Origin of the sequence: Terribacillus sp. JSM ZJ617 (assembly GCF_044383785.1) — a bacterium.
GTDB lineage: Bacteria > Bacillota > Bacilli > Bacillales > Amphibacillaceae > Terribacillus.
In genome coordinates this window covers 748,306-804,542 of sequence record NZ_JBISEQ010000002.1, presented here as the reverse complement: position 1 = coordinate 804,542, position 56,237 = coordinate 748,306, and the positions used below count along the sequence as shown (strand labels likewise).

Genomic DNA, 56,237 nt, shown 5'->3' with positions numbered 1-56,237 from the left:
TTTACAGCCCTTAAGACTGCTTGCGGACTGGGGATCGAAGATTGTTGTTGGTTGGGGCATGCTGATTGGTGGTGTTAGTTTCAGCTTCATACATCCACCATGGAAGGTACAAGGGGATTGGACATTATCTTCTCTAGCAGCTGTGCTATTTGTCATCATTTTCGGCACGATAATTGCTTTTTATTTTTACCTGGAAAGCACAACACATATTGCAGCTTCCAAAGTGAGTCTGCTGGCTTCTGTGGAACCATTGTCTGCAACATTTCTTTCGATCTTGTGGTTTCATATACCATTTGGATTAGCCGAGTGGATAGGCACGATATTAATTTTAAGTACTATTACAATCTTATCTATAGTGAAGGATGACAGGAAGTAGCAAGCTTAAATTGCTTAAGCTAAAATCCGGAAAAGTGAGGAAATCACTTTGGAATAGTTTGGATTACTTAGTTCTACACGATGAGATTAATAGATATTTCAGCGTAATTTTGTGACGAAATTAAGAGTGGAGAATGGCTTTTGTAGGCAATTGCTGTGACAAATGATAGAATGAGGTGTCGTACATATAAAACTCAGGGAGACGTTTCTATGGCAAATGAGAAAAAACTGCAAGTAGCAGCAGATAAAGAATTATATAATTTTCTTTGCGATAATATAGATAAATTGAATGATGCTTGGTTTGCAGGACTTAAAAAGACAGAAGGGGTTTATGGTTCTGATGATCAAGCAGTTATTGATGTATTAAAAGAACAAAATAAAGGTTTCCATATCCGTTTCTGTGAGTTATTTGATCCGGAAAATCCTCTATCTTATGAGCTATTCGAGGAATGGATAGTGGAGATATCAAAAGATGAGCAGCATTTAATTACACCGATAGATGATATTATTGATGAATTCAATAGAACGGAATCATTATATTTGGAGCTATTGGAAGACTTTGTGGCAGAACATGATTTATGCGGTAAGGAAACACTTAGTTATACAAGAAAGATTTCTAGCGCTTTTAATCAGATTATTGTCTGGTTTACTAGAGAGAATGCAAAGCAAGCAGAATTCAAGCTGGCTGCACAGCAAGCAATGATCCTGGAGCTTAGTACCCCAGTTATTTCATTGACTCCAGAAGTTGCACTGCTTCCCCTTGTAGGTGATATTGATACAAACAGGGCTAAGTATATGATGGATAATGTTCTATCGCAGTGTGCGAAATTGGGAGTGGATTACTTATTCATTGACATGTCAGGTGTGGTAATCATCGATACAATGGTTGCTCACCGTATATTTAATATAGTCAACTCTTTGAAGCTGCTGGGAGTAGAAACTATTTTATCTGGTATAAGACCTGAAATAGCGCAGACTGCAACGCAATTAGGAATTGGTTTTGATGTTAAAACTACGCATTCTTTAAAAGCTGCCGTAGACAGATATATATTGAACTAAGACAGAAAGAAACTCTCCATTTTTCGTTTAATATAAATGGAGAGTTATTTTTTTGCTTTATATTGAATTGCTTCTTTTAAAAGTGCTATGTCTTGGTTTATATGTTTTTTTATAGATTCATCTGGACATCTACCGAAATCATGCATTAGATTGGCAAGCTCTCTGTAGATTAATTTCTTTTCATTTAAGCGCATTTCTTGCCTTCCCCCCAACCTTAATACTTTGCCCAATATTTGATTACCTCAAACCTTTATTTCTAATTGAGGGAAACTTTACATATTTCATTCCCCATCTTTTATTTATTTAAAATAAAAGCAACCCAATCTCCTATTTTATAAGATTGGATTGCTTTGATAAATATTTAATTAGGCCCAACTATGGAATGTGGTACATAGGGTTCTTCGAGAAAGGCAATATCTGCAGCTGTTAGTTTAAGTGATAAAGAACCTACAGCATCTTCAAGATGGGATATTTTCGTAGCGCCGATAATCGGGGCTGTAATGTTTTCTTTTGAATGCAGCCAAGCCAGCGCAATATGGATACGAGGAACACTATGTTTTTCTGCCAGTGAGGCTACTCGTTCTGCCACCAATTTGTCTGCATCAGAAGTTGCATTATATTTGGATTTTTGGATTTGGTCCGTTTTGGAGCGATATGTTGTTTCTGCCCAATCACGTGTCAATCTTCCGGAGGCAAGCGGGCTGTAAGGAGTCACTCCTATTTTTTCTTCTTTGCAGAGAGGAAGCATTTCCCGTTCTTCTTCACGGTATAAGAGGTTATAGTGATTCTGCATCGATACAAAGCGTGTCCAATTATTTTTCTCTGCTACGTGTAATGCTTTTTGGAATTGCCAAGCGTACATGGCAGAAGCACCGATATATCTTGCTTTTCCAGCTTTCACGACATCGTGCACTGCTTCCATTGTTTCTTCGATAGGGGTATTGTAGTCCCAGCGATGGATGATATAAAGGTCTATATAATCTGTTCCGAGTCTTTTAAGGCTTCTATCAATTTCGCTCATGATGGCTTTTCGGGAAAGCCCTGCACCATTTGGACCTTTGTGCATACGTCCGTGAACCTTTGTTGCTAACACAACCTCGTCGCGATTGGCATAATCCTTTAAAGCTCGACCTAGGAATTCTTCACTGGTTCCCATCGAATACACATTAGCTGTATCAAAAAAATTGATTCCAAGATCAAGTGCTTTTTTAATAATAGAGCGGCTTTGCTCTTCATTAAGAACCCACTGATGAATCCATTTTTCTGCTTCACCAAAACTCATACACCCGAGACAGAATCTAGAGACATCTAAACCCGTATTTCCTAATTTTATATATTCCATTTATATAAGCCTCCTTTTATATTTTGTTTATTACCGTCTCTATGATTGTCTCATATAGACTAATTAAACATGAAACCCATTCATATCAAGTTTTTGCCTGATCCTCTCAAAAGCCTTTCAAAGTAAAAAAATATCAATTAAAATGAACACATCTAAAATAGAAGGGATGGCAAATACGACATGAGAAAGAAATCTGAAAAGCAGCAAGTACTGAGCAGACTTATCAGCAAACAAACCGGTCAAGATGGTGTTCATCCTACTTCTATCGAATCGTTATTTCTCATCCGCGAATCCTTGATCAGCGAACCTATAGCTAGAGTTAACGAGACTTCTTTTTGCATTATTGTCCAAGGAGAAAAAGAGGTGTGGCTGGGGGAAGAATGCTTTAGATATGGACCAGGAAATTACATCGTGGCATCTGTAGAGCTGCCAGTAACAGGGCAAGTCATTCATGCATCAAATGATTATCCCTATTTGGCCCTCAAACTTGAATTTACACCAAACGAAATCTTAGAGATCCTTAATGAAACAGACACAAGATCCGGGAAGAAACGTGATACAAAACGAGCCATGTTTATCGGTAATTCAGACTCCTCTTTGTTAGATGCGGTAATTAGGCTAGCTAGTTTGTTAGACAGCCCGAAGCATATCCCGATACTCGCTCCATTATGTAAGAAGGAAATACTGTACTGGGTTTTGCAGGGACCAAATGGGAACGCACTTGAACAAATGGCTTTAGAAGGCAGCAATGCTGTCCGAATTAGAAATGTAATTGAATATATCATTTCTGACTTTGATAAGTCTTTCCGAATAGAAGATTTAGCGGAGATAGCGAATATGAGTATCTCTTCTCTTCATCGGCATTTTAAAGAAGTAACTTCAATGAGTCCGATTCAGTTTCAAAAGCAGTTGCGGTTGCAGGAAGCCAGGCGTTTGTTATTAGCTGAGTTACCGGATATAGCGGAAGCGGCTTTTCGAGTAGGTTATGAAAGTCAATCTCAATTCACCCGCGAATATGCCCGGATGTTTGGTTTTTCACCTAGAGAAGATATAAAGAGACTAAGGGAGGATTCGATGGAAAAAGTCTGAGTTTTGAAAAGAAAAAACAAGCTGTCGAGGTCTTTCCGACAGCCTGTTTATCTAGTTTGTGTCTAATCAATACCTTACCAAGGCTGGCTGGTTGGTCCGACTGTGAATTCGTTAATGTTTGTATCTTTGGGCTGATCCATCGCAAAAGCAACAATATTTGCAATTCGATCAGGAGTTATACCATATTGTTGGTACAGTGCAGTCATGCCTTCAGAAGTGTTTTTATCCGTAATAGTATCGAGCAATTCTGTGTTGATTGCGGCAGGGTAAATAGTTGCTGTGCGAATGTTTGTACCCTCTTGAGCAGATTCCATACGCAGAACTTCCGTCAAATCACGGACAGCCCATTTTGTTGCACCATATACTGCCCCACCTGGGTAAGCCTTAAGTCCAGCGACTGAAGAAGTAGTGATGATATGTCCGGATTTTTGTGCAGTGAAGGTTGGCAGTACTGCTGCGATACCATTTAATACACCTTTAAGATTAACATCAATCATACTGTTCCACTCATCCGTTTTCAATGCTGATAATGGTGAATTTGGCATTAATCCAGCATTCAGGAAGATAACATCTACACCGCCAAAAGTGTCTTTTGCTAGTTGTACAAGCTGCTGACTATCATCTGGATTAACCACATCTGTGACGCGATAAGCAGCTTGTCCGCCAGTTTTTTGAATTTCTTCCGTTAATGCTTTTAGTTTGTCTTCGCGGCGAGCTCCTAAAACAACTTTAGCCCCTTGGCCAGCCAATAATTTTGCTGTTGCTTCCCCAATTCCAGATGAAGCTCCAGTGATGATAACTACTTTATTTTCGATGGTCATATTTATTCCTCCTTTGTGAATACGTTGAGTCTACACCCTAGAGTCAGCTCTAAAGCAAGAGAGAGGTTTCATATTTTTAAGAAAGCATTTGTTTAATCTGTTTTGCTCCTGAGTTTTATGATGTCAGAAGGGAGCATTAGTTATAAAAAAGAGCCATCTGTATTTTTACAATACGGATGGCTCGTTCTATTAAGGAGCAGCTGGAATTTCAATTTTGTCGTTTTTATGTATATCCTCCGTACCAGCTTCTAAGGCAGTTTTGTAATAAAAGCATTTATGCTCGATAAGTCTCATTGTTTCTTTTAATTCTTCCATCTGTTTTTCCACCACGGATTTTCGTTCCATAAACATGTCAAATCTCTGCTGCAACGTAACATCTCCATCTGTACACCAATCAATGAAGGTCTTTATTTCCTTTATCGGCATACCAGTTGATTTCAAGCATTCAATGATATTTAAAGCTGCAATATCGGATTCTTTAAATAAACGCTGGCCGCTTGCTGTACGTTCGACAAAAGGCATCAATCCTTCCTTGTCATAGTAACGCAAGGTGTATGCTGTAACATTTAATTCCTTTGCTGCTTCACTGATCGTATATGTCTTCATCGTAGCTCTCCTTTTCCATAAATATATAGACTTCGAGTTCACTCTATGAATAGGAAGGATTCTATCATAGGATTTCATGAACGTCAAAGTGAAGAAGGGTTAAATATAAAGTGATGAAAATATTTACTCAGATGCTTGACTTAGAGTTGACTCTAAAGATTACAATTGTTTACAAGAGAAGAAAGGATAAAGTCTGTCCATGTTATTCTCTGAAACTATAAACTTTATTGGAGGATATCTAAATGGTTATCGCTAAAGCACGCGCTGTTGACGGTCCAGACAAACCCTTTAGAGCTGCTGAAATTGAAAGACGTGATCTTGATTTACATGACGTTTTAATCGAAATCAAGTTTGCCGGAATTTGCCACTCTGACATACATACTGCTCATGGAGAGTGGGGACCAGTAAACTATCCGCTTGTACCTGGACATGAAATCGCAGGGATCGTGACAGATATCGGTTCAGAAGTTACTAAATATAAGATCGGTGACAGAGTAGGCGTCGGGTGCATGGTTGACTCATGCGGAGAATGTGAAAATTGTGTAAAAGGCGAAGAGCAATATTGCCATAAAGGAAATATCCCAACTTACGCTGGCGTGGATAAATATGGCGAACCTACACAGGGAGGCTATTCTTCCCACATCGTTGTAACGGAAGAATTCGTTGTAAGTATCCCAGATAATATTGAACTTGATGCTGCAGCTCCGTTGCTTTGCGCTGGTATCACGACATTTTCTCCACTAAATCACTGGGGAGCTGGACCAGGTAAAAAAATTGCAGTTGTTGGTTTAGGTGGTCTAGGCCATATGGCTGTCAAGATTGCACATGCAATGGGTGCAGAAGTGACTGTTCTATCACAATCATTGAAGAAAAAAGAAGATGGCCTGCAATTTGGTGCGAGCAACTACTATGCCACAAGTGATCCAGAAACATTCGACAAACTTGCGGGATCTTTTGACTTAATTATTAACACAGTTAGTGCAAAGATCGATCTGAATGCATATCTCTCCTTACTAAATCTTGATGGCACTATGGTTAATGTCGGCGCTCCAGCTGATCCGTTGTCGTTAAACGTTCAGTCTCTCATCGGTCATCGTCGCTCGTTTGCAGGTTCCTTGATCGGAGGAATCCGCGAGACACAAGAAATGTTAGATTTCTGTGCAGAACATAATATTGCTCCGGAAATTGAATTGATAGCAGCTGACCAAATCGACGAAGCCTATCAACGTGTTCTGGCTTCAGATGTAAAGTATCGCTTTGTTATCGACAACAGTACGTTGTAACATTTGTAACTTTTAATTTTAAGGATGTCCCGTTGTTCTACTCTGGGACATCCTATTTTGATATGAAGCTAGTACAGGTGATGATGAAACTTACGAAAAGTTCCTGAGGAAGGTGTAACTTATGCTGGTCACTAAAATAACTGTAAAACTTCACCGAGGATTACAGGCAAGGAACACGGCAATATTTGTTGATAAAGCATGTTCCTTTACTAGTGATGTAATCCTTACTAAAAACGGGATGTCCAGTGATGGAAAGAAGCTCATGAGAGTGATGGATTTGAATGTTAAGGATGGTGATGAAATCACCCTGATGGTGAATGGGTGTGATGAGCATGTTACCTTTGATACGCTGAAGAGTTTCCTTATAGATAAATAGAAATACCGGGCACATAAATTTTGGCTGAGTCAAAATGCAAATTAAACTGTGACTTCAATTGAGATTTTTAAGGTAAAAAAGCAAGACATCCGGATATAGCTTGCCTCAAACACAGCTGCATGAGATGACAAGCTAATGAATGTATATAAAAGGAACGATTTGAAACTAAGAAGTATTCGAAGCGTTCTTTTTTTATGTCTGCATGGAAGGAAGTCTCAGCAGAAAGAATTGCAGCCAGCTGCCAAAAATCATGGAAGAAGATAAGGAAGTTGTTTTAGCTGTCTCTCATGGAGCGGCTAGCAGGAACTTTATGAGGCATTGGGAACATACAGCAGCAATATAATTCAGGAATTGCTGCATTTTGATATTTGGATATCAGAACATAGAATTTAAAACTAGTTGAAATCATGAATCATGATTTTAATGACATTAAAAATAAGCCGTGTGTATTCTTATTTAAAAAAGCTGCACCATGGCAGCATGGTTGAACATTTATTATAAGTAAGCTTCGTTTGGGTCAGAAAGCTCTTCTATAGCTAGAAAATCAAAACGCACAGTCTGATCCTTGCCTTGGGGACTGCATGCAAATAATCCAGCTGCAATAGGGGAGTCGTCTGGAAGATCTAAATGAGCGATGCGCATTTGCATCCATTCTTCGCCATCCCAGGAAAAGTCGACATAACAATTTTGATTGATCCTCGATAAACGTAAGTATAAGTCAATCTCTTTATCCTTGACATATTGTGTTGACCAATCGGAATACCCTCTATTTGTAACTACTGCGCCAAGCTTACTCAAATTAGGTGTTATATATTCTAAGGAGGATTTAACCCAGGTGTTTTTGGAGTGGCGAATCATTAATCCTGCATGGTCATATTTTGAATTTGGCATAGCTTTAACTTTTGTGGTCATTCTAAAGTTCTTATTTGTCTTTATATATAGAAAATGCCCGTTATCATTTTCAAAGCCATAATGTGTTTTTTGCCAGAAATCAGTTTCCTCATCGGTTTCTAAAACTAATTGGGAACTCGTCGTATCTATAGACCATTTACTCGGTTCATTATGCCATCGGAGTAAATTACTTAATTCTCTACTTTTGAATTTCTCATCTAAAAGAACTGATTTCACCATCTTGATTCCTCCAAATTTTTCATTTTTTAGCATTTCATTATGATTATACTTTCCCTGTCTCCACGTTAGAATAGGGTAATATACTCTATTAACTGACCTGTCCATTTGATTCAAATATGACTTGATTTCTTAAGTAAGACCTTATACAATGTAGTGAATTGAATATTGCTAAATGTTTTCTAGGGTTCCGCAGCTTGGCTGGTCTGGTCCGAGAGAAAACTCACAGTATTCACTGTGTCACGGAAGGATAAAAGCCTGGGAGAAACTGTTTATCAGTTACTCCCAGGCTTTTTTTCTTTTCATGGACAAACTAAAATTCGGAGGTGGAAGAATTGAACAAACATTGGTTCATGGTAATCATTGCAGCAGTTTTTGAAGTCTTATGGGTTATTGGATTAAAGCATGCAAGTGGTGTCTTGGAATGGATTGGAACTATAATAGCGATCGCGATTAGCTTTTATCTGATGATTAGGGCTGGGCGCTATATACCTGTCGGGACGGTTTATGCTGTATTTGTAGGACTGGGAACAGCAGGTACCTTTTTCTCGGAAATTCTCTTCTTTGAGCAGCCATTCGTTCTTAATAAGTTCTTGCTTGTAGCTTTATTACTTGCAGGGGTCATTGGATTGAAACTAGTAACGAAGGATCATGAAGCAGAGGGGGCAGAACAGTAATGGCGTGGACATTTTTAATTTTAGCAGGACTGTTTGAAATGTTTGGTGTAGCAATGATAAATAAACTGCATAAGGATAAAAGCTGGAAACCAGCAGTCTTCCTGATTCTTGGATTCGGTGCCAGCTTTCTTTTTCTTTCTATAGCGATGGAAAGCCTGCCTATGGGCACAGCCTATGCCGTGTGGACAGGAATTGGTGCTTCTGGCGGAGCGATTGTGGGGATGTTATTCTTTAATGAATCAAAGGATTGGAAAAGGATTTTGTTTATTGCCATGGTACTGGGTGCAGCAGTAGGATTAAAACTGGTTTCTTAATAAGTCAGCTCCAAATTGGCATCCTCCCAGTTTGGAGTGGACTGCTTATTGTTGGGGATGTAATTAGGGAAGCCTGCGATGTACCGTTAACTTAATATGATATAAAACTACTCAAGCGGAATCCTGCTTTGGGAATTTTTTTATAAGTGTTATCATACAGGTAGGATTTATAATTGACGGGTGACGTAGGAAGAACTCATGTCATATCTCATCAGGAGCAGGTGATACATTGGGAGACCTAATTCATAGATTGCAAACCAAGGCATTCGAACTAACAGAAGCACAACGGAGAATTGCTGATTATGTTGTACAGCATCCCATGGAAGTTGCATTTCTTACTGTTGATAAATTAGCTTCAACTGTAGGAACAAGTACAGCTACTATAATGAGATTTTCGGCAGCAGTTGGCTATTCCGGCTTTTCAGAACTACAAAGGGAACTTCAAGCAAACATGAAGCATAAAGCTGCTCCTCAAACTAGGTTAGAGGCCAATTTGAAGGATGCTGATAAAAGCGATTTTTTGCAGCAGCATGCTGAATTGCAATTAGAAAATATCCAATATTCCTTAGACAATATAGCTGAGAGTACTTTACAGGAAATAATAGAAAAGATAGCGGCATCAGATAATATTTTATGTACAAGTGTACGGAGCGGAAGACCAGTAGGAGAATACATATCATTTGGGATAAACAGGATTTTAGGGAATTGCAGGTATATTGATGCGGATAAAAGTGAATGGGTTGATGAATCCGTCAGTCTTACTTCGTCGGATTTAATAATAGCCGTGAGCTATCCGCGGTATGCTGAACGAATCGCAAATATGTTAGAAGTAGCTAAGTCCTGTGGTACTGAAATCATTCTGATTACCGATGGTTATTCTTCTCCAATGACAAAGTATGCTGATTTGATTTTACCTTGTTCTTCAGCGAGTGCAGCTTCTCATAATTCCATAGTGTCAGCCATTTTTATTGTAGACTACATTCTAAGTGCTTTAGCTATCAATTATCCGGAAAGAACCAAGCCTAGACTTGATAAAATCAATGAAATCCTTACAAAAATGAGTTACCACACAAAACGTTAATTGTGCGGTAACTCATTTTTATTTTGAATATTTTTCCGTGAAAGCGCTTTACCGGAATGGGATAGAATGGTATGATCGCGTTATCAAAGTAATGTATATTACCTTAATTTTAATTTAAGTAATATTTGTTACGAAAGGAGATTAGATATGGAAAGTGTATCGTTATTACCAAATGAACTGATCGAGCGAGCAAAAAAGTTGAATACAACACTTCTTGCCGATGTGATGGGCTGTACAGGTTCGATGGATTACCGCATCAAACCAGTAAGCACTGGTATGGAATTTGTGGGAACAGCTATGACAGTGAGCTTAAGACCTGGAGATAATTTATTTCTTCATGAAGCTATCTATTCGGCAAGGGAGGGACTTGTACTGGTAGTCGATGGAAAAGGACACACAAATAATGCTTACTTAGGAGAACTTATGGCTAGTTCAGCCCAAGCCATCGGAGTAGAAGGTATAGTCATTGATGGACTTGTAAGAGATAAAAAAGCACTGGAAGAGCTGAAATTTCCTATATACAGTAAGGGGTTTAATCCGAATGGTCCTTTCAAAGATGGTCCAGGGGAGATAAATGAAGTCATCTCTTGCGGGGGGGTCCGTGTTGCGCCAGGTGATTTAGTTGTAGCGGATGATGATGGTGTAGTTATCGTACCAGTCGATAAAATTGACGAAGTACTTATGAAGGCGTCAGAAAAATTGTCTTATGAAAAAAAACGCCTGGAAGCAATTGCCCAGTATTCTCATCAGGAACATCCTGATCCAAAGTCTTTAGCACCGAAATGGCTGGAAAGTAAAATGAAACAATACAAAAATAGGGGTTGAGAGATATGAAGTTAGGTTTTGTCGGGTTTGGAGAAGCTGCTTATGAAATGGCATCCGGACTGCATAGTGAAGGCATTGAAAGATTCTATGCATTTGATCCACTTTTAGATGATGTGAATCTTTCCGAACGTATAAGAGACAGAGCTTCCAAAGCAAATGTAGAGCTGCTGGCAAGTGCTAATGAAGTATTGGAGATTTGTACAATTGTTATTGCTGCAGTACCTGCCAACAAGACGTTAGAAGCAGCACAATCACTAACCGATAGCTTTAAGGATGATTTGATTTATGTCGATGTATCTGCTGCCACACCAGAAATCAAGAAACAGGTAGCCAGTGTAGTAGAGGATGGAGGCTCTTTGTTTGTAGATGCAGCGATGCTAGGGCCACTACCTGTTTATAAACATAAGGTACCATTCTCGGCAAGTGGAAACGGGACAGATTCCTTTATAAAAAATTTAGCGGGATACGGCATGCAAATCACTAAAATAAGTGATAATCCTGGAGATGCTTCAGCTCTTAAACTTATAAGAAGCATCTATATGAAAGGCGTCGTTGGTTTGATGGTTGAATTTTTAGAAGCAGCTAAGACATATGGAGTTGAAGAACCGGCCATTCGTTCTATTAACGAAACAATGAATGCCAAGACTTTTGTTGAAACAATGAACCGGCTTGTAACAGGAAGTGCACTTCACGCGCAAAGACGGGCAGTGGAATTGAGCGGTTCAATCGAGATGCTGCAGGAATCGAATTTAGATGCGAGTATGTCGATTGCTGCACAGAAGAAATTGGAACGTCTAGCTGATTTAAATATTTCCGAAAAATATAAAGGAAAAAAGCCAGACACTTGGGAAGAAGTCCTTGCGTTGCTAATGAAGGAAAACGAAGTATATCACATTTAGAATGTAAGCGTTTTAAAAAACAGAGACCACGGGGAGGGAGACCAAATGACAGGTTTTATCGCACTGGTTGTGTTTATAGCAGTTATTATCATCTGGAATGTAATAGTAAAGCGCAACATGGGTGAAGCGATGTTTCTAGGATTCGTTGCCACTGTTTTATTTGGAGGAACTGAGGCTCCAAGATTATTTTGGGAAGGTTTAGTATTTGCCTCTACTTATGAAGTATTATACGCTGCTGTTGCCTTTGTTTTCATGGCTTTCTTAGTTGATCAGCTCAACTTGATTCAAGCTCTTTTACGTATATTCAACTCACTCATAGGAAAGCTGCCAGGTGGTGCAGCCTACATGAGTACGGTAGGTTCTGCCATTCTTGGCGCTCTTTCAGGATCCAATTCAGCCAATACCGCTACAACTGGATCAATTACTGCACAATGGATGATTAGATCCGGATGGAGCCGTGAGACGACAGCGACTATCCTGGCTGGTAATGGCGGTTTAGGCGCTGCATTGCCACCGAATTCTTCCATGTTCATCATGCTTGGATTTGCACCGATAGGAGCAGTGGTTGCAGAGGGGGACTTGTATATTGCTCTTTTGATCGGAGGTGCTTACCAAGTTATTTACCGAATGATTTTAGTATTCTTGCTCGTTAAGAAAAATGGTATCAAGGCTCTTCCATCAGAGGATATCGTTGGGTTCAGGGAAGCTCTTAAACAAGGATGGAAATCCATTTTTATATTCCTCGGTGCGTTGATTCCTATACTTGTAACTGTCGGTCCGCTTGCGGAAGCGCTGGAAAACAACCCTGATATTGGACCAGAGGCAATGGATCAGATTTCATTGATCACTTGGATACCTATACTTATCATGATTATAAGTTTGATCATCGGCTGGAACAAAACACCTGGTTCACTTGTGAATTGGTCACGGATGTTATCATCTGCTATACCGCAGTTTACGACGATTGGCGCGCTCATGTTATTCGCAGTAGCAGCCAGTGAAGTCCTCTCGCAATTAGGACTTGCGAATGATCTTAGTCAAATTACTTCTTCTCTTGATATACCAAAATGGCTGATGGTCCTTATGGTAGGTATATTGGTTACTTTAGTAGCAGGACCGCTATCCTCTACAGCCACGCTTACAGCAGTTGGTTTAGTATCATTTTCTGCTTTAACTTCTGCCGGAGTAGACCCATTGGTGGCGGTAGTAGCCATACTGGCCTTCTCTTCAACTGAAGGGGCCTCACCTCCAGCTTCAGGATCGATATTCATTGCCTCCGGACTAGCAGGAGCAAGACCGGAAAAAACTTTCATACCATTAATCGTATATTACATGCTGCCAATAGTAGGAATCGGGTGGCTGATCGGCATGGGGATATTACCAGTATAAAAGGGATAGGAGTTGGTATAGATGCGTAAGTTTGCAGAACTGTTGTTTAAACTATTTCTTGTAGCATTCCTGGCATGCGGTACACTGCTGGTGTTTGGGCAGATTCTGGGCTTAATCCTGCAAAATGGAGACCTGATCATCCAGAGTGCAGAATGGTTTAAGAATCCAACCATTATTTTGAGTGCCATATTCAGCCTTGTCGGCTTCACTTTGAACTACTTGCCGAAAGAGAAAAATAGTGATGGCCAAGATAAAAGTATGTCTGGCAGTTGATCCATGATACAGCAAATAAGACCTGAGCTATAATGACTCAGGTCTTATTATTATTTGATGTGTATACCTGGGGAAGAATGGAAGCCTTCTTTCCCATTGATCTTTACTTCCGCAGTAGCACCTGGTCAATGATCCCATAATCCTTCGCTTCCTCTGCACTCATAAAATAATCCCTGTCGGTATCGGCAGCTACCTTCTCAATCGGCTGGCCGGTAAAGTCTGCAATCATCTGGTTGATATGCTGTCTTTGTTTGATTATCCTCTTGGCAGTGATTTCAATATCAGCTGCTTGACCTCTGGCTCCACCAAGCGGCTGATGAATCATGATCTCACTATTTGGCAGTGCATATCTTTTCCCAGGAGTGCCTGCAAGCAGCAGCATTGCACCAAAAGAAGCAGCCATGCCTGTGCAAATCGTTTGCACATCCGGTTTGATAAACTGCATTGTATCCAGAATAGAAAAACCTGCGGATATCGAACCCCCAGGACTGTTGATGTACAGCGAAATGTCTTTCTCTGGATCATCAGCAGCTAAGAATAACAGCTGTGCCACAATAGCATTTGCCATACTATCATTAATTTCCTCACTGACCATAATGATCCGATCCTTTAACAGCCTGGAATAAATATCATAAGATCGTTCTCCCATATTCGATTGCTCCACTACATAAGGTATTGCAGTCATTGCTTACACTCTCCTTTCGTTCTTCATAATTAGAACGAATCCAGACTGACATACGATACGGGCAAAAAAAATAACTGCAACCTCAGGCTGCAGCCATGTATGGATTCGTATTTTTTTGAAGGTAGGGCTTGGGGATATGAAACAACCTAGGAAGAATTCGAATAATACCTGCTGGATCACCTTTGTTGAGAGACAATTCTACCAGCTCAAAAAACTCTTCCTGTTTTACATTATCCCACGAGCTCTGGACGAGGGGATGCATCGTCTCCGTTTGAATATTCATGCGTCCTCGATGCAGGAGCGCTTTTACAGCTGATTCTTTTAGTTCAAGCAGATCTGCAATTTCGGCAGATTGAAAATGAAAAGCTTCCTTTAAGACAAACACAATCAACTGCTTTGGAGTGAGTTTTCGCAATTGCTCCATCTGCTGTTCATTGTCCTGTCTTACAGCTGGCGTTTCATCCTGAATTTCAGGCACAAGTTCTTCTTTCTTTTGTTTACGTATTCTGTCTATCCAGGCGTGATAAGCAATCTTTTTCAACAGACTGACCGGGGGTGGAAACGTTTCTTCAGGATAGTTCGTCAGCGTCTTTAAGACTGCCTCTTGCGTTATTTCTTCGCTATCCCATTTATTCTTCGTTAGATACAAACAGTAATGTGTTAACTTCTCCATAGTTTCCTCTATCTGTGATTGAAGATCCATTTGCTTGGGCTGCGCCATATATTCACCCCTTTATTGCTTATACGTTTTCAACTTCTACAAAGATATGGGTATTCATTTATTTTACTATAAAAGATTTCTTACAGGAGGCAACACTTATATCCGCATTGGAACTTGACGGAAAAAGGACTCCGTCTTAAGGCGGATACAAGTCCATTCCTCAGGATGTTTTCTTGTTATTTCCAGGCGTTTATACTTAAGGTAACAAATGGAAAGAAGGTTGGGAGAATGGTAGAAGAAGCAACAGTAAGCAAATGGCAGCTGTTTCACAATCGCAATTTTAGACTCGTTTTTATCAGTATGTTATTTTCTGCTCCAGGTTATTATGTGTACTTAATGGGAGCGGAGTGGCTGATGCTGTCCATCACGGAAAATCGCTTTTATTTTGGAATGCTCTTTTTTGCGGCATCGGTGCCTCGGCTATTATTCATTGTTATTGGCGGTATAACTGCCGATCGTTTTTCAAAGAAGATAATCCTGCTGCTATCGGACGGCTCCAGGGCAGTGCTGGTAGGTATTGTCATCGTACTGTTGCTGACAGATGTACTGCAGCCTTGGCACTTACTTGTACTCTCTGCCCTTTTCGGTGTTTCGGATGCTTTTTCTTACCCAGCGGCAGGATCGTTATTACCGGAAGTACTTAAATCGGAAAACTTGCAGCAAGGGAATGCCATGGTACAGATGACGAATATGATCAGTCCTATTCTGGGTCCGGCAATTGGTGGAAGTCTCATTGTGTTAGGTGGCTTTTCAGCAGTATTCACTCTTGCTGTTGTCATGTTATGTGCCGCCACGTTATCTATATCCTTGCTGCGGATCTCTTCTAAGGACGAGACAACTGCAGAAGTGAAAAAATCCCCATTAGAAGACGTAAAAGCAGGTTTTCACTATGTTAAACATAATCCACTGATCCGTACAATTATGACAGTAAGTTTCTTTATCAATTTTTTCCTGACAGGTCCTGTCTCTTTATCTGTAGCTTTGCTTGCAAAGGACGTTTTCCAGACAAACGCGCTAGGTCTGACTATTTTGGAAGGTGCTATGGGAATTGGATCTCTTACTGCTGCTCTTAGTCTTGTATTATCGAAAAATCTTAAAAGTCCAGGTCATACAGTGATATTCAGCTTGATCATCATGAGTGCATTTTTCATCCTATACGGTTCTGCGCTTCATTTCTGGTCTTCGGCTGCAGCTATATTCGTCATTGGTGTATGTCTGCAATTTACCAATATCCCGATTTCAACTATGCTGCAGCAAACAACTGATCGGCGGATGATCGGCAGGGTGATGAGCATTATGGCACTTGCTTCGACTGGCTTGATACCAGTGTCTTATATGGTTACATCAACACTGCTTGGAATGGGAATCAGTATTCAAGTTCTTTGTGTAACCGGAGGAATACTCGTGATGGTTACTGGGATTTTATGTTTGCGAAATAAACAACTTACTTCATTTAACAGTTATAATAAGGTAGAACAACAAGAAACGGTATAAGCAGGTGGGTTATTATGAAACGTTTATGGAGCAATCTTTTTGCAATCGCAATAATAGTGATCGGCCTGGTGCTGATTTTGTCTAACATTGGTGCAATTGACTGGAGCTACAGCCAAAGCTGGCATTATCTATACCCTGTATTCATCCTGTTACTAGGGCTGAAATTATTGATTGATTTCTTAAGGGGCAAAGGGGGATTCTGGTTTGGTATATTCTGCATGCTGTTTGGCGGACTGCTGATCCTTGATCGGTTTGAAGTCCTTACATTTGAATTTAATGATATTTTAAAGCTTTGGCCGCTTCTTATCATTTACTTTGGATTCAGTCTGCTTCGCTCAGGCAAGAAGGGGAAGAGGCGTCAAGCTGGAGTGAATATGGAATGGGAAGCTGGAAGTCAAAAGAAGAAGGGCAAAAGAGCTTATAAAAACTATCATAATTATGCAGTGGGAGAGCACCGGTTTGATAGTGAGGGCTGGACGGTTGAACCCACCCAGGTGAAGAATGCGGTAGGCGAGTATTATGTGGACTTTACAAAAGCCTTTATACCGAACGACGAAATACCATTCCATCTTAAAGGCTGGGCAGGGGAAGTACGAATCATTCTCCCCGATAATGTGGAATTCCGCTTGGAAGCTTTGATTAAGGCTGGAGAGATAAATGTTTTTGGAGAACTTTCAGAAGGCATAAATCGACGAACGTATTACGAAACCCCCGGATATGCAGATGCAACCCGCAAGCTGGATATTTTTATCGATTATAAGGCCGGACAAATAAGAGTGGACCGGATATGAGGTGGCAGTGATGCTGAAAAAACTTAATAGTATTCGATACTCGTATATCAAAACAAACTTACGCACAATGTTCCTGAATGCAATTCTGCTTCTTGGCGTCCTGCTGTCCATCCACGTTTTACTGGAGCCGATGTGGCTTAGTGTACAAGCAATCTTTACATTTTTGCTCCTATATATCATGCTTCATTCCCTTACATCCATATTTGTTGGATTTCAAGACAGCAAAGAAATAAAGGATCGAATGGATCATATGTCTTTGTTTATTACAATGGTTGCCAATGGCAATTATCAGGCCAAGATTGTAGACAACAGCCATGATGAAATTGCTCGAATAGGTAAGGATTTAAATGAGTTGACAGATAAGATGCATACGCAGGTCAAATCACTTCAACGTTTGGCTGATGAAAAGGCAGAGCTTGCCGAGGGTGCACATCGAGCAGCTGCAATGGAAGAGCGCCAACGACTTGCAAGGGATTTACATGATGCGGTCAGCCAGCAATTATTTGCGCTTACGATGATGTCAAAAGCGGGCATGAAGCTATTTGATAAAAATTCGGAAGCTGCAAGGGACAAATTCGCAGAAGTTTCACAAATTGCGCAGCAGGCTCAGACAGAAATGCGTGCATTGCTTTTGCATTTGCGACCTGTTCATCTTTCTGGTGACTCTTTGAGCAGCGGGGTGAGGAAGCTGATCGATGAGTTGAAACAACGTACCCAACTTGTTTTTCATATACATATAGAAGATACGATGCAGTTGTCGAAATCGGTGGAAGAGCATCTGTTTCGTATAATTCAGGAAGCTTTGTCGAATACACTGCGACATGCTGAAGCGAGTGAAGTGACGATCGAGTTGCTGACAAGAGGAATGGATGTGGCAGTTACTATCCAGGACAATGGAAAAGGCTTCGATACAGCAGCTATGCAGCAGCGTAAAACATCGCTTGGGTTAAGGTCCATGCAAGAACGCTGCGAAGAATTAGGAGGGACATTTATGCTGCGGGCGAGCGTAGGTGTTGGTACACAAATAGGTCTCCGAATACCAACTAAGTGAAGGAGTAGGCAGGATGATAAGAATAGCAGTCATAGATGATCATGATATCGTAAGAAAAGGACTGATAGCGTACTTAGAAACAGAAGATGGTTTCACTATCATTGGCCAAGCGAGCAGCGGCCGGGAAGGCATCCACTTGGTTCTGACGGAGAAGCCAGATGTCGTACTCATGGATTTGATCATGGAAGATGGTACAGGGATAGAGGCCACTAAAGAAATAATGGCAGCGGGATCTGCTGCTAAAATTATCATTCTCACTAGCTTCTATGATGATGAACAGGTATTTCCAGCCTTGGAGGCAGGTGCATTCAGTTATATGCTGAAAACTTCAACAGCTGAACAAATTGCTGAAGCCATCAGGAAAGCAGCCATCGGTGAAACGGTAATGGAAGCAGCTGTTGCAGCGAAAGTAATGAACAGCTTTCGGCAAAAAAAACAGCTCCTGCATGATCAATTGACCGAAAGAGAATTCGAAGTATTGTGCTGTATCGGCCAAGGAATGACGAACCAGGAAATTGCGGATAAGCTTTACATAGGCATCAAAACAGTTAAAACGCATGTGAGTAATACGCTGGCAAAACTGCAAGTGAATGATCGGACGCAGGCAGCGGTGTATGTGCATCAGAATAAATTGCTTTAACATGCTGATATGTTTGGGTTTGCCTCAATAAATAGAAACTATACTTTTGTGCTAATGGAAAAGAATGCTATATGCAGCATTCTTTTTTTAAATTTGCTACTGACTTCTTTTCAACTAGATGTTACTTTCTATATCTCCTGCACGTTATTGCTGTTTGAAGCTTCATATAGTTATAGATAGTTTGTGCATGTCGTCCTTCTTGTGTACGGGAATTGATTAAAGGGCGCAGCCGTTTCAAAAACATCTGATCGCATTCACATCGATTGCCATGTTTTTGATAGCATATATCATGCTGTTTACATGCAGCATCCACCCTATTTACGGGAGCGCCAGGGCCGCTGCAGCCGGGACCGCACCAGTTATATCCCGGGAAAATACAGAAACGCGGCATTATTATTCCTCCTTATAAGAAACTCTATAGTTCAACCTATTCATCATGCATATAAATTGTATATGCGATTATCATTTTAAGATAAATAAGGGGCAGCTCTTTGTTGGAAGAGAAGGCAATGGAGGAATATTAGCTAAATGCAAATATATTTTTTTGGGTGTGACTAGTGTTATTACTATAGATTGGATGGATATCTCAACTGCAATTACATGCATAAAAAAAACTGCTTATCAGCAGCTTTTTTACTAGTCGGATATTTAGGCATTGAAGTATCTTAAGGGACTAATCCAAGATTACCGGATATAGAAAGAGCATATTTTCACTCTAATGATTAGCCAACTCTACTTATTTGCCATATACGCCCTAGAAAGTACTGGACGGCTCTGGTCCCACATGACGTTGACTGGAATCCCGAAGAAATCTGAAAGCCGTTCACTGGAAATCATGTTAGATGTACATCCAGAGGCAAATACTTTCCCGTCCTTAAGCAGAAGTGTTTGATCAAATATAGGCAATATCTCTTCAATATGATGCGTTACATAGATGATAGTAGGTGCATCAGGTTTCTTACTGATTCTTTCAATGGATTCCAATAATGATTCGCGTGCTAAAAAGTCCAATCCGTTGGCAGGTTCATCTAATATGAGCAGAGGCGGGTCTGCCATTAAGGCTCGTGCAATTAAAACGCGCTGTTTTTCTCCGAGCGAGAGCGTTTCGTAGCGGCGATTTGCATAATCAAAACAGCCAAGATCATGCAATAGCTGTGCGGCTCTTGTTCTCATTTCATCGGTAGGTGTTTCGTACAGCCCGATGGATGCAAAAGCACCGCTAAGTACAACTTCAAAAGCATTATCACTAGAGTCGAATTTTTGCTGGAGCGAAGAGGAAACAAAGCCAATTTGTATCCGCAGTTTTTCGGCAAGATAAGTCTTTCCAAATTCCATCCCCAAAACACGCATATTCCCGGTAGTGGGGAAGGTGTAGGCATTCAGTAAACTCAACAGAGATGTTTTGCCGGAGCCATTCAGCCCTAATAATACCCAATTTTGCCCCTTTTCCACCTTCCAGTTCAAATCCCTTAAAATCCAGTTACCGCCTCTTTTAAGAGAAACATCCTTCAATTCCACTATCATATCCATTACCTCCTGCAGGCTGTTATCTACTAGGCTAATTAAATCAGATTGAGTAATAATTTTAAACATTAAGATAATTTAGCGCATGAGGGAATGCTTTACTAGCAAGCAGCTTCCTATAATGAAAAGATCTGTAATTCAATTAGTTCACGTTCATTAATTTGTATAAGTGCTAATTTGGTCAAGGTCCCTGAAAAAGGATATATCCTTTGCTGTGCCAGCTGCTGAACAGCTGACTGTTGATCTGGGTTAAGATGGTTGGCAATTGTCATATGCGGAATCCAATTTTCCGGTGTGTAAAGAGAAGAAACAGCTTGCAAGTTATAGATTTCCCGGTGTAATTCTGTTAATGCGCTGCTCGGATCGGGAAGCAGCAGAAACGAATCACTTCTCATAAAGCTGCCAAATAGTCTAAAACGTAAGGTAAGGGCTTCGTAGGAATTCGTTAACCGCACAATCTTTTGTGACAAACCTGGGCTAAGTTCAGTGAAGGATGAGAAGGTAAGGTGGGGGCAGTGTCCCTTACGCCGAAATGGATAATCAGTGATTTCTTTTTCACGCAATTCTTCCCACAACTTCACTATTTTATTTTCGGTTACGCCGTCAAAATAACCTATTATCGCATACAACGTCATCCCTCCATAAGCTGCTTTATATATTCCAAATAAAGCCGGACGATATTCACATCGCTTACAGCACTCAATGTTCTGCTTCCGACAACATCCTCAATCTCATTGAACAATAAGCCACCATTTTCATCAAATAGAAAGTCGATGCCGACAAAGCCAAAGTCGTAATAATCGACAATGCGTTGGACAAGCTTTTGCTCTGATGTATTCAATGTATAAAGGGAAGCGCTTCCTCCCAGAGTATAGTTTGCTCGGAAATCCTGCTCACTGCTGCGGAGCACAGCTGCTATGATTTCCTTTCCAATCACAAAAACACGTACATCTTTTCCAGGTCTTGGTGCTAACTGCTGCATGAGGACAGACTGATCTGTATATTGCATCTGTAAATCGTTATACTGTGCTTCATTTTCAACTAAATGAACTTCTTTTCCGCCACGGCCACTGGCTGTTTTCCATACAAAAGGAAAGTCTAGCGGCGGCTGAGGTAGAGGGGCATTAGTCTGAAAGTGCATGTCCACCATCGGGATATCCAGTTTTGCAAGTTCTAGATGGGTTTTAATTTTGTCGTTAGTAAGAGCTGCAATCTCGGCATTATTAAAGCAGGCAATACCCGCTTGCTGCAGCTGTGCGGTCAACAACGGATCGATAGTCCGCACGATACTGAAGTCTGGGGCCTCCTGTGTTTCTTTTGTATGTACAACTACTTGTCCATTTTGGAGTACCACATGAATGTCGTCTGTGTAGATGACCTGTAAATCTATGTTTAGCAAATCACTTTCCTCAAGGAACCAATCAATAAAAGCCGAATTACGTTCTGCATTCACTCGATCGTATATCAGCCAACCTCTCATGATAGCACCTCTTTAATGTAAGAGATGATTGACTCTGTTACATCTACACCTGTACAGTCGTAGATTGAACGAATATGCGCATTGGAATTCACTTCACATACAAGCGGTTCTCCTCCGGGACCAAATAGCAAATCTACCCCGGCGAAATCAGTTCCAACGGCTGTGGCAGCTGCAATAGCAAGCTCGGACTCTTTTTCTGTTGGTGTATACTGCTGCATACTGCCTCCGCGTGAAACATTGGCTCTAAAATCCGTCTCCGATGTACGGATCATGGAAGCAACAATCCTGCCGCCGACGATATTGATTCGTATATCTCTGCCGTGGCTTGTTTGGATATATTCCTGTAAGACGAAGGGGTTAGTGCCAATTTCGGTGATTTTCTGATGTAATGCCTCTTTATTATGAATCAGATATACTTGTTCTCCGAAGGATCCGAAAGCCTCCTTAACGACCATTGGAAAGCCAAGCTCCTTCATTGCAGGTTCAAAAGAATCCAATTGTATTGGCATTGTACCAGGGAAAATTTTCGGTGCGATAATCGTTTTTGGTATTCTAATGCTTGCTTCAGCTAATGCTTGATACATAAGGATTTTATTGTCACATACGGCGATCGATTTGCTGGAATTATATAGTGGAATTCCCATTGCTTCGAGCTGCTGGGCAAGCGGAATATCCTTGTCGCTGAAAACGACAAAGTCCGGCAGCTGCTGTTCTTCCTTAAGCAGGCTGTTGTCTGCTCCAACCATACCTAGCAACGCATTATTTTTAATGATTTTCATGTCAATATTCTGGGCATTGGCAGCGCGCTGTATCCATTCCGCAAAATCGAGAAACTTTTTACCGCCAAGATGGCCGTTATAAATGACCCAGCCAAGTTTCGGTGTAGCCATAACTGTAGTTCCTTTCTTTAGGTGATGCCCAACAAATGAAGAAATTATTTCTATAGTGGCAGCACAAACTAGTTTGATATAATAGTCAATTATACATGGAAGGAGATGCTTTATGTTTGCAAACCTAGCACAAGCGGAAGCTTTTTTAGCCAGCCGCAGACATCTTGGCATCAAACCGGGACTGTATCGGGTGCAGCAGCTGCTGCAGGCATCAGGCAATCCCGAACGTCGAATCAAAAGTATACATATAGCTGGAACGAATGGCAAAGGATCTACGTCGGCTTATCTAGCCAAAGCAATTACATATAACGGATATAAAGCAGGCAGTTTCATTTCCCCAACCCCCGGCGGATTCCTGGAGAGCATTCAGGTAGATGGCCAATGGATAAGTGAGAAGGAGTTCATCGCGGAATGTAATGCACTACTTTCTACTATAGAAGAGATGGACCAGCAGGACAATCATCCGAGTGAATTCGAAATTCACGTGTGTATCGCTTTTTCCTACCTTGCAAAGCATGCTGATATTAGTGTGATAGAAGCAGGTATGGGCGGACGTGGTGACGCGACGAATGTGCTGCGTCAGCCTTTACTCAGCATTATTACCAATGTCGGGCTGGACCATCAACGTTTCCTTGGGGATACGATTGAAAAGATTGCTGAGGAAAAGGCAGGTATTATCAAAGCGGGAGCTCCGGTCGTCAGTGCAGTAACACAAGTTGAGGCAAGAGCAGTTATGGAGAATCAGGCGAATAGAGCAGGTGTAACGATTACTTGGATAGACGCCAAGGATGCTGATCGACTTCATATAGATCCACAGATGAGGGGCCTTCATCAACGAGTGAATGCTGCGCTTGCGACTGAGGCATGTCGTTTGCTGCAGGAGAAGGGAATCTCGCTAGATTCGGGTAAAGTGAAGGAAGCTATAAGCCAGGTGCAGCTTCCAGGTCGATTTGAACGTGTGGAAAACGCACCTGCAATCATCCTGGACGGGGCTCACAATGCAGAAGGTATGACTGCTTTCATTGAAACGGTCAAGGAAAATCACTCAAATAACAGGATAGTAATTTTGTTCAGTGCTTTTCAGGACAAGCCGTTTGCCCAGATGATTCAGCAGCTTCAAGAAATTACACCTAACATAGCTTTGACTACTTTCGATCATCCACGTGCAGCGAATTTGGAGACTTTGTCAGAAGCATTTCCGGCAGTGGAAGTTGTTGCCGATTGGCAGGAGTGGGTAAAGCAGATTTATGGAGACTGCCAAACAGACACAATCTATTTTGTCACAGGTTCCCTGCATTTTATATACCAAGTCAGAAACTATATTGTTCAAATTAGAAAAATGTGGTAGTTTAAATTATCTGAATATTTTTGTGCGGGTAATAGGAAGGAAGAAGCTAGATGGTTAATAGCAGCAAGAAACGATGGATCTGGGCAGCTTGGGCTATCATTTGGCCGGCTTCCCTTTTTCTAATCTATCGACAGACAAATTTGGATGATTTGAATTGGCTTGATTTAGGAGCATTCACCGCATTGGCGATTATTGTGGCGCTTTTTCCGATCATGATAAATCAAATTCCAGTCTTTTTCCTCAACGGTATTACGCTTGTCATTTATTTGAATTTTGGTTTGTTCGTGGAACTGATCATTACCGCCATCAGTGTCACAATTGTGCTGCTGCAAGTGCGGATGACTAAACAAGACCTATTTCGCATACCACTGAATTACCTAATGTTTTTCCTTATGAGTGTATCTGCAGCGGGAGTATATCGTTTATTCGACTTCCCGGGAGACGCTGCTCAAGCATTGGAAACACCATTGCATATCATTGGTATTCTTGCATACTCCATGACACTGTTCATGATGAACCATATCCTGATTACGCTGACAAGAAGATATATCTACGGAAAGAAAGATAAGTTTTTTGAACGCAGTTTTTTCTGGGAGTTCATGACGACTATCTACATCCTGCCGGCTGCATTGCTTCTGCACGTTCTTTATCATCAGATTGGTGGAGTCGCGGTTGTCTTTATTGGTTTTTCAATTGTGAGTACATCCTATATATTGCGTCTCTATTACAGAAGCAGCAGTATGAATGAGCATCTTCGCAATGTCAGTGAAGTGGGGCACGAATTAACCGCTCAACTAAATGTGAAAGAGACATTGGATCTGTTTATGGAACGGATAGTATCGCTCGTGCCGGCTGATCAAGCCTATCTGTATGATGTAACAGATGGCGAGGAGCTGAAATTAATCCGATTGTATGATCCGAAAAAGCGCTCCTTTTACAACCAAGGTGATTGGAAGAAAGAAGGCGAAGGAATAGCTGGTTTTGTATGGAAAAAAGGTGCCGGTGTCCGCTATGGGAAACGAAAACAATGGGCTGACAAATGGAAAGTTACAGCACCAATCGATAGTGAAAGTCTTATGTGTTTGCCGATAGAACGTGATAATGAAATAATAGGTATCCTTGTTCTTTTGTCTGAACAACGGAACATTTATGAGAAGTATCAATTCATGCTGATTGAGCTACTGGCGAATTTCATGGCTGTAAGCCTGCTCAATGCACAGCATTATGAACAAACAAAGCAGATCAGTGAACGATGTGCATTAACCGGTTTATATAACTACCGTTACTTTGATGATGCACTCAAGGGGCTATTTCAGGAGGGTGCGCCTGAAAGTCCTGTATCGTTGATCATGATGGATTTGGATCATTTCAAACAAGTGAATGATACGTATGGACATGAAGCTGGAAATGACATTCTTCGAGAGGTTGCTGACAGATTAGAAAAAGCTGTGGAAGAGGGAGCAGTGCTGGCACGGTATGGCGGAGAAGAATTTGCAGTCATTTTACCAGGAAGCAGTTCCGCTCAAGCAGCTGAGGTAGCAGATACACTATGGCGCTGTATCACTGCTCAGCCTTTCCAAACAAAAAATACATTAGATTCTGGTCAGACAGTTACACTGAATATGACAGTCAGTGTTGGTGTAGCATCTTATCCGGAGAATAGTGAAGATGACTTGGAATTGGTCCGGCATGCAGATCGCGCTATGTACGTCGGTGCCAAACAAAAGGGTCGCAATAGAGTAAGCATCTACCATGAACTGAATCAAAAGCCTGAAAACATTCCTTCGTAAAAGGAATGTTTTTTTATAAAGTAATGCTTGACGTAATGAAGTGATTAATATATAGTTACTTACATAAAGTAACTTAACAAAGGAATACCACTGAGGAGGAACAAACATGGCAGTTTTGAAATTGGATAAAGCACACAGCAGCATCTCATTTACGGTGAAACATATGATGGTTTCGAAAGCAAAGGGGAAATTCGAAGACTTCGACGTACAATTCAGCGGAGACTTGAATGATATGGATAACTCATCCGTAACGGCAACAATCCAAGCAGCTACAATCAACACAGGCAACGCGGACCGCGACGGCCACCTGCAATCCGGAGACTTCTTCGACGCAGCGAATTATCCTGCCATGACTTTCAAAAGTAAATCCGTGAAGAAAATATCCGATGATGAATTCGAAATCACTGGAGACTTCACAATTAAAGACGTAACGAACGAAGAAACATTCAAAGTAGAATATAACGGCACTTCCAAAAACCCAATGGACGGCAGCACAATCGCCGGCTTCGAAGTAGAAGGCAAAATCAACCGTGAAGCATACGGCCTGACTTACAACGCAGCGCTTGAAACAGGCGGCGTATTGATCGGTAAAGATGTGAAGTTCACTGCTGACTTTGAGTTTGTAGTGGAGTAAGAAGGATATAGAGACGAGACCTATCCCTGTGGGATAGGTCTTTTCTATTTGATAACAATTCAAGCAATTTACTGATGTAGGGCTTAATATTCTCTGTTACTAAGATTGGCTCTACGTAAGTTGTGTAATTAATGTAAAATTTGAGCTTAACCTAAAAACCTTTAAATAGAGTTTGATACAATTTATTGGAAGTTATATGCGAGCAGTCTAATGAATTAATAGGAGGCACAGAAATAATTAGAAGTGATTTATCGTGTAATCTCTGTAAAGGAGTGGATCTATGTCAGTTTTTTTCTTGATTTATTTCGTTGTTCTAGGAGCTTTGTTCGGGTCATTCTACAATGTTGTGGGCATGAGAATACTTGAGGAGAGAATGTTCAAGGCAGAACGTTCAATTTGTCCGGACTGTAAACAGCAAATTAAACCATATGATCTGATACCTATCATTTCCTATCTTGTATTACATGGTAAATGTCGAAACTGTAAACAGAATATTTCACTTATCTATCCTTTGAATGAGCTTGCAACCGGTCTGCTTTTTGGTTATAGCTATTATTTGTTCGGTATAGGATGGGATCTCGGTTTGGCTCTTCTATTGGTATCAATCGGGGCAATTTTATTTGTGACGGATATGCGATTTCTACTCATTCCAAATAAAGTCCTTCTATTTTTCCTCCCTCTATTCATCGTTCTTCGATTTATTACTCCATTGGATCCATGGTGGGACTCCATAATCGGATCAGCCTTTGCGTTTATCCTGCTTTTCCTTGTCATTCTATTAAGCCGTGGCGGTATGGGTGGTGGAGACTTAAAATTATTTGTGCTGCTAGGCTATATACTTGGCTGGAAAGGCATTTTGCTTACTTTTGTATTTGCATCAATATTAGGTGCGATAATTAGTATTTTCCTTCTTTATATAAATGTTATAAAGAGGAACCAATTAATTCCTTTTGGTCCATATATTTTAGCAGCAGCACTATTTTCATATTTTCACGGTGATACATTTATGTGTTGGTATAATCAAATAATCTTCACATCAATTTGTGAATAAAATAGAACAAATCGACGTGACAAATGCTTCGGAAAACAGCTATATTGCAACGATATCTTTACGGGTATTTTATAATCCTGCATCTTAATTCGTAGAAAAGCGTGTTTGATAGGTTCATCCTGTCGAACACTCTTTTTTTGTCTCGACAGCATTTCTCTTACTTCTATTACTAGCTGTGCTAGAGTTGAGCCAATCAATCATAAAAGAGGTGCCAGGATGGAAGAGAAAAAGGGGTTTTCCGTCAAGATTGGCGGTAAGAAGCCGAAGAAACATCAGCAGCAGGCAAAAGAAGAGATGATCGGTGAGGGAAGCTACACACTTTATGACGAAGAAGCGGCGGCAACGGTCGAAAAGGATGTTCCTGTATTGGATCAGCTGAATAAGAAGAAATCAGAGAAAAATGCAGTATCTTTGTCTCCTTTTGCGAAGAAGCTGGCTGCAGCTGCACTTGGTGCTGCGCTCATAGGAGTTGTGTTAGGATTCCTGCTGCTGCGTTATACAGCAGGTATTGAATCGGAGACAAGCGGTGTGGCGGCCCCGATCGCGACAAAGGAAGCCGCTGCTAATGCGGGAGCGTTTGGTGATCTGACAGCTTACGTTGTCCAGGGCGGCGTCTATAATCAAGAAGATATCGGGCAGGATGTTGTACAAAAGTATGCTGATGCGGGGATCCCGGCAGTATTATGGGAAAAGAACGGCCAGTTCTTCTTGTTGACAGGGATGGCAGGATCGCAGGAAGAAGCTGACACACTTGGCTCCCAGCTGCAGGCGCAGGGATATGAAAGCTATGTGAAGCAATGGGATCCTGGAGTCGAGGCTGCCGGCAGTGCTTGGCTGGACGAGCTGGCGGTTCTGCTTGCAGCAGGGGATAACAAGGATGCGGCTCTTTGGAAAGCTTGGCAGGAGAAAATCCCAGCAGAAGCGAAGAGTGTCAAAGCAGTATCTGATGAAGCAGTCAGCGCTATGGAGCAAGGGACATTTACAGCTAGTATGCTGCTGCCGGTATGGCATGAAGCTGCCACTCTAGCTGCTGAAGGTCAATGAACTTGATTTTCTTGATCTAATTACTTCATTATCTTATAGAGAAACTTATTAAAATTTCTATTTAGCCATTTGAATAGTGCGCCGTCTTCCGATAAGCTTCTCGTAACCTGTCAGCCACACAGGAATCCGAGTCAGAAGGAAGGCGGTTTTTTGCTGCATACTGAAATGGCTATAAAATCGGTACCAAAGGAGGATCGTCCGCGGGAAAGGCTGCTGGAGCTAGGACCTGCGCATTTGTCCAATGCAGAATTATTCGCCATCCTATTAGGAAGCGGAACGAAGGACGAGTCTGTCACATTGCTTGCGCAGCGGCTTTTGATGCATTTTGAAGGTTTGCAGCTCCTGCGTGATGCGACCATTGAGGAGCTGACAGCTATCAAAGGAATCGGTACTGCAAAAGGAGTGCTTATTTTGGCTGCAATCGAACTCGGGCAAAGGCTGTATCGATACAAGCCGGCGGAACGTTACACGATCCGAAGCCCAAAGGACGGTGCAGATTATGTAATGGAAGAAATGCGCAATCTAAGCCAGGAGCATTTTGTCGTCTTATTTCTCAATACGAAGAATCATATCATCCATCGTCAGACAATCTTCATTGGCAGCCTCAACGCCTCCATCGTCCATCCCCGCGAGATATTCCGAGAAGCTGTCCGTCGTTCTGCTGCCAGCATCATATGTGCTCATAATCATCCCTCTGGTGATCCTTCACCCTCACAGGAGGATATCCATGTGACAAAGCGATTGCTGGAGTGCGGGAAGATGATCGGGATCGAGCTTTTGGATCATCTTGTCATTGGTGACCGAAAGTTTATTTCATTGAAGGAAAAAGGATACCTTTAATTACTATCTATTTTTTTGGTTTTCTCGTATAATTGGAACTAGCTTTGTAGAGAAGCGCCTAGCATGGTACACCTTACTAGCTGGCGCTTCTTCTGATGGTATGCTTTATTACCTTGCAACGATGTCTATTGGATATAATATCTGATATGATAAAGTACAACATAATGAGACAATATATGAAAAGTATGCACTGCTGCGTAACAGCTTTGCTGAAACACGAACGGACTCGGAAAAGGAGAATTAATTGTGGCGAAATTCAGTTTTTCACAAGACCTGGGCATCGACTTGGGCACAGCAAATACATTGGTTTTTGTAAAAGGAAAAGGCGTAGTCGTCCGTGAGCCTTCTGTCGTGGCGACAAATGTAGAAACAGGCCAGGTAGAGGCAGTTGGCGGCGACGCTCGTAATATGATTGGCAGAACACCAGGAAATATCCGTGTCATCCGTCCGATGAAGGATGGCGTCATCGCGGATTACGATACAACAGCGACAATGATGAAGTATTACATCAAACAGGCACAGCGTAATCGCTCTTCATTCGCGAAGAAGCCTAACGTAATGGTTTGTGTGCCATCAGGTATCACAATGGTTGAGGAACGCGCGGTTATCGACGCAACCAAACAAGCAGGTGCAAAGGATGCTTTCCCAATTGCTGAGCCTTTCGCGGCTGCAATCGGTGCTGGTCTTCCTGTGTGGGAACCGACTGGAAGTATGATCGTCGATATCGGCGGCGGTACGACAGAAGTTGCAATCATCAGCTTAGGTGGTATTGTTACAAGCCAATCGATCCGTACAGCCGGAGACGATATGGATGAAGCAATCTCCCATTACATCCGTAAAACGTACAACTTGATGATCGGGGAACGTTCTGCAGAGCAATTGAAGATGGATCTTGGTCATGCTGGTGTACCGGAGGCAGATGAAGAAACAGAAATTCGCGGACGCGATTTGCTGACTGGTCTTCCGAAAACAATCAGTGTGAGCGCGAAGGAAATCTCAGGTGCTTTAGCCGACACAGTCAGTGCGATTGTGGATGCTGTGAAACTTACACTTGAAAAAACACCGCCTGAATTGGCTGCTGATATTATGGATCGCGGTATTGTTCTTTCTGGTGGCGGCGCATTGCTTCGCAACTTGGACAGCGTTATCAGCGAAGAAACTAAAATGCCGGTGTTCGTTGCGGAAAATCCGCTTGACAGTGTAGCAATCGGTACAGGTAAATCACTTGAATTCATCGAGCATTTCCGTTCGCATCCACATGTGTTTTCCAAAGCTACTAAAAATTAAGTTGGGTGAATTATGAATTTCTTTAAGAAAAAAAGGATGTTCTTATTCCTGATTGCGATCATCATCCTAGTCGGATTGATTGGTTTTTCAACCAGGGATCGGAGCAGCCAGACATTACCAGAACAAATAATCAGTGATACCGTAGGGTTTGTGCAGAATATCTTCTCCAAACCTGCACAGTTCACCTCTACGGTAGTGACGAATATTAAAGATCTTAAGAACACCTACGAAGAAAATCAGGTGCTTAAATCGAAAGTAGACGATTACAAAGGCTTGCAATTCCGCTATCAGGAATTGGAAAAGCAGTACGACGACTTGAAAGCAACCAATGATTCTTTCAATCAGTACACATCGATGGATTATGATCCCATTCCAGCTGATGTCATCGTACGCAGTCCAGAAGGCTGGTTTGACCAGCTGACGATTGATAAGGGATCTGACGATGGCATCGAGACGAATATGGCTGTGATGACAGCCAGTGGCATGATTGGGAAAATCGAGGACGTCAGCCGCAGTACTTCTTCCGTGCAATTGTTGAGTGGGTTCAACGAGACTAATCGTATTTCTGCTCAGATATCTGGTGGAAAGAACGAAGACGGTGAAGAGCAGGACACAATCTTCGGCTTGATCGAAGGCTATGATGAGAAAGATGGTATGTTGCTGTTTACAGGTGTGAAACCTGAACTGGAAGTGAAGAAAGGTTCTACAGTTCTATCCTCTGGCCTGGGTGGTGTATTCCCGAAAGGACTTCCGATTGGGGAAGTTGATTCTGTTGAATTGGACCAATATGGTTTGTCTCAAACTGTCCATGTCAAACCAACAGCTGACTTGTATGACATCGAAAAGGTGATCGTGGTAGATGCTGCATCTGAAGACGCCTCGTCAAGTAACGGAGATGAGGGTCTGTGATGAAAAAGCTATACTTGCCCCTGATTATGCTTTTGATCGTTTGTTTGGAAGGAGTTGCCACCGCCATGCTGCCAGAGCAGTTCATTGGCGGTGACACTTGGCTGATTCCGCATTGGAGTCTTTTGTTCCTTGTACTGATCGCAATGCTTTATGACTTGGATAATTCGTATTACAGTCTGTTATATGCACTTATTTTCGGGCTTCTGAAAGATATTGTCTATACAGATATGCTTGGTGTTTATATGTTCACATATGGATTCAGCATCTACTTGATCCTGGAACTGCGCAGAGTGCTGCATGGGAATATCCTTGTAGCTGCAGTGCTGGGGATGCTGTCGATTGTTTTCGCCGATATAATCGGCTATTTTATCTATCATTTAATTGGCATCACGCCGCTGGGATTCGGTACATATTTATTGCACCGCCTCTTGCCGACGCTTGGCGCCAACCTTATCATGCTTGTAATCTTGTATCTGATTTTCCACAAGCCTCTGCAGAAATGGTCCGATTCGCAGCTTAGAAGAACGACTAGCTTATAGAGAAGAAAATCAGACGAGGAACGGAGGTGACCATCTTGATTGGAAACAAACAGATTATCACGATAAAAGGTACCCGGGAAGGGTTGTCCTTGCATATGGATGATGCCTGCTCTTTCGAGGAATTGCTGAAGGAATTGGAAGAGAAGCTTGCTGCTAATCGTATTGATTCGGCTGATCACCTTGTTGGTGTACATATTCAATTAGGTAACAGGTATTTGTACAAGGAGCAGGAGGAAACCCTCCGTAAGATGATTACGAGTAAACAGCGGTTAAAAATAGAATCCATCCATTCTGATGTCATTACGAAACAAGCGGCGACTGAGTGGAAGGAAGAAGCGGAAGTGAAGGCTGTCAGCCGCGTCGTCCGTTCTGGTCAGGTACTGGAAGTAAAGGGTGACTTACTGCTGCTTGGTGATGTAAATCCCGGAGGCTGTGTGACAGCTACCGGAAATATTTTCGTCATGGGGAATCTGCTCGGGATAGCGCATGCGGGCAAGGAAGGCAATGCTGATGCTGTCATCGCTGCTTCCTATATGAATCCGACTCAGCTTCGGATAGCGGATTATATCAGCCGTGCGCCCGATCATGAGACAGATGGTGTTTATATGGAATGCGGACATATCGATGATGAACAGGAAAAGATTATCATTGACCGTTTGCAGGCAGTAATTCGCAAACGTCCGGGCATCAGCAGTTTCGAGAGGAGAATGTTAAATGGGTGAAGCAATCGTTATTACATCCGGTAAGGGAGGAGTAGGTAAGACGACTACTTCTGCCAATCTGGGAACAGCGCTTGCACTGATGGAGAAAAAAGTATGTTTGATTGATACGGATATCGGTCTGCGGAATCTTGATGTTGTGATGGGTCTTGAAAATAGAATCATCTATGACATCATCGATGTAATTGTCGGCAGATGTGCGCTGAAACAGGCGTTGATCAAAGACAAGCGTTTCGATCATCTTTACTTACTGCCAGCTGCCCAAACAAGCGATAAAACGGACTTGACACCCGATGGGATGGAAAAAATCGTAGCCGAGCTGAAGCCGGAATTCGATTACATCATCATTGATTGTCCGGCCGGTATCGAACAGGGCTATAAAAATGCTGTAGCAGGAGCGGATAAAGCGATTGTCGTCACCACACCGGAAAAACCTAGTGTACGTGATGCGGACCGCATTATCGGCTTGCTGGAGCAGGAGGATATCGAACCTCCTAAATTGATCGTCAACCGGATCCGCAATCATATGGTGCAAGAAGGCGACATGCTGGAAGTGGATGAAATCGTCCAAGTACTGTCGATCGACTTGCTCGGTATTGTTGCAGACGATGAAGAAGTTATCAAAGCTGCCAATCATGGGGAGCCGGTTGCTTTTCAACCGAATACGAAAGCGAGTATTGCTTATCGCAATATCGCACGACGCATTCTTGGTGAGTCAGTGCCGCTTATGAGCTTTGAGAGTGAAAAAGGCATGTTCAGCCGGTTGAAAAAACTTTTTTCCAAAAGTAAATGAACTTATGGTAAACTCGTAGCTCTGGTAAGAGTTACGAGTTTTTTTATTTCCATTACAAACAAGGGGAATGTACAACATGACATGGGATATTTTCAGTATTATCGGTACTGCTGCTTTCGCGATAAGTGGTGCCCTCGTCGCCATGGACGAGAAGTATGATGTGTTCGGCGTTTATATATTAGGTTTTGTGACTGCATTTGGCGGAGGAGCGATTCGTAATTTATTAATCGGATTGCCAGTCTCTTATTTATGGTCCCAAACGACTTTATTTTATATTTCACTTATTTCCATTACCATCATTTTGATTTTCCCAAAGCTGATGAGCTATTCATGGAAAAAGGCAGGTTTGTATGCTGATGCAATAGGTTTGGCGGCATTTGCCATTCAGGGAGCGCTGCATGCTGCCAGTCTTGATCATAGTCTGCTCGCTATAATGGTTGCTGCATTCCTGACAGGAAGCGGAGGCGGCATACTTCGAGATGTGCTGGCCGGCAGGAAGCCGTATGTGTTCAAAGCAGAAATCTACGGAACTTGGGCTGCATTGGCGGGACTTGTCATTGGGCTTGGAGCTTCTGATCATCCCATTTTGCTTTATGCTTTGTTTGCAGCCATCATTTTCCTGCGTATTTTTTCCTTCCATCGGCAATGGCAGCTGCCTGTTCCGAAAATGCATTATCAATGAAGATCAGCAAATAGCTGGTCTTTTTTTGTTATAATTAGGAAAAAGGAGGATGACTATGGACAAGGAGTATCATCCATAACAACGGGGCAGCCACAATATACGCTCTCCTCCCTGATTTACTTGAACACTAGCCCACAAGTAAAGGAGGAGAACGATGGAGTTATTTAATTTGTTATTGGAAGACAGCGTCAAAGCCTTCACAGGGTGGGATTTTTCTTATGTCGAGGATACAGGCCGAGTTCAATATGAACCTCTGCCATGGTCATATGGCAGTAAAGCACGGGAATATCTTTTCGGTGCTGGGAGTGCACTTGATATGGGGACCGGCGGGGGAGAGTTTCTGTCTAAGCTGCTGCCGCTTCCGGAGTATACCGTGGCGACAGAGAGCTATCTGCCGAATGTGCCAATCGCCAGAAACAGACTTTCACCATTAGGAGTAGATGTCGTCCAAATAAAGGAAGACGACCAATTGCCAGTCTTGGATGAATCATTTGAGGTTATACTGAACAAACATGAATCTTACGATGTAAGCGAAGTATGGAGAGTGCTGAAACAAAATGCCATTTTCCTTACGCAACAAGTAGGAGGTACTGATTGTAAAGAACTCAATCAACTCCTGGGAGCGCCGCTCAATCCGGATTTCGAAAATTGGAGTCTGCAGACAGCTGTCGAGGAACTGGAAGATCGGTTTACCATACTAGAGTCGGCAGAAGCATTTCCGTCCATGCGTTTTTATGACATAGGAGCAGTCATCTACTATTTGAAGGCTATTCCTTGGCAAGTGCCGGAATTCACAGTGGATGCTTATCGGGATGCTTTGTTCGAGATGCATCTTTTTATAGAGAAAAATGGTTATATGAACGTTCGGCAGCATCGTTTCCTTTTAGCTGCTAGACCGAAGTGATGTATCGCCTCCCTTATTGGGAGGCTTTTTTCGCTTGTTTTAATAACTCGTCCTCTTTCTTCATAGACTTGTACAAAGAAGGGGAGAGGGGTTCTTATTATGGGCAAGAATCTGCATTCGGTACGGAAAGGAATTGCTGAACGTAAACGTCTGAAAGGGGAACAAATCCAGAAAGGCATGGCAAATACAGTTAGATCATTTCCAGTGGATGAAGAAGAATCTCATGGGTTCCCGCCGCATCCAAAATATGATCCGCCGAATTCGCAGGATAATTCGAAATTTGCTTCTCGATTCATGTTGCGGCTGATCGTATCTGCCAGTCTGTTCTTTGGTACGGCCATCTACCTGCAAGCTGACCATCCGATTATCGAAAAAACAAAGGCAACAGTACTGACAGCATTGACGGAAGAGTTTCCTTTCGCTACTGTGAATAGCTGGTATCAGGAAAGATTCGGCGATCCAGTGGCACTAAGCCCTGGTGGTGATAGTACTGATACTGTAGAAGCACAGGCGATGCCGGTGAATGGAACCGTCGTGCAGCCATTTGAAGAATCAAAAGAGGGTATTCTAATCGAATCATCGCAGCAATCCGATGTGGTAGCAGTTGACGAAGGGATCGTCATTTTCGCAGGGAATGATCAAGATACAGGTAAGACCATCATTCTCCAGCATGCAGATAAAAGCAAAAGTATCTACGGCCATTTGCATGCTATTGAGGTGAATCAATACCAGAGAATCGGGGCCAATGAAAAGATAGGTGAATTTGTACCGAATGCAGAAAATGCCCAGTCTGTCTATTTTGCCTTGCAGCAGGGGAATAAGTATCTGAATCCGATCCAGGAGGCAGAAGTTGACGCGCCATAATTGGCTGCCGCCGATTCACTTACATCCGGTATTCTGGGGTTTCCTGCTGCTTGCTGTATTGACCGGGATGCTTATGGAAGTACTTATTCTATTCATCATAGTACTGCTGCATGAAATGGGACATTATTTGGCGGCACGTCATTTTCGCTGGCGTATCCGCCGTATCATGCTATGGGTTTTCGGCGGTGTGATGGAAACCGATGAACAAGGAAATCGAAGGGCTCTGGAAGAAGCAATCGTGATTCTTTCAGGACCAGCTGTCCACCTAATTCTGTATGCGGCGCTATACAGCCTTTCTGCTATATCTATACCGCAATCCGTACTGGAGACAGCTTATATGTATAATACGACCATTCTTCTTTTTAACCTGCTGCCTATTTGGCCGCTTGATGGCGGTAAACTGATTGGATTATTACTGTCCTTGCAAATGCCCTACCGGAAGGCTCATACCACCCTTATCCTTGTCAGCTGGATGATCGGTACAGCTGTTCTTCTGTATGTGTGCATGGCCATGCCATTTACATTGAGTACAGTCAGCCTTCTCTGTTTTCTATTGTGGGAAAATCGGCTAGAATGGAAACGACGCTATTATGTCTTTCTGCGTTTCCTGCTGCAGCGTGCTACATACGGGACGAATGCGGGAATCAGCACGCCGATTTTTGCTACATCGGAAACGGCTCTCCTGGATGTACTGTCACAATACAGGAGAAACAGGCGGCATATAATTGTAGTGAAGGGGAAAAATGCATTATTGGACGAACAGCAATGCAGTGATATGTACTTCAAGCGGAAACAGGCACATTGTACAGTGGCGGATATTCTGCAACAAAACAGACAGTGAGGAAAGCAATGCTATCATTATATATGTTTTACAAAGGAACAGAAAAAGCAGCTTTAACAGTGAATCGCGGCCAAGTGCAGGAAGTGTTCTTGGATCGGCCGGGTATGGGCTCGAAAGTTGGAAGCATTTATAAAGGAATTATACGGCATGTGGATCACGGCCTGCAGGCGGCCTTCGTCGATTATGGAGAAGACCGGCAAGGATTTTTGCAGCGTGAGGAAGTTCCAGCATGCAAACAAGATCAATCGCTCCGTATCGAGCAGGTAATACAGGAGGGACAGGCTCTTTACGTTCAAGTACAAAAAGACGCCTATGGTACAAAAGGGGCGAAGCTTTCCGCTATTATCACTATTCCGGGGACCGGCCTCGTTTATTTGCCGGATGGGAACTACGTAGCTGTATCTAAGAAATTGCCGGAAGAGAGAGCAGCTAAATGGAAAGCACAGATGACGAATCTCCTGACGCCAGGAGAAGGTGTCATTGTACGTACAGAAGCAGATAGATTATCAGAAGAAGTTTTGTTGGAAGAACTGGAGCGTCTTCGAGATAAGTGGCGTGCTTTGTCAGCACAGAAAGCTAATCCGCCTGCAGTTGTTTTCCGAGATGCTCTTATTCCAGATCAGCTGCTCCGTCGCTTTCCAGCAGGAACTTTAGGTGAGGTCGTGGTAGATGATGGGTTCGAAGCGAGACAGCTTCGCCAGCAATATCCAGAGCTTAGCGAGAAGATCAGGTGGGAACGAGAGGCAGAAACACTCCTGCCTCAGCCGCTGTCTGTACTTTGGGACCGTCTGGTTTCGCCGATTACGAGTATTGACAGAGGCATCACCTTGCATATCGATCAAACAGAAGCAATGACGGTCATTGATGTAAACAGTGGCGGCTACACAGGTCATTCGGATAAGAACCAGACAGCTGTCATGGTCAATCAGCTGGCGGCAAAGGCAATTGCCCGGGAAATTCAATTGCGCAATCTGTCAGGGATCATACTGATAGATTTTGTATCCATGAAACGGCCGGATCAACAGCGCGCTGTTTTGCAAACATTTCGGCAAGCACTCCAGCAGGATACACAGCGGACGGAAGTCTATGGATTTACGAAGCTTGGCCTTTTGGAAATGTCGAGGAAACGAGAGAGGCCGTCCTTGATGGAACAGCTGCAAGCTCCGATCCTCAGAGGTTTATCCTTTGAGACGAAATGTTTTCTGCTTGAACGGGAAATCATTAGTCTGTCAGCAGACAAGATATATCTTCTCTCAGGCAGAAAGGAACAGATCAATCATTTTCTTAAGCTGACAGGCAGCAATCCTGCCTATGAAGCCGTATTTGTGAATTTCCAGGACACAAATGAACTCAAACTGACGGAGACAGATATGGAAACTGTAAGAAGAGATGGGTTAGATAGTCTTGACAATCTTTTTTGAAGTATGATAACATCAGTATGTTACACGAGGTTAGCACCCGTGCTACAACCGCGCAGATCAGGTTTCAAGCTTACGAGCGCCTGTGATGGCGAGTCTGAGTTTAAGAGGAGGTGCGTTACATGTACGCAATTATTGAAACTGGTGGAAAACAAGTTAAAGTAACAGAAGGACAAACTATCTACGTTGAGAAATTGGACGGAGAGAACGGTGCGGAAGTTACTTTTGACAAAGTATTGGTAGTTGGTGGCGACGAGGTTAAAATCGGTGCTCCATTCGTTGAAGGTGCGACGGTTACTGCAACTGTTGAGAAGCAAGGCCGCGCTAAAAAGATCAACGTGATCAAGTTTAAAGCGAAGAAAAACTACAAACGCAAACAAGGCCATCGTCAACCTTACACTAAATTGACAATCGGCAAAATCAACGCGTAAGGCGAACCATGATAACTGTTACAATAAACCGTGTCGATGAAGATATTCACAGCTTTGAGCTTAGCGGACATGCGGAGAGCGGCCCTTATGGCTATGATCTTGTGTGTGCAGCTGTTTCGGCAGTAAGCTTTGGAGCAGTGAACAGCCTTTTCGTTCTCGGTGAGTTTGAGCCAGAGGTAGAGCAGGGCGGCGACGGTGGGTATCTACATGTAGTACTTCCCGATCAATTGTCTGAGGAGCAGCTTGATAAAGCGTCTCTTCTGCTGGAAGGCATGCTCGTCTCGCTTCAAACGATTGAACAGGACTATGGCAAGCATATAAGAATCATCGAACAATAAGGAGGTGCACCACTATGCTACGTTTAGATTTGCAGTTTTTCGCATCCAAAAAGGGTGTTGGTAGCTCCAAAAACGGACGTGACTCTGAATCCAAACGCCTAGGCGCAAAACGCGCTGATGGTCAGTTTGTAACTGGCGGATCCATTCTTTACCGTCAACGCGGTACGAAAATCTACCCAGGAACAAACGTTGGAAAAGGAGGAGACGACACATTGTTCTCTAAGATCGATGGTGTTGTTAAATTCGAACGCTATGGCCGTAACCGTAAAAAGGTCAGCGTATATCCGGTAGCTCAAGAAGCTTAATGTTTGAAGAGAGACTCTAGCCTTCGGGTTAGAGTCTTTTTTTCTAATCCACATCTATTGCACCACATATTGTTGAGTATGAAAAAGGAGTTGCCCTCTCCACTTCTTTTTCGTAAAGGAGGAATACGGTTGGAATATCATGAAGTGATGACGCTGTTAGGATTTACACGCCATGAATGGATGAATCGGCTCCAACTCCTACATAGCTATTCTAAATTAGGTAAGGATGAAAAGGTACAGGAAAAAATCGAGGAAGCCATTCACTTGGCAGATGAGGAGCGAAAGCTCTCCAATCTGAACATTCCAGAGACTTTTGTCTGGATTCTCTCTTTCAACTGGACCTACTCTCAGTTTCGGATTAAATTCCAAGTGGACGAGCCTATACCGAAGATTTGGGAATATGACAAGAGGATTCGAGAAAACTTAGAAACAGTAGTGGATGCATTAAGTGAAAGTGCACAAGAGATGGAATTGTATGAAGGCTTGCTCCATGTAAAGACGCGGCAGGAAGAGCCGGTCATAGAAATGTCGTTTGTCGGAATGTTTACTGGCTGGGATAATTTACAATTGATCGGCCAGAAGGAATGTGTCCGGGAAGTGAAAATCGAATCATTGCCAGAGAAGAAATCACGCTGTACCATCGTACTGGCGTGCAATATATGAGGTGAAACCATGTTTGTAGATCAGGTCAAAGTTTTTGTAAAAGCAGGCGATGGCGGTAACGGTTTAGTTGCTTACCGCAGAGAGAAATATGTTCCGCTTGGAGGTCCAGCAGGTGGAGACGGAGGAAATGGCGGAGATGTCATTTTCAAGGTTGACGAAGGTTTGAACACATTAATGGATTTCCGTTATCAGCGCCATTTCAAAGCAAAACGCGGTGAAAATGGTATGAGTAAAGGGCAGCACGGAAAAAATTCAGAGCCGCTCATCTTGCCAGTACCACCAGGTACGCTTGTTCGTGACGAAGATACGGGAGAAGTAATTGCGGATTTGACGAAACATGAACAAGAAGCAGTTATAGCGAAAGGCGGACGCGGCGGTCGTGGAAATTCACGATTTGCTACACCGCGCAACCCTGCTCCTGACTTTGCAGAAAATGGTGAACCAGGTGTGGAGCGTAATCTACAGATTGAGCTGAAGTTGATCGCGGATGTCGGTCTAGTTGGCTTCCCGAGTGTAGGTAAATCCACATTCATATCTGTCGTTAGTGCAGCAAAACCGAAAATTGCGGATTATCATTTTACAACGCTTGCTCCTAACCTGGGCGTTGTGGAAACGCAAGACCAGCGCAGCTTCGTACTTGCTGACTTGCCAGGATTGATCGAAGGAGCGCATGAAGGGATTGGACTGGGACATCAGTTTCTGCGACATGTAGAGCGTACTCGTGTTATTGTCCACGTAATCGACATGGCTTCGACTGAAGGCCGTGATCCGTACGATGACTATGTGACGATAAATGAGGAACTCAAGAAATATAATGAGGACCTGACAACTCGACCGCAAATCATCATCGCAAACAAGATGGATATTCCGGAAGCAGAAGAAAACCTGGTCGTTTTCAAAGAGAAGGTGCCAGCAGACATTGACGTATTCCCGATTTCAGCGATTACTCGAGATGGTCTTCAGGATGTGCTGTACGCTATTGCAGACAAATTGGATCAGATTCCGAAAACCGAAAAGCCAGTCGAGGAACAGACAGAGCGTGTTGTGTATCGTTTCGAGGAATCCGAGAAACCATTCGAAATCACTCGCGATCCGGATGGAGCATTCGTCTTGTATGGAGAACCGATCGAGAAGCTGTTCAAGATGACGGACTTCAATCGAGATGAAGCTGCAAGACGTTTTTCTAGACAGATGCGCGCGATGGGCGTAGATGAAGCATTACGCAAGCGAGGAGCCAAAGACGGCGATATAATCCGTCTATTGGAACTTGAGTTTGAATTTATAGATTGATTCTGTGTGAGCCAAGGTGGGGATAGCATGGCAGAGAAGGAAGAACAATTTTACCTCGTACGCAGTGATGTACTGCCGGAATCGATGAAAAAAACATTACAGGCAAAGGAACTGCTGGAGCGAAAAAAAGTTGCTTCTGTTTTCGATGCAGTGCAGCAGGTTGACCTTTCCCGCAGTGTGTTTTATAAATATCGTGATGCGGTATTCCCGTTCCGCGCCATGGTGAAGCAGCGGATGATTACCCTATTCTTCCACTTAGAGGATCGGACTGGTACGCTGTCTGAGCTATTGGCTATCGTAGCTAGATCAGGTGGAAACATCCTGACAATTCACCAGACGATACCCCTGCAAGGAAGAGCCAACGTAACCATATCATTGAATACGGCTGGTATGCATACCGATATCCAGTCGCTGCTTGATGAACTGAGAGCTTTAGCATATGTAGATAAAGTAGAGATTTTGAGTTCGGAAGCTTAGGCAAGGGAGCAGAGGAATATGAAGATCAGTTATCTAGGACCAAAGGGAACATTCACAAAAATGGCAGTAGATGCGTTATTCCCTGGTGAAGAAGCATACAGCTATGCGACGATTCCGCAATGTATGGATGCTGTCACAAACGGGGAAATGGATTATTGTGTCGTTCCAGTCGAGAATACGATTGAAGGTACGGTGCCAATAACGATGGATTATCTGATCCATCAAGCAAAACTGCCGATTGTCGGAGAGATTGTCATACCGATAAGACAGCATTTACTGACAAAGGATGTCATGGAGTTAAGTGAAATTGAAGCGGTATACTCCCATAGTCATGCGATTGCACAATGTCATCAGTTTTTGCATACGAAGCTCCCGCAAGCAGTTACCCATGCTACTTCCTCCACTGGTACAGCGGCTGAGATGGTTGCTGGAATGGAGGAGGCTGCCGCTGCGATCGGCAATGAACTGGCTGCGAAAGAATTCGGTCTGACGATTTTACAAGAAGATATCCATGACTATGCAAATAATCACACACGCTTCTTTATCTTGGCCGACCCTGCAGCGAAGGTTCCTGAAACAATCGTTTCAGGAAGTAACAGAAAAACGTCTTTGTACGTAACGCTTCCTAGTGACTACGCAGGTGCACTGCATCAAGTATTGGCAGCATTTGCTTGGCGGAAGATCAATATGTCGAAGATTGAATCCAGACCGATGAAAACTGGACTGGGAAATTACTTTTTCATCATGGATGTTACATGTGAAGCGGAGGATATACTCTTTCAAGGTGTCCAGCAGGAACTTACAGCATTAGGCTGCAGTCTGACGGTACTTGGAAGCTACCCGATTCATCAATATGAGAAAAAAGCCGGAGCGAATTTATAGCGTGCCGGCTTTTTCTATTTCAACCTTTTTGAATTAGATGCATAAGATGGTGAAGTAGTGCGTGAGTTCATGAAAGGGGAGTTTCAGTTTTGAAGATTCATATTGTACAGAAAGGCGATACCATGTGGAGTATCGCAAGAAAATACGGTGTAAGCTTTGATGAATTACGACAATTGAATGGGCATATCCGTGAACCGGAGCTTGCGGTGCCAGGAATGAAGCTCAAAATACCGTCAACAGCAAAAGCAGTAGCTACGGAAGCGGTCTTGCGCTCTGAAGCGGAAGGAGGTACTCCTCCTGTAAACGCTGGACAACAAACACCAGCTCCGACGTTCCATAATACACCGCCTATCCAAGAGGATGACATGTCTGCTGCTCCATATCCTATTATGCCGCAGATGCCGCAAATCTCTATGCCGGGTCAAGGTGGAGGTTCCATTCCTAATCTGCCGCAGCAGCAAGCGTACATGGGGGCTCTTCCTACGCAGACGATTACACAAATGCCGCCAGGCCATCAGATGCATGGCTTTCCATCTTATCAACCCCATCAAGGTGCCTGGCAGCAGGCGCCGCAGCACGGTAGCTGGCTGATACAGCAGCCAGGATACGGCGGTACGCCGATGCAGGGAGGGTGGAATATGCAAGGAGGCCAGCCAGGCCAGCAAATGCAGGGTGACTGGGGAATGCAAGGAGGCCAGCCAGGCCAGCAAATGCAGGGTGATTGGGGAATGCAGGGAGGCCAGCCAGGCCAGCAAATGCAAGGTGACTGGGGAATGCAAGGAGGCCAGCCAGGCCAGCAAATGCAAGGTGACTGGGGAATGCAAGGAGGCCAGCCAGGCCAGCAGATGCAGGGTGATTGGGGAATGCAGGGAGGCCAGCCAGGCCAGCAGATGCAGGGTGATTGGGGAATGCAGGGAGGCCAGCCAGGCCAGCAAATGCAGGGTGATTGGGGAATGCAGGGAGGCCAGCCAGGTCAGCAGATGGGAGTACCTTATAACCCACAAAACCAAGCAGCACCTTATTCCTATCCACCAGCGACGATGCGCTCTTGTTGCGGTCCGGATATTCCTTTTCCGACAGCACCGGAATTTACACAACAACAGCCGGAATATAGAGATCCGTACGGTGTGCAGCAGCCGCTCGCCGATTTCTATGAGCCTACACCTGCCCAAGATTTGCCGGGTGATGAACAAGAAAATAAGTGAAATAAAAAAAGCCCCTTTTTCCGTTGAAGGGGCTTTCATTTATAATATACCATGTTCCTCGAAAATGCGGTGCATATCCTGGCGATACTTATCTTCCAAAGCAAGTACTTCTGCTTTGGAGAGACCTGCGTGCTGAATGTGATTTCTAAGTATCAAGGTCGCTTTTTCTTCTGAGAAAACGCTCGCCATGTTTGCTTCGCTTTTCGCTTCCACGTAGTGGAGGTACTTTTGCTGCGTAGTGTTTCTCACTTTTATCCCGCCTTTGTTTAACTTTCTAATCCTTTACCACATATAATCGAAAAGAAAACCAAAAAAGTGTCGGTCAAATCATTTTTTTTTCAAAAAAACGGATAAAGAAGCGCTGACAGGAAAAAATGAAGGCAAAAGCAACGGAATAGGGGTGGAAGATCATGAGGAGATTCTTAGTCTTTTGTTTGCTTTTCCTTTTATTCGTTCCGAGTATAACAGCGCAAGCTGCGGATCCAGTAGAAGTAAAGGTCGTACTGAAGCGTCAATATATAGATGGCAAGCAGACAGAGGTAACCCATCAAGAGAAAATCTATGCAATGGAAGATTTCTGGTCAACCTATCATGATTGGCAGCTTGTTTCCCAAAAAGAAGGTTTGGTTGTATTTAAGCAAGAAGTAATGGATATCTCCCCTTCATTAAAGAAGAATGGCTATTTCGGTATTTACAAAGGGAAACTGACGATATTCGAAGGCAGACCGATTGACCAGCAGGCAATCCAATCGTTTTATCAGATAAATAAGGGCAAGCTGGAAAGCCATCAAGCAGAAGAGCTTGAAGATGGGATCAAGATTCAATCCAGAGAAGTCTATGAGGATGTACTGGAAGCATTCCGTTCCAAGAATGATATAGCACCGATGCCAAGTTGAAAGGGTCGTCCCTCAAGAGAGGGAGGTCCTTTTCTTGTTTTTCGCCATTACCCTTATACGAACATACGCTTGTGTGGTAAAATAGAAGCTAGTTATTGATTCAGGTAGGAGAGAAACAGCATGATAGCGTATGTAAAAGGAAATATTACTGGAATTACTGACGAAGCGGTGCTTGTAGAGGCACACGGTGTAGGTTATGAGATCATCTGCCCGAATCCTTTCCAATTCCAGATGGAAGAAGGCAAGGAGGCGCTTGTCCATACATATCATTATGTACGGGAGGATGCCCAGACTTTGTTCGGGTTTAAAAATACAGAGGACAAGTTTTTGTTTCAAAAACTGCTAGGGGTATCTGGTATCGGACCTAAAAATGCCCTTCAGATTTTAGCAGGGGTCAATGTCGAGGAATTTGTTGCAGCAATCGAACGGGAAGATGATAAATTCCTGACTAGCTTCCAGGGTGTCGGTAAGAAGACCGCACGTCAGATGGTACTCGATTTGAAGGGTAAGCTTGTATATATGGTATCGCTTACTGCAATCGAAGCATCTGCAGGGACAGAAAGCAATACATCTAAGAAACGTCTTGCATTAGCTGATGCGGAAGATGCAATGCGGGCTCTTGGCTACCAGGAGCGGGAAATCAAAGCTGTATTGCCGCAGCTGAAAAAAGAAGACAGCGACAGTGCGGATCACTTGATCAAGAAAGGCTTGGCTTTGTTAAGTCAAAAGAAATAAAGGAGTGCGAAGATGGAAGATCGCATGATAACGAACGAATTGAAACAGGAAGACGAAGTGATCGAGCTCAGTCTGCGCCCGTCCACCTTAAAGCAATACATCGGCCAGCATAAAGCAAAGGAAAATCTGGCTATCTTCATAGAGGCAGCTAAGATGCGGGATGAGCCGCTTGACCATGTATTGCTCTATGGACCACCAGGTCTGGGGAAAACAACAATGGCGTCGATCATTGCCAATGAAATGGGCGTGTCTTTCCGGGCAACGAGCGGACCAGCAATTGAAAAAGCAGGTGACCTGGCAGCGATTCTTAGCTCACTTGAAGCAGGCGATGTGCTGTTCATAGATGAAATCCATCGTTTGCCAAGAGCGGTCGAGGAGATACTCTATCCTGCTATGGAAGATTTCTTTTTGGACATTGTAATCGGAACCGGACCGAGTGCTAGAAGCGTGCGCCTCGATTTGCCGCCATTCACATTGGTTGGCGCGACGACGAGAGCTGGATTATTATCTGCACCATTAAGAGATCGTTTTGGTGTACTGAGTCGCCTTGAATTCTATAATACAGAAGATTTGGCGAGCATTGTCGAGCGGACAGCGGTAATTTTCGATGTCGAGATTGATCCTTCTGCAGCCAACGAGGTAGCATTGCGTTCAAGGGGAACACCCAGGATTGCCAATCGGCTCTTGAAACGGGTGCGCGATATATCCCAGGTCAAAGGGGAAGACTATATCACGCAGGAGACGACCCATGCAGCGCTTAATCAGCTGCAGGTAGATGAAAAAGGTCTTGATCATATCGATCATAAGCTGCTGACGACTATCATGGATCAATTCCGCGGAGGCCCTGTCGGACTAGATACAATCAGCGCGACAATCGGGGAAGAATCCCAGACGATTGAGGATGTATATGAACCGTATTTGCTGCAAATTGGATTTATCCAGCGAACACCGCGCGGCCGGGTTGTAACTCCGCTTGCCTATGCCCATTTCAACCGGGAGGTGCCAGGGGCTTGACCGGCATAGGAAAAATCTTTATTCTTATAGGCGTCGTGTGTATTATAATCGGCATTATCATGTCGTTTATTGGCAGACTGCCAGGAGATATCGTTTTAAAGAAAGGGAACACGACAGTCTACTTTCCAATCGTAACATCGATTGTAGCAAGTATCGTACTGTCGCTCATCTTGTTCCTATTCAACAAATTTCGCTGATACAGACTAGGAGTTAACAGGTATGGATATACAGGATTACGATTTTCATTTACCAGAAGAACTAATCGCCCAGACGCCGCTTCAGGATCGGACAGCGTCAAGGCTGCTTGTGTTAAATAAAGAAGAGAAGACAATGGAACACCGTCACTTCGCTGACATCGGTGACTATTTAAAGCCTGGAGACTGTCTTGTACTGAATGATACACGTGTGCTTCCGGCACGATTGTATGGTATCAAGAAGGACACACAGGCAAAAGTAGAGATTCTATTACTGAAGCAGATAGAAGGTGACAGCTGGGAGGTACTGGTCAAACCGGCCAAGAAAGTCAAAGTCGGCACAGAGCTTAGCTTTGGTGACGGAAAACTAACAGCTGTATGTAAGGAATTGCTGGAGCATGGTGGCCGAATTGTAGAATTCCATTATGACGGCATTTTCTATGAAGTCCTTGAGCAGCTTGGTGAAATGCCTTTACCGCCTTATATCAAGGAACAGCTGCCTGATCAGGAGCGCTATCAGACTGTTTATGCCAAAGAACAAGGATCAGCTGCAGCACCGACAGCAGGTCTGCACTTTACGAAGGAGCTGCTTGCCAATCTCCAGGAAAAAGGTGTGGAAATCGCGTTCATCACACTTCATGTTGGGTTGGGAACTTTCCGCCCTGTTAGTGTGGAATCGATTGAGGAGCACGAAATGCATGCTGAATTCTATCAAATGTCACAGGAAACAGCAGATCAGCTTACACGGATCCGTGCAAACGGCGGACGGATCATCTCAGTCGGGACTACATCCACTCGTACTTTGGAAACAATCACGCGGGACCATGATGGGAAATTCGTGGCAGCAAGCGGCTGGACGGATATTTTCATTTATCCTGGCTTCACATATCGAGCTATTGACGGCTTGATCACTAATTTCCATTTGCCGAAATCCACATTGATCATGCTTGTCAGTGCATTTGCAGGTCGGGATTTCATCCTCGATGCGTACCGGACTGCTGTAGAAGAACGCTATCGTTTCTTCAGCTTTGGCGATGCAATGCTGCTCGTATAGATTGATAATAGAAAGGGAAGTCCTATAATATGGCAATTCGTTATGAATTCATTAAACAAGATAAGCAGACAGGCGCTAGGCTCGGTATCGTACATACACCCCACGGGAGCTTTGAAACGCCAACATTCATGCCAGTAGGAACACTGGCTACGGTAAAGACAATGAGTCCGGAGGAATTAACGGAACTTAACGCGAATATTATTCTATCAAACACCTATCACCTTTGGCTCCGTCCGGGACATGAGATTATCCGAGAAGCAGGCGGATTGCATAAATTCATGAACTGGGATGGTGCTATTCTGACAGATTCTGGCGGCTTCCAGGTATTCAGTCTGAGTGATCTTCGAGATATTCAGGAAGAAGGCGTTCATTTCCGCAATCATATCAGCGGAGAGAAGCTATTCCTTTCCCCTGAAAAAGCAATGGAGATCCAGAATGCGCTCGGCAGTGATATTATGATGGCATTCGATGAATGTCCGCCGTATCCAGCGACATATGATTATATGAAGGCATCAGTAGAGCGGACAAGCCGTTGGGCAGAACGCTGCTTAACTGCGCATGCTCGACCGGATGTGCAAGGACTATTTGGAATTGTACAGGGCGGTGAGTTTGAAGACCTTCGTAAACAGAGTGCACAAGATCTTGTCAGTATGGACTTCCCAGGCTATGCTGTCGGCGGTCTGTCTGTCGGTGAACCGAAGGACGTCATGAACCGTGTGCTTGAATTTACCACTCCGTGGCTGCCACAGGATAAACCGCGTTACTTGATGGGTGTTGGTTCACCAGATTCCTTGATTGACGGTGCGATCCGCGGTATCGATATGTTTGATTGTGTGCTTCCGACTCGTATTGCACGTAATGGAACATGTATGACATCCAAGGGCCGTCTTGTTGTCCGTAATGCGCAATATGCTCGTGATTTCGGTCCGATTGATGAGAATTGTGATTGTAAGGTATGTAAGAACTATTCACGCGCTTACATTCGCCACCTTATCAAATGTAACGAAACATTCGGATTTAGGCTTACTACTTACCATAACTTGCATTTTCTGATAGAATTGATGAGGAAAGTCAGAGAGGCGATCAAAGAGGATCGACTTGGCGATTTTCGAGATGAATTCTTCGAAAGCTATGGTTTCAACAAGCCGAACGCGAAGAATTTCTAGAAAGGGGGAGCAGTGAATGAATATTCAAAGTTTAATACTGATTGTATTAATGTTTGTCATCTTCTACTTCCTGTTGATTCGTCCGCAGCAGAAGCGTCAGAAACAGGTTAGAGAAATGCAGTCTAGCTTGAAAAAAGGAGACAGCATCGTTACCATCGGTGGTTTACATGGTAAGGTGCATGCTATAGACGAGGCATCTGTAGTCCTGACTACGGATGACGGCAGTAAATTGACGTTCGATCGTAATGCGATCCGTGACGTTAAACCTTCAGAAGTGTAAAAGACAAAGACAGGAGATTTCTCTCCTGTCTTTTTTATGTGCTCGTTTTAATGTTGACACCGATCATACCACCAACCAGGGCGGCTGCTAGAAACCCTCCATGTGTCAGCAGCTGTGTCCCAGAAAAACCTACCTGATAGCCTAGATACTGATAGAGAAGGATGAAAAGGGAAAAGCCGAGTGCGGTCATGCCGCCAAGCATCCAGCCCTTATCTTCACCTTTCACCCCTGCGATGAAACCACCGATGAATAAACTGAGTACTCCGGCTCCGAGTGTAGTCCAGTCAAGCATTCCTTCCCCCATTTTCGTGAAGCGAAGCAATAATGCCAGTGTGAAACTGATGAATAGCAGCAGTGCAAAGACGGTTATCCAGCCATACAATATCGCTTGAACATTCTTTTTCACAAAGATCCCTCCAGCATGTCTATATGGCTACTGTATGCTCGTCCAACCAAGTTAAGAACGAATAGAACCATTGGTCTTACACAAAATAAGTAAAAAGGAGGTGGTCATGTTGCTGGATACACTGGAATGGTCAATCATAGGCAGAACAATTCTTTCTTATATTGTCATTGTCATCATTTTCCGTCTTATGGGAAAACGAGAGATAGGTGAATTGAGCATCATTGATTTGGTCGTCTATTTGATGCTGGCGGAAATAGCCGTTTTTTCCATCGAAGACCCAAGCAGTCACTTGCTTCATTTTATCGTGCCGATGGTGATACTACTTATAATACAAAGAGGGACAGCATTACTTTCTCTAAAGTTTCCTAAGATGCGTGATTTTATGGAAGGGAAGCCATCAGTCATTATTTCCCGCGGCAAGATAGATGAGCATGAGATGCGCAAACAGCGTTACAGCTTTTCTGATCTTCAGCAGCAACTGAGAGAAAAAGGAACGAAAAGTGTACAAGATGTTGATTTTGCGATCCTGGAAACTTCCGGTGAATTGTCTGTATTTGAAAAACAAGATACAGAAGACGGCAGCAGCGGTTTCGTTCAGCCGCTGATCATCGACGGCGAGATTCAGCAAAAAGCATTGGATTATATCGATAAAACTGCTTCTTGGCTCCGCGGCGAGATGAAGCGTCATGGCCATCCTGATATTGGTCGAATATCGTATTGTACACTCGACCAAGATCATAACTGGTATATTGATCGAAAAGATGAACGCTGATAGGAATCAACGTTTCTTTCTGGACAGAAACTGCTCTACTTCCGCTCTCGTTATAAAACCGAAACTGAGCATGAACAATAAGTAGAGGATCGTTAGAATCAAAAGTAAAAATAGGAATGTTGGAAGGTTATATAGTGAACTAGCGAATATCCCTTTCAACAAGTGTGCAGTAAAAGCAGTTATTCCCAGCAGACCTAGCATTTGACCGATTTCCTTCACAGATAGTCTAAAACCTGCAACTCGTGCTAGTGAAATCAAATGCAATAGAGTTATTAAAACAACTGTGACAATCATGCTGATAGCAACCCCGATAATTCCGAACTTGGCATTGGATGCCAAAGAGACAAGCAAGATGATTTTGACGCCTGCACCGATGATTGTATTCCACATCGCAGACTTAGCTGCATCGAGTGCTTGGAGTGCAGTACTGAGCGGCATTTGGATATACATCATAATATAAAAAGGTGCCATGAGAAGAATGAATCGCTCTGCACTTTCACTTCCATACATATAATGGAGGATCGGTCCTGCAAATACTGTCAGAATTACCGTTGCAATCGCACCTGAAGCAAAGCTGAGTCGAATTGCCTGGTGAATTCGGTAATGTACGAATTGATGTCGATTTTGTTCATTTGCCTCACTGATAGAAGGAAGCAAAGCTGTTGCAAGAGAATTCGTAATGAAAGTCGGTAAAAACAACAGGGGAAGTGCGTAACCGGTAAGTTCTCCGTACTGCCTTGTGGCCATTGCCGTTCCGACCCCAGCCAAAGCAAGGCTTTGTGCTGTAAGTATCGGCTCTAGAAAGTGGGTTCCGCTGGCAACAAGCCTGCTGCCAGTGGCAGGTAAGGCAATCGAGAACAGTCGCTCCAAAGTCTGCTTGCCACCCTTTAAAGCTGTGACGAATTGAGATCGTATTTTTACGGTCTTTTTTCGTTTGAATTGATACAGCATGTAGAGCAAAGAAATGAATTCGCCGATTAAAACTGAAATCATTGCCCCTAAAGCTGCAAATTCAACCCCATAAGGGAGAAAGAACTTTACAAGGAAGACTGTGCAGCTGATTCGGACTATCTGTTCGATCACTTGTGAAAAGCTCTGCGGCTTCATATTCTGTTTTCCCTGAAAATACCCCCGAAGTACAGATGCCACTGCCAATATCGGTATAACTGGCCCGATTGCCAGCATTGGGTAGATGACACGCGCATCCTTCAGCAGCTTATCTGCAAGATATGGAGCTGCAAAGTAAAGAAGACCGACAAATGCAATGCTGATACTGAGTGTTACCGTCAGCGAAACAACAACGATTTTTTTTATTTGTTCGTTGTCTCCACGCACGTCTGCTTCTGCTACCCGTTTCGAAATAGCAGTAGGCAGACCGAACTGGGTAATGGCAGTTGCCAGGAACAACGTCGGCATGGCCATCATGTATAGACCAATCCCTTCTCCCCCCATGACACGTGCAACGACAATCCGGTTCACGAATCCTAGGAAGCGGGTGATCAAGCTGGCGGCAATCAGTATGAGTGCCCCTTTTAGGAAAGTCTGCTTTGTCACATCGACAACCTGCCTTCTCAAATGTTAGTTTTTCGGCTACAATTAAATGTATGCATGAGATATGGCCAAGCATGACTAGCCTGAACAGAACGAAGGCAAGTTGTTTTAGGAGGTAGAAACGTGTACGAAACAAAGACGGTGAACGAATGGAAGTCGGAAGTGATGCCTGCAGTGATTAGCAAGAAGGAAGAATTTCATCTGCTTGGCTACGATAAAGCCTCTGCTGCGGATATCTGGAACTGTATGGAAAAAAAGGTATGGAAAAAAGAGAAAGACAAACCAAAACGTCTATATGAAGTAGTGGCTGATATTATGCAGTTGAATGTATCGGTTTATATGGGTTATTTGACAATGTCGGTGTATGGAGAAGATGAGGATCTGATGGCATCCATTGCTGCTATCAATGGTCAATCCTGATCCAGGTAATGTTGACAGTGCCGGCTTATGTTCTCTATACTATGTGAGTATTTGAGGGACAAGCACAGCACGTACATATGTATGTACTTTTATTGCAGAAAAACTCTGCATCATATTAGGTTTCCGTTGAACGGAAAATGGGAGGCAGTTGCATCATGGTGAAAAGAGGCAGAATTGTTGCCTTCTTCTTGATCGTCCTATTGCTTTTGGGTGCGATGGGAACGACGATTAAAGGAATCGCAAACGATTTAAACTTAGGACTCGATCTGCAGGGCGGATTCGAAGTGCTATATGAAGTAAGTCCGCTGGAAGAAGGGGACAAGGTAAATACGGCAACGCTGAATGCCACAGCACAGGCATTAACGGAGCGTGTCGATTCCCTGGGTGTCAGTGAGACAAGCATCGATATCGAGCAGCCAAACAGGATCCGAGTCCAGCTTGCTGGTGTGAAGGATCAGGAACAGGCTCGTGAGATGCTGTCGACTACTGCTAATCTATCATTCCGTGACACAGCAGATAAAGAATATCTGAATGGTACGGATATTGAGGCGGGCAGTGCGAAGCAGGCATTTGATCCACAAACGAATCAGCCGCTTGTTACGGTCGATATGAAAGATGCTTCCAAATTCGGCGAAGTGACAAGTGAGCTTTCCCAGCGTGCATTCCCAGACAACCGTCTGGTCATCTGGCTGGATTATGAAGATGGCGACTCTTATGAAGAGGAAGCACAAAAGCCTGAGAATGAACAAAAGTTCATTTCTGCTCCTGCAGTTTCACAGACTATCAACAGTAAATCAGTTCAGATTGAAGGTAACTTCACAGTAGAAAGTGCACAGGAGCTTGCTGACTTGCTGAATGCTGGGTCACTTCCAGTGAAGATGGAAGAAGTGTACTCAAACTCAGTTGGTGCTCAATTCGGACAGGAAGCATTGGATCAGACAATGCTTGCAGGGTATATTGCCTTCGCACTTATCCTGTTGTTCATGATTGTGTACTACAGACTTCCAGGCTTAATTGCTTCCATTACTTTGGCAATATTTGCTTATTTGAACATACTTGTGTTTGATTTACTTGGTGTAGTGCTGACGCTGCCAGGAATTGCAGCATTAATCCTAGGTGTGGGGATGGCTGTTGATGCCAATATCATCACTTACGAACGGATAAAAGATGAACTGAAAACCGGTAAGTCTCTAAAAGCCGCCTACAAAGCGGGTAACAAAAACTCATTGGCTACAATTACAGATGCCAACTTGACTACAATGATTGCAGGTATCGTGCTGTTCATATTCGGTACGAGCTCTATCAAAGGGTTCGCAACGACACTAATCATCAGTATTCTATTGAGCTTCATCACAGCTGTATATGGGTCACGGGCATTGCTTAGTTTAATGGTGAAAAGCCGTGCATTTGACAAGAAACCAGGCTGGTTCGGAGTTTCGAAAAAGAATATTCGCAAACTCAATGATAAAGAAGAACGTGAAGTCACATTCTATGGGTTGAAGCTGAATCTAGTGAAGCATAGAAAAGCTTATTTTGCTTTCTCTATCGCGCTGACGATTGCCGGGATCATCTGCCTAAGTGTATTCAAGCTGAATCTTGGTATTGACTTCACGAGCGGATCTCGTGTGGAATTCGATTCAAATCAGGCTCTTACGACAGAACAAGTAGAACAGAAGATGGATGACTTCGGCTTCGAGTCGAGGGAAACGCAGCTGTCGGCTGATGGCAAACATGCCTCCGTCCGACTAGAGGATACGCTCACAAAAAACCAGGAAAATGAGTTGAAGAGCAGTATTCAAGATGAATATGGAGATGCACCGAGTATCAGTACAGTATCACCTATAATCGGAAAAGAACTAGCGGAAAATGGATTATACGCTGTCATCTTTGCTTCCATAGGTATCATCCTGTATGCGACGATCCGATTTGAATTTAAATTTGCTGTGACAGCCATCTTGGCCTTGCTGCATGACGCCTTCTTCATCTTGGCGGTATTCAGTATCACCAGACTGGAATTCGACATTACGATCATAGCAGCAATTCTGACTATCATCGGTTATTCGATCAACGATACGATAGTGACCTTTGACCGGATCAAAGAGAATATCCGTATCAAACGGAAAGTCAAAACGTTCGATGAGCTGGCCAAAATCGTAAATGACAGCTTGCTGCAGACACTTGTGCGAAGTGTGAACACTGTTTTGACTGTAATAGTTGCAGCGATTATTCTGTGGCTCTTCGGTGCTGCGTCGATTGCTAACTTCTCTATTGCGCTTATAATTGGGCTGGCAGCGGGAACATATTCTTCCCTATTCATTGCTTCACAGCTATGGCTCGTTTGGCGCGGCAGAAATATTGAAAAAAATCCAATCATCCATGAAGAGAAAAAGAAAGTGGAAGGACCACAAGTCTGATTGGATAACCCCCGTTGTAAATACGGGGGTTATTTTTTTGGGAATGGGGAATGTAAAGAGTAGCACCATTAGAAAGGAGCAGCAAATGAAGGCACAATGGTATATCATTCTAGCAGTTATCTTTGCAGTACTTATTGCAGTATTCGCAGTTATCAACGTGGACAGCGTGCAGGTGGACTATCTATTCGGTACAGGCTCTGCTCCGCTAATCCTGATCATTTTGTTCTCCGTTTTGATGGGCGTCTTAATTACAGCATCTGTAGGAGGGTTGCGTATGTTCAAGTTAAATAGGGAAGTACGCGCTTTACGTAAGGATAATGATAAAAAAGCAGCTGAAATAACAGAACTTCAAGAAAAACGTGCGGAACAAGGACATGAAGAAGTTGAAAGGCCAACGACGAATATTTCCGATCCGACAACAAATACCTACCCAACATCCGAAAGAATTAGAGATGAATACAGACAATAACCGATTGCTCCCTCGACCAGGCTCTAGTATAATAGCTTGGTTAGGGGGTCTTTTTTTATGTTAGAAAGCAAAATGAGATGGAAGGATAATAGCAGCCGACCTTCAGCACACGAGCCTATGGGCTTGGGTGTTTCTCCGCTGGTAGAGCAGCTGCTCATACAGCGCGGAATCACGTCAGCTGAGGCTGCAAAACGGTTCCTTCATCCGTCTCTAGAGGACCTACACAGCCCGGAACTTATTTCTGATATAGATGTTGCAGCGGAACGGATCCGTGCTGCAGTGGAGCAGGGTGAAAAAATTCTGGTTTTCGGAGATTATGATGCAGATGGTGTTTCATCCACTGTTGTTTTATTGGAAGCATTACGGGAGCTTGGAGCGGATTGTGATTATTATATTCCTAACCGATTTACGGAAGGTTACGGTCCGAACGAAGCAGCTTTCCGAGCTGCAAAGGAAAATGGCTATCAGTTGATTGTGACAGTAGATACAGGTATTGCTGCGATCCACGAAGCAGAAGTAGCGAAACAAATTGGAATCGATCTTATCATCACGGATCACCATGAAGTGCAGGAAGCTGTCCCGGAAGCTGTCGCAGTGGTACATCCGAAATGTTCGCCGGATTATCCTTTCCATGAGCTTGCAGGAGTAGGTGTCGCTTTTAAGCTGGCCCATTATTTACTCGGCTATTTTCCGGAACAGCTGCTTGACCTTGTTGTGATCGGAACAATAGCTGATTTGGTGCCGCTTGTTGATGAGAACAGGGTGCTGGCTGCCGAGGGGCTAAAGGCAATTGCGTCGT

67 protein-coding genes, 1 riboswitch and 1 other annotated feature (2 of these 69 only partly in view) are annotated in these 56,237 nt (G+C 43.3%); of the genes, 52 read left to right on the top strand and 15 right to left on the bottom strand.

The window, feature by feature from the left end; genetic code table 11:
* Together ACH6C1_RS10405 and ACH6C1_RS10400 are read left to right on the top strand one after the other, a co-directional pair.
* Positions 1-376, top strand: the final stretch of a protein-coding gene (locus ACH6C1_RS10405; RefSeq protein WP_374076830.1) for a DMT family transporter. The gene continues 524 nt to the left of window position 1, outside the view; the window shows 376 of its 900 coding nt (coding positions 525-900); its start codon lies off the left edge, out of view; the stop codon is at positions 374-376.
* Positions 377-585: 209 nt separating this feature from the next.
* A complete protein-coding gene (locus tag ACH6C1_RS10400; RefSeq protein ID WP_374076828.1) occupies positions 586-1,434 on the top strand; it encodes an STAS domain-containing protein in 849 nt (282 codons plus the stop codon).
* Positions 1,435-1,478: 44 nt separating this feature from the next.
* On the opposite strand, the gene ACH6C1_RS10395 is transcribed toward ACH6C1_RS10400, so the two are convergent.
* Both ACH6C1_RS10395 and ACH6C1_RS10390 read right to left on the bottom strand, forming a co-directional pair.
* Complete coding sequence (locus ACH6C1_RS10395) at positions 1,479-1,628, bottom strand: hypothetical protein (protein WP_374076826.1); 150 nt, start codon at positions 1,626-1,628, stop codon at positions 1,479-1,481.
* Between the two features lie 167 nt (positions 1,629-1,795).
* The gene (locus tag ACH6C1_RS10390; RefSeq protein WP_374076824.1) at positions 1,796-2,776 is read right to left on the bottom strand and encodes an aldo/keto reductase; all 981 of its coding nucleotides are present in this window, start codon (positions 2,774-2,776) and stop codon (positions 1,796-1,798) included.
* Positions 2,777-2,956: 180 nt separating this feature from the next.
* Here ACH6C1_RS10390 and ACH6C1_RS10385 point away from each other — a divergent pair, with 180 nt between their 5' ends.
* The gene (locus ACH6C1_RS10385; protein WP_374076822.1) at positions 2,957-3,865 is read left to right on the top strand and encodes an AraC family transcriptional regulator; all 909 of its coding nucleotides are present in this window, start codon (positions 2,957-2,959) and stop codon (positions 3,863-3,865) included.
* 74 nt (positions 3,866-3,939) lie between these two features.
* Here the strand turns inward: ACH6C1_RS10385 and ACH6C1_RS10380 are convergent, their stop codons facing one another.
* Together ACH6C1_RS10380 and ACH6C1_RS10375 are read right to left on the bottom strand one after the other, a co-directional pair.
* Complete coding sequence (locus tag ACH6C1_RS10380) at positions 3,940-4,686, bottom strand: SDR family oxidoreductase (RefSeq protein WP_374076820.1); 747 nt, start codon at positions 4,684-4,686, stop codon at positions 3,940-3,942.
* Positions 4,687-4,875: 189 nt separating this feature from the next.
* A complete protein-coding gene (locus ACH6C1_RS10375) occupies positions 4,876-5,292 on the bottom strand; it encodes a MerR family transcriptional regulator (RefSeq protein ID WP_374076818.1) in 417 nt (138 codons plus the stop codon).
* A 242-nt stretch (positions 5,293-5,534) separates the two neighbouring features.
* On the opposite strand from ACH6C1_RS10375, the gene ACH6C1_RS10370 reads away from it, so the two are divergent.
* Together ACH6C1_RS10370 and ACH6C1_RS10365 are read left to right on the top strand one after the other, a co-directional pair.
* Complete coding sequence (locus tag ACH6C1_RS10370; RefSeq protein WP_374076816.1) at positions 5,535-6,575, top strand: NAD(P)-dependent alcohol dehydrogenase; 1,041 nt, start codon at positions 5,535-5,537, stop codon at positions 6,573-6,575.
* Positions 6,576-6,696: 121 nt separating this feature from the next.
* Entirely contained in the window at positions 6,697-6,951 is a 255-nt protein-coding gene (locus ACH6C1_RS10365) for an HPr family phosphocarrier protein (protein ID WP_374076814.1), read from the top strand.
* Positions 6,952-7,446: 495 nt separating this feature from the next.
* On the opposite strand, the gene ACH6C1_RS10360 is transcribed toward ACH6C1_RS10365, so the two are convergent.
* Positions 7,447-8,082: a DUF1349 domain-containing protein gene (locus ACH6C1_RS10360; protein ID WP_374076812.1), complete on the bottom strand. Its 636-nt coding sequence runs from the start codon at positions 8,080-8,082 to the stop codon at positions 7,447-7,449.
* Positions 8,083-8,250: 168 nt separating this feature from the next.
* Positions 8,251-8,346, top strand: a riboswitch (guanidine-I (ykkC/yxkD leader).
* A gap of 68 nt (positions 8,347-8,414) precedes the next feature.
* On the opposite strand from ACH6C1_RS10360, the gene ACH6C1_RS10355 reads away from it, so the two are divergent.
* The 7 genes from ACH6C1_RS10355 (at position 8,415) to ACH6C1_RS10325 (ending at position 13,537) form a co-directional block, all read left to right on the top strand.
* On the top strand, positions 8,415-8,756 hold the full coding sequence (locus ACH6C1_RS10355) for a DMT family transporter (protein ID WP_095222378.1): 342 nt from the start codon (positions 8,415-8,417) through the stop codon (positions 8,754-8,756).
* Positions 8,756-9,070: a DMT family transporter gene (locus ACH6C1_RS10350; protein WP_374076809.1), complete on the top strand. Its 315-nt coding sequence runs from the start codon at positions 8,756-8,758 to the stop codon at positions 9,068-9,070. Before ACH6C1_RS10355 ends, ACH6C1_RS10350 begins: the two co-directional genes overlap by 1 nt.
* A gap of 229 nt (positions 9,071-9,299) precedes the next feature.
* Positions 9,300-10,151, top strand: coding sequence for a MurR/RpiR family transcriptional regulator (locus ACH6C1_RS10345; protein ID WP_374076807.1), 852 nt, complete (start codon positions 9,300-9,302; stop codon positions 10,149-10,151).
* Between the two features lie 147 nt (positions 10,152-10,298).
* Entirely contained in the window at positions 10,299-10,976 is a 678-nt protein-coding gene (locus ACH6C1_RS10340) for an RraA family protein (protein ID WP_374076805.1), read from the top strand.
* Positions 10,977-10,981: 5 nt separating this feature from the next.
* The gene (locus ACH6C1_RS10335) at positions 10,982-11,875 is read left to right on the top strand and encodes a DUF1932 domain-containing protein (protein ID WP_374076803.1); all 894 of its coding nucleotides are present in this window, start codon (positions 10,982-10,984) and stop codon (positions 11,873-11,875) included.
* A gap of 45 nt (positions 11,876-11,920) precedes the next feature.
* Complete coding sequence (locus ACH6C1_RS10330; protein WP_374076801.1) at positions 11,921-13,264, top strand: TRAP transporter large permease subunit; 1,344 nt, start codon at positions 11,921-11,923, stop codon at positions 13,262-13,264.
* A gap of 21 nt (positions 13,265-13,285) precedes the next feature.
* Complete coding sequence (locus ACH6C1_RS10325) at positions 13,286-13,537, top strand: hypothetical protein (protein WP_374076799.1); 252 nt, start codon at positions 13,286-13,288, stop codon at positions 13,535-13,537.
* A 103-nt stretch (positions 13,538-13,640) separates the two neighbouring features.
* Here ACH6C1_RS10325 and clpP read toward each other — a convergent pair whose 3' ends face one another.
* Both clpP and ACH6C1_RS10315 read right to left on the bottom strand, forming a co-directional pair.
* Positions 13,641-14,222 carry an ATP-dependent Clp endopeptidase proteolytic subunit ClpP gene (gene clpP / locus ACH6C1_RS10320; RefSeq protein ID WP_374076797.1) on the bottom strand — a complete coding sequence of 194 codons (582 nt, stop codon included), beginning with the start codon at positions 14,220-14,222 and terminating at the stop codon, positions 13,641-13,643.
* Positions 14,223-14,304: 82 nt separating this feature from the next.
* A complete protein-coding gene (locus tag ACH6C1_RS10315) occupies positions 14,305-14,943 on the bottom strand; it encodes an RNA polymerase sigma factor (RefSeq protein WP_374076795.1) in 639 nt (212 codons plus the stop codon).
* A 228-nt stretch (positions 14,944-15,171) separates the two neighbouring features.
* Between ACH6C1_RS10315 and ACH6C1_RS10310 the strand changes: the two genes are divergently transcribed.
* Genes ACH6C1_RS10310 through ACH6C1_RS10295 form a run of 4 tightly spaced genes read left to right on the top strand, consistent with a single transcriptional unit; the run spans position 15,172 to position 18,919 of the window.
* Positions 15,172-16,437, top strand: coding sequence for an MFS transporter (locus ACH6C1_RS10310; protein WP_374076793.1), 1,266 nt, complete (start codon positions 15,172-15,174; stop codon positions 16,435-16,437).
* Positions 16,438-16,451: 14 nt separating this feature from the next.
* Positions 16,452-17,228 carry a cell wall-active antibiotics response protein LiaF gene (liaF, locus tag ACH6C1_RS10305; protein ID WP_374076791.1) on the top strand — a complete coding sequence of 259 codons (777 nt, stop codon included), beginning with the start codon at positions 16,452-16,454 and terminating at the stop codon, positions 17,226-17,228.
* A gap of 10 nt (positions 17,229-17,238) precedes the next feature.
* The gene (locus ACH6C1_RS10300) at positions 17,239-18,279 is read left to right on the top strand and encodes a sensor histidine kinase (RefSeq protein ID WP_374076789.1); all 1,041 of its coding nucleotides are present in this window, start codon (positions 17,239-17,241) and stop codon (positions 18,277-18,279) included.
* A gap of 13 nt (positions 18,280-18,292) precedes the next feature.
* Positions 18,293-18,919: a response regulator gene (locus ACH6C1_RS10295; RefSeq protein ID WP_374076787.1), complete on the top strand. Its 627-nt coding sequence runs from the start codon at positions 18,293-18,295 to the stop codon at positions 18,917-18,919.
* Positions 18,920-19,040: 121 nt separating this feature from the next.
* Here the strand turns inward: ACH6C1_RS10295 and ACH6C1_RS10290 are convergent, their stop codons facing one another.
* The 5 genes from ACH6C1_RS10290 to ACH6C1_RS10270 all read right to left on the bottom strand — a co-directional run bounded on the left by ACH6C1_RS10290 (position 19,041) and on the right by ACH6C1_RS10270 (position 22,813).
* A complete protein-coding gene (locus tag ACH6C1_RS10290) occupies positions 19,041-19,310 on the bottom strand; it encodes a phospholipase (RefSeq protein ID WP_095222391.1) in 270 nt (89 codons plus the stop codon).
* Between the two features lie 341 nt (positions 19,311-19,651).
* Entirely contained in the window at positions 19,652-20,443 is a 792-nt protein-coding gene (locus tag ACH6C1_RS10285; protein ID WP_374076785.1) for an ABC transporter ATP-binding protein, read from the bottom strand.
* Positions 20,444-20,559: 116 nt separating this feature from the next.
* Positions 20,560-21,072, bottom strand: coding sequence for a 2'-5' RNA ligase family protein (locus ACH6C1_RS10280; RefSeq protein WP_374076783.1), 513 nt, complete (start codon positions 21,070-21,072; stop codon positions 20,560-20,562).
* A 2-nt stretch (positions 21,073-21,074) separates the two neighbouring features.
* Positions 21,075-21,923 (bottom strand): ATP-grasp domain-containing protein, encoded by an 849-nt coding sequence (locus tag ACH6C1_RS10275; protein WP_374076781.1) that lies wholly within the window; start codon positions 21,921-21,923, stop codon positions 21,075-21,077.
* Entirely contained in the window at positions 21,920-22,813 is an 894-nt protein-coding gene (locus tag ACH6C1_RS10270; RefSeq protein WP_374076779.1) for an ATP-grasp domain-containing protein, read from the bottom strand. Before ACH6C1_RS10270 ends, ACH6C1_RS10275 begins: the two co-directional genes overlap by 4 nt.
* A 112-nt stretch (positions 22,814-22,925) precedes the next feature.
* Between ACH6C1_RS10270 and ACH6C1_RS10265 the strand changes: the two genes are divergently transcribed.
* From ACH6C1_RS10265 to ACH6C1_RS10150, 24 genes are all read left to right on the top strand, one after another.
* The gene (locus ACH6C1_RS10265; RefSeq protein ID WP_374076777.1) at positions 22,926-24,161 is read left to right on the top strand and encodes a bifunctional folylpolyglutamate synthase/dihydrofolate synthase; all 1,236 of its coding nucleotides are present in this window, start codon (positions 22,926-22,928) and stop codon (positions 24,159-24,161) included.
* 50 nt (positions 24,162-24,211) lie between these two features.
* Positions 24,212-25,951, top strand: coding sequence for a sensor domain-containing diguanylate cyclase (locus ACH6C1_RS10260; RefSeq protein WP_374076775.1), 1,740 nt, complete (start codon positions 24,212-24,214; stop codon positions 25,949-25,951).
* A 106-nt stretch (positions 25,952-26,057) separates the two neighbouring features.
* Positions 26,058-26,585, top strand: coding sequence for a YceI family protein (locus ACH6C1_RS10255; protein WP_095222398.1), 528 nt, complete (start codon positions 26,058-26,060; stop codon positions 26,583-26,585).
* A gap of 280 nt (positions 26,586-26,865) precedes the next feature.
* Positions 26,866-27,636, top strand: a complete 771-nt coding sequence (locus tag ACH6C1_RS10250; RefSeq protein ID WP_374076773.1) for a prepilin peptidase — start codon at positions 26,866-26,868, stop codon at positions 27,634-27,636.
* A 216-nt stretch (positions 27,637-27,852) separates the two neighbouring features.
* The gene (locus ACH6C1_RS10245; RefSeq protein ID WP_374076771.1) at positions 27,853-28,680 is read left to right on the top strand and encodes an SPOR domain-containing protein; all 828 of its coding nucleotides are present in this window, start codon (positions 27,853-27,855) and stop codon (positions 28,678-28,680) included.
* Positions 28,681-28,845: 165 nt separating this feature from the next.
* Positions 28,846-29,520, top strand: coding sequence for a RadC family protein (radC, locus tag ACH6C1_RS10240; RefSeq protein ID WP_095218269.1), 675 nt, complete (start codon positions 28,846-28,848; stop codon positions 29,518-29,520).
* A gap of 246 nt (positions 29,521-29,766) precedes the next feature.
* Complete coding sequence (locus tag ACH6C1_RS10235) at positions 29,767-30,807, top strand: rod shape-determining protein (protein WP_374076769.1); 1,041 nt, start codon at positions 29,767-29,769, stop codon at positions 30,805-30,807.
* A gap of 12 nt (positions 30,808-30,819) precedes the next feature.
* A complete protein-coding gene (gene mreC / locus ACH6C1_RS10230) occupies positions 30,820-31,716 on the top strand; it encodes a rod shape-determining protein MreC (protein ID WP_374076767.1) in 897 nt (298 codons plus the stop codon).
* A complete protein-coding gene (gene mreD / locus ACH6C1_RS10225) occupies positions 31,716-32,255 on the top strand; it encodes a rod shape-determining protein MreD (RefSeq protein WP_374076765.1) in 540 nt (179 codons plus the stop codon). The genes mreC and mreD overlap by 1 nt, the downstream gene beginning before the upstream one ends.
* 35 nt (positions 32,256-32,290) lie before the next feature.
* Positions 32,291-32,977, top strand: a complete 687-nt coding sequence (gene minC, locus ACH6C1_RS10220) for a septum site-determining protein MinC (RefSeq protein ID WP_095222404.1) — start codon at positions 32,291-32,293, stop codon at positions 32,975-32,977.
* Positions 32,970-33,767 (top strand): septum site-determining protein MinD, encoded by a 798-nt coding sequence (gene minD, locus ACH6C1_RS10215; protein WP_095222405.1) that lies wholly within the window; start codon positions 32,970-32,972, stop codon positions 33,765-33,767. The genes minC and minD overlap by 8 nt, the downstream gene beginning before the upstream one ends.
* A gap of 76 nt (positions 33,768-33,843) precedes the next feature.
* Complete coding sequence (locus ACH6C1_RS10210) at positions 33,844-34,449, top strand: trimeric intracellular cation channel family protein (RefSeq protein ID WP_374076762.1); 606 nt, start codon at positions 33,844-33,846, stop codon at positions 34,447-34,449.
* Between the two features lie 154 nt (positions 34,450-34,603).
* Positions 34,604-35,353, top strand: coding sequence for a methyltransferase domain-containing protein (locus ACH6C1_RS10205; protein ID WP_374076760.1), 750 nt, complete (start codon positions 34,604-34,606; stop codon positions 35,351-35,353).
* A gap of 99 nt (positions 35,354-35,452) precedes the next feature.
* On the top strand, positions 35,453-36,217 hold the full coding sequence (locus ACH6C1_RS10200) for a peptidoglycan DD-metalloendopeptidase family protein (RefSeq protein ID WP_366247242.1): 765 nt from the start codon (positions 35,453-35,455) through the stop codon (positions 36,215-36,217).
* On the top strand, positions 36,204-37,058 hold the full coding sequence (locus ACH6C1_RS10195) for a M50 family metallopeptidase (protein ID WP_366247241.1): 855 nt from the start codon (positions 36,204-36,206) through the stop codon (positions 37,056-37,058). Before ACH6C1_RS10200 ends, ACH6C1_RS10195 begins: the two co-directional genes overlap by 14 nt.
* 8 nt (positions 37,059-37,066) lie before the next feature.
* Positions 37,067-38,479: a ribonuclease E/G gene (locus ACH6C1_RS10190; protein ID WP_374076758.1), complete on the top strand. Its 1,413-nt coding sequence runs from the start codon at positions 37,067-37,069 to the stop codon at positions 38,477-38,479.
* 36 nt (positions 38,480-38,515) lie between these two features.
* Positions 38,516-38,585 (top strand) — a sequence feature (ribosomal protein L21 leader region).
* A 13-nt stretch (positions 38,586-38,598) separates the two neighbouring features.
* A complete protein-coding gene (rplU, locus tag ACH6C1_RS10185; protein ID WP_374076756.1) occupies positions 38,599-38,907 on the top strand; it encodes a 50S ribosomal protein L21 in 309 nt (102 codons plus the stop codon).
* 8 nt (positions 38,908-38,915) lie between these two features.
* Entirely contained in the window at positions 38,916-39,245 is a 330-nt protein-coding gene (locus ACH6C1_RS10180; RefSeq protein WP_095222411.1) for a ribosomal-processing cysteine protease Prp, read from the top strand.
* 14 nt (positions 39,246-39,259) lie between these two features.
* Positions 39,260-39,550 (top strand): 50S ribosomal protein L27, encoded by a 291-nt coding sequence (rpmA, locus tag ACH6C1_RS10175; protein ID WP_038561650.1) that lies wholly within the window; start codon positions 39,260-39,262, stop codon positions 39,548-39,550.
* Between the two features lie 129 nt (positions 39,551-39,679).
* Positions 39,680-40,213 carry a Spo0B domain-containing protein gene (locus ACH6C1_RS10170; protein WP_374076753.1) on the top strand — a complete coding sequence of 178 codons (534 nt, stop codon included), beginning with the start codon at positions 39,680-39,682 and terminating at the stop codon, positions 40,211-40,213.
* A 9-nt stretch (positions 40,214-40,222) separates the two neighbouring features.
* Positions 40,223-41,503 (top strand): GTPase ObgE, encoded by a 1,281-nt coding sequence (obgE, locus tag ACH6C1_RS10165; protein ID WP_095222413.1) that lies wholly within the window; start codon positions 40,223-40,225, stop codon positions 41,501-41,503.
* A gap of 27 nt (positions 41,504-41,530) precedes the next feature.
* On the top strand, positions 41,531-41,980 hold the full coding sequence (locus ACH6C1_RS10160; RefSeq protein ID WP_038561641.1) for an ACT domain-containing protein: 450 nt from the start codon (positions 41,531-41,533) through the stop codon (positions 41,978-41,980).
* A gap of 18 nt (positions 41,981-41,998) precedes the next feature.
* Positions 41,999-42,862, top strand: coding sequence for a prephenate dehydratase (gene pheA, locus ACH6C1_RS10155; RefSeq protein WP_374076750.1), 864 nt, complete (start codon positions 41,999-42,001; stop codon positions 42,860-42,862).
* An 89-nt stretch (positions 42,863-42,951) separates the two neighbouring features.
* Positions 42,952-44,067 (top strand): LysM peptidoglycan-binding domain-containing protein, encoded by a 1,116-nt coding sequence (locus tag ACH6C1_RS10150; protein WP_374076749.1) that lies wholly within the window; start codon positions 42,952-42,954, stop codon positions 44,065-44,067.
* 39 nt (positions 44,068-44,106) lie between these two features.
* Here ACH6C1_RS10150 and ACH6C1_RS10145 read toward each other — a convergent pair whose 3' ends face one another.
* Entirely contained in the window at positions 44,107-44,316 is a 210-nt protein-coding gene (locus ACH6C1_RS10145; RefSeq protein ID WP_095222416.1) for a hypothetical protein, read from the bottom strand.
* A 161-nt stretch (positions 44,317-44,477) separates the two neighbouring features.
* Between ACH6C1_RS10145 and ACH6C1_RS10140 the strand changes: the two genes are divergently transcribed.
* The 7 genes from ACH6C1_RS10140 to yajC all read left to right on the top strand — a co-directional run bounded on the left by ACH6C1_RS10140 (position 44,478) and on the right by yajC (position 49,406).
* Positions 44,478-44,963 carry a BofC C-terminal domain-containing protein gene (locus ACH6C1_RS10140; protein WP_374076746.1) on the top strand — a complete coding sequence of 162 codons (486 nt, stop codon included), beginning with the start codon at positions 44,478-44,480 and terminating at the stop codon, positions 44,961-44,963.
* Positions 44,964-45,083: 120 nt separating this feature from the next.
* The gene (gene ruvA / locus ACH6C1_RS10135) at positions 45,084-45,698 is read left to right on the top strand and encodes a Holliday junction branch migration protein RuvA (protein ID WP_095222418.1); all 615 of its coding nucleotides are present in this window, start codon (positions 45,084-45,086) and stop codon (positions 45,696-45,698) included.
* Between the two features lie 12 nt (positions 45,699-45,710).
* Positions 45,711-46,712: a Holliday junction branch migration DNA helicase RuvB gene (gene ruvB, locus ACH6C1_RS10130; RefSeq protein ID WP_095222419.1), complete on the top strand. Its 1,002-nt coding sequence runs from the start codon at positions 45,711-45,713 to the stop codon at positions 46,710-46,712.
* On the top strand, positions 46,709-46,909 hold the full coding sequence (locus ACH6C1_RS10125; RefSeq protein WP_374076743.1) for a DUF2905 domain-containing protein: 201 nt from the start codon (positions 46,709-46,711) through the stop codon (positions 46,907-46,909). Before ruvB ends, ACH6C1_RS10125 begins: the two co-directional genes overlap by 4 nt.
* Positions 46,910-46,931: 22 nt before the next feature.
* On the top strand, positions 46,932-47,960 hold the full coding sequence (gene queA / locus ACH6C1_RS10120) for a tRNA preQ1(34) S-adenosylmethionine ribosyltransferase-isomerase QueA (RefSeq protein WP_095222421.1): 1,029 nt from the start codon (positions 46,932-46,934) through the stop codon (positions 47,958-47,960).
* A 29-nt stretch (positions 47,961-47,989) separates the two neighbouring features.
* Positions 47,990-49,126, top strand: a complete 1,137-nt coding sequence (gene tgt, locus ACH6C1_RS10115; protein WP_374076741.1) for a tRNA guanosine(34) transglycosylase Tgt — start codon at positions 47,990-47,992, stop codon at positions 49,124-49,126.
* A gap of 16 nt (positions 49,127-49,142) precedes the next feature.
* On the top strand, positions 49,143-49,406 hold the full coding sequence (gene yajC / locus ACH6C1_RS10110) for a preprotein translocase subunit YajC (RefSeq protein ID WP_038561613.1): 264 nt from the start codon (positions 49,143-49,145) through the stop codon (positions 49,404-49,406).
* A gap of 34 nt (positions 49,407-49,440) precedes the next feature.
* On the opposite strand, the gene ACH6C1_RS10105 is transcribed toward yajC, so the two are convergent.
* Complete coding sequence (locus ACH6C1_RS10105; protein WP_095222422.1) at positions 49,441-49,812, bottom strand: TIGR04086 family membrane protein; 372 nt, start codon at positions 49,810-49,812, stop codon at positions 49,441-49,443.
* Between the two features lie 106 nt (positions 49,813-49,918).
* Here ACH6C1_RS10105 and ACH6C1_RS10100 point away from each other — a divergent pair, with 106 nt between their 5' ends.
* Entirely contained in the window at positions 49,919-50,584 is a 666-nt protein-coding gene (locus ACH6C1_RS10100; protein WP_374076738.1) for a DUF421 domain-containing protein, read from the top strand.
* Between the two features lie 6 nt (positions 50,585-50,590).
* Here ACH6C1_RS10100 and spoVB read toward each other — a convergent pair whose 3' ends face one another.
* Positions 50,591-52,138: a stage V sporulation protein B gene (spoVB, locus tag ACH6C1_RS10095; protein ID WP_095222423.1), complete on the bottom strand. Its 1,548-nt coding sequence runs from the start codon at positions 52,136-52,138 to the stop codon at positions 50,591-50,593.
* A gap of 120 nt (positions 52,139-52,258) precedes the next feature.
* Between spoVB and ACH6C1_RS10090 the strand changes: the two genes are divergently transcribed.
* The 4 genes from ACH6C1_RS10090 to recJ form a co-directional block, all read left to right on the top strand.
* Positions 52,259-52,555, top strand: a complete 297-nt coding sequence (locus tag ACH6C1_RS10090; protein WP_095222424.1) for a post-transcriptional regulator — start codon at positions 52,259-52,261, stop codon at positions 52,553-52,555.
* A gap of 155 nt (positions 52,556-52,710) precedes the next feature.
* A complete protein-coding gene (gene secDF / locus ACH6C1_RS10085) occupies positions 52,711-54,969 on the top strand; it encodes a protein translocase subunit SecDF (protein WP_374076736.1) in 2,259 nt (752 codons plus the stop codon).
* Between the two features lie 85 nt (positions 54,970-55,054).
* Entirely contained in the window at positions 55,055-55,438 is a 384-nt protein-coding gene (locus ACH6C1_RS10080) for a LapA family protein (protein ID WP_095222426.1), read from the top strand.
* A 57-nt stretch (positions 55,439-55,495) separates the two neighbouring features.
* A protein-coding gene (gene recJ, locus ACH6C1_RS10075; RefSeq protein ID WP_374076733.1) for a single-stranded-DNA-specific exonuclease RecJ crosses the window boundary here: on the top strand, positions 55,496-56,237 show its 5' portion. Its footprint extends 1,604 nt past the window's final position; the window shows 742 of its 2,346 coding nt (coding positions 1-742); its start codon is at positions 55,496-55,498; the stop codon falls past the right edge of the window.

Coding starts and splice junctions, on each gene's coding strand:
- ACH6C1_RS10400 (WP_374076828.1), top strand. CDS start 586: ATGGCAAATGAGAAAAAACTGCAAGTAGCAGCAGATAAAGAATTATAT.
- ACH6C1_RS10395 (WP_374076826.1), bottom strand. CDS start 1,628: ATGCGCTTAAATGAAAAGAAATTAATCTACAGAGAGCTTGCCAATCTA.
- ACH6C1_RS10390 (WP_374076824.1), bottom strand. CDS start 2,776: ATGGAATATATAAAATTAGGAAATACGGGTTTAGATGTCTCTAGATTC.
- ACH6C1_RS10385 (WP_374076822.1), top strand. CDS start 2,957: ATGAGAAAGAAATCTGAAAAGCAGCAAGTACTGAGCAGACTTATCAGC.
- ACH6C1_RS10380 (WP_374076820.1), bottom strand. CDS start 4,686: ATGACCATCGAAAATAAAGTAGTTATCATCACTGGAGCTTCATCTGGA.
- ACH6C1_RS10375 (WP_374076818.1), bottom strand. CDS start 5,292: ATGAAGACATATACGATCAGTGAAGCAGCAAAGGAATTAAATGTTACA.
- ACH6C1_RS10370 (WP_374076816.1), top strand. CDS start 5,535: ATGGTTATCGCTAAAGCACGCGCTGTTGACGGTCCAGACAAACCCTTT.
- ACH6C1_RS10365 (WP_374076814.1), top strand. CDS start 6,697: ATGCTGGTCACTAAAATAACTGTAAAACTTCACCGAGGATTACAGGCA.
- ACH6C1_RS10360 (WP_374076812.1), bottom strand. CDS start 8,082: ATGGTGAAATCAGTTCTTTTAGATGAGAAATTCAAAAGTAGAGAATTA.
- ACH6C1_RS10350 (WP_374076809.1), top strand. CDS start 8,756: ATGGCGTGGACATTTTTAATTTTAGCAGGACTGTTTGAAATGTTTGGT.
- ACH6C1_RS10340 (WP_374076805.1), top strand. CDS start 10,299: ATGGAAAGTGTATCGTTATTACCAAATGAACTGATCGAGCGAGCAAAA.
- ACH6C1_RS10335 (WP_374076803.1), top strand. CDS start 10,982: ATGAAGTTAGGTTTTGTCGGGTTTGGAGAAGCTGCTTATGAAATGGCA.
- ACH6C1_RS10330 (WP_374076801.1), top strand. CDS start 11,921: ATGACAGGTTTTATCGCACTGGTTGTGTTTATAGCAGTTATTATCATC.
- ACH6C1_RS10325 (WP_374076799.1), top strand. CDS start 13,286: ATGCGTAAGTTTGCAGAACTGTTGTTTAAACTATTTCTTGTAGCATTC.
- clpP (WP_374076797.1), bottom strand. CDS start 14,222: ATGACTGCAATACCTTATGTAGTGGAGCAATCGAATATGGGAGAACGA.
- ACH6C1_RS10315 (WP_374076795.1), bottom strand. CDS start 14,943: ATGGCGCAGCCCAAGCAAATGGATCTTCAATCACAGATAGAGGAAACT.
- ACH6C1_RS10310 (WP_374076793.1), top strand. CDS start 15,172: ATGGTAGAAGAAGCAACAGTAAGCAAATGGCAGCTGTTTCACAATCGC.
- liaF (WP_374076791.1), top strand. CDS start 16,452: ATGAAACGTTTATGGAGCAATCTTTTTGCAATCGCAATAATAGTGATC.
- ACH6C1_RS10300 (WP_374076789.1), top strand. CDS start 17,239: ATGCTGAAAAAACTTAATAGTATTCGATACTCGTATATCAAAACAAAC.
- ACH6C1_RS10295 (WP_374076787.1), top strand. CDS start 18,293: ATGATAAGAATAGCAGTCATAGATGATCATGATATCGTAAGAAAAGGA.
- ACH6C1_RS10290 (WP_095222391.1), bottom strand. CDS start 19,310: ATGCCGCGTTTCTGTATTTTCCCGGGATATAACTGGTGCGGTCCCGGC.
- ACH6C1_RS10285 (WP_374076785.1), bottom strand. CDS start 20,443: ATGATAGTGGAATTGAAGGATGTTTCTCTTAAAAGAGGCGGTAACTGG.
- ACH6C1_RS10275 (WP_374076781.1), bottom strand. CDS start 21,923: ATGAGAGGTTGGCTGATATACGATCGAGTGAATGCAGAACGTAATTCG.
- ACH6C1_RS10270 (WP_374076779.1), bottom strand. CDS start 22,813: ATGGCTACACCGAAACTTGGCTGGGTCATTTATAACGGCCATCTTGGC.
- ACH6C1_RS10265 (WP_374076777.1), top strand. CDS start 22,926: ATGTTTGCAAACCTAGCACAAGCGGAAGCTTTTTTAGCCAGCCGCAGA.
- ACH6C1_RS10260 (WP_374076775.1), top strand. CDS start 24,212: ATGGTTAATAGCAGCAAGAAACGATGGATCTGGGCAGCTTGGGCTATC.
- ACH6C1_RS10255 (WP_095222398.1), top strand. CDS start 26,058: ATGGCAGTTTTGAAATTGGATAAAGCACACAGCAGCATCTCATTTACG.
- ACH6C1_RS10250 (WP_374076773.1), top strand. CDS start 26,866: ATGTCAGTTTTTTTCTTGATTTATTTCGTTGTTCTAGGAGCTTTGTTC.
- ACH6C1_RS10245 (WP_374076771.1), top strand. CDS start 27,853: ATGGAAGAGAAAAAGGGGTTTTCCGTCAAGATTGGCGGTAAGAAGCCG.
- radC (WP_095218269.1), top strand. CDS start 28,846: ATGGCTATAAAATCGGTACCAAAGGAGGATCGTCCGCGGGAAAGGCTG.
- mreC (WP_374076767.1), top strand. CDS start 30,820: ATGAATTTCTTTAAGAAAAAAAGGATGTTCTTATTCCTGATTGCGATC.
- mreD (WP_374076765.1), top strand. CDS start 31,716: ATGAAAAAGCTATACTTGCCCCTGATTATGCTTTTGATCGTTTGTTTG.
- minD (WP_095222405.1), top strand. CDS start 32,970: ATGGGTGAAGCAATCGTTATTACATCCGGTAAGGGAGGAGTAGGTAAG.
- ACH6C1_RS10210 (WP_374076762.1), top strand. CDS start 33,844: ATGACATGGGATATTTTCAGTATTATCGGTACTGCTGCTTTCGCGATA.
- ACH6C1_RS10205 (WP_374076760.1), top strand. CDS start 34,604: ATGGAGTTATTTAATTTGTTATTGGAAGACAGCGTCAAAGCCTTCACA.
- ACH6C1_RS10200 (WP_366247242.1), top strand. CDS start 35,453: ATGGGCAAGAATCTGCATTCGGTACGGAAAGGAATTGCTGAACGTAAA.
- ACH6C1_RS10190 (WP_374076758.1), top strand. CDS start 37,067: ATGCTATCATTATATATGTTTTACAAAGGAACAGAAAAAGCAGCTTTA.
- rplU (WP_374076756.1), top strand. CDS start 38,599: ATGTACGCAATTATTGAAACTGGTGGAAAACAAGTTAAAGTAACAGAA.
- ACH6C1_RS10180 (WP_095222411.1), top strand. CDS start 38,916: ATGATAACTGTTACAATAAACCGTGTCGATGAAGATATTCACAGCTTT.
- rpmA (WP_038561650.1), top strand. CDS start 39,260: ATGCTACGTTTAGATTTGCAGTTTTTCGCATCCAAAAAGGGTGTTGGT.
- obgE (WP_095222413.1), top strand. CDS start 40,223: ATGTTTGTAGATCAGGTCAAAGTTTTTGTAAAAGCAGGCGATGGCGGT.
- ACH6C1_RS10160 (WP_038561641.1), top strand. CDS start 41,531: ATGGCAGAGAAGGAAGAACAATTTTACCTCGTACGCAGTGATGTACTG.
- pheA (WP_374076750.1), top strand. CDS start 41,999: ATGAAGATCAGTTATCTAGGACCAAAGGGAACATTCACAAAAATGGCA.
- ACH6C1_RS10140 (WP_374076746.1), top strand. CDS start 44,478: ATGAGGAGATTCTTAGTCTTTTGTTTGCTTTTCCTTTTATTCGTTCCG.
- ruvA (WP_095222418.1), top strand. CDS start 45,084: ATGATAGCGTATGTAAAAGGAAATATTACTGGAATTACTGACGAAGCG.
- ruvB (WP_095222419.1), top strand. CDS start 45,711: ATGGAAGATCGCATGATAACGAACGAATTGAAACAGGAAGACGAAGTG.
- queA (WP_095222421.1), top strand. CDS start 46,932: ATGGATATACAGGATTACGATTTTCATTTACCAGAAGAACTAATCGCC.
- tgt (WP_374076741.1), top strand. CDS start 47,990: ATGGCAATTCGTTATGAATTCATTAAACAAGATAAGCAGACAGGCGCT.
- yajC (WP_038561613.1), top strand. CDS start 49,143: ATGAATATTCAAAGTTTAATACTGATTGTATTAATGTTTGTCATCTTC.
- ACH6C1_RS10100 (WP_374076738.1), top strand. CDS start 49,919: ATGTTGCTGGATACACTGGAATGGTCAATCATAGGCAGAACAATTCTT.
- secDF (WP_374076736.1), top strand. CDS start 52,711: ATGGTGAAAAGAGGCAGAATTGTTGCCTTCTTCTTGATCGTCCTATTG.
- ACH6C1_RS10080 (WP_095222426.1), top strand. CDS start 55,055: ATGAAGGCACAATGGTATATCATTCTAGCAGTTATCTTTGCAGTACTT.